This is a genomic window from Leisingera sp. ANG49 (genome assembly GCF_059694505.1).
This window is the reverse complement of the sequence record NZ_JCATZN010000003.1, coordinates 608,327-665,997: the sequence shown is the minus strand read 5'-3', so window position 1 is coordinate 665,997 and position 57,671 is coordinate 608,327. Positions and strand designations below refer to the sequence as shown.

General features: G+C 59.8%; 44 protein-coding genes, 1 tRNA gene and 3 pseudogenes (2 of these 48 running past the window's edge). 23 read left to right on the top strand and 25 right to left on the bottom strand.

The genetic code is table 11. The features are described 5' to 3' along the window. Both AC58NV_RS13555 and AC58NV_RS13550 read left to right on the top strand, forming a co-directional pair. Positions 1 to 1,255, top strand: the 3' portion of a protein-coding gene (locus AC58NV_RS13555) for a gluzincin family metallopeptidase (protein ID WP_497227599.1). The gene continues 44 nt to the left of window position 1, outside the view; only the last 1,255 of its 1,299 coding nucleotides appear in the window; its start codon lies off the left edge, out of view; its stop codon occupies positions 1,253 to 1,255. A 61-nt stretch (positions 1,256 to 1,316) separates the two neighbouring features. After that, positions 1,317 to 1,949: a hypothetical protein gene (locus AC58NV_RS13550; RefSeq protein ID WP_497227598.1), complete on the top strand. Its 633-nt coding sequence runs from the start codon at positions 1,317 to 1,319 to the stop codon at positions 1,947 to 1,949. 66 nt (positions 1,950 to 2,015) lie between these two features. On the opposite strand, the gene AC58NV_RS13545 is transcribed toward AC58NV_RS13550, so the two are convergent. Together AC58NV_RS13545 and AC58NV_RS13540 are read right to left on the bottom strand one after the other, a co-directional pair. Next, on the bottom strand, positions 2,016 to 3,785 hold the full coding sequence (locus AC58NV_RS13545) for an adenylate/guanylate cyclase domain-containing protein (RefSeq protein ID WP_497227597.1): 1,770 nt from the start codon (positions 3,783 to 3,785) through the stop codon (positions 2,016 to 2,018). An 83-nt stretch (positions 3,786 to 3,868) separates the two neighbouring features. Beyond that, positions 3,869 to 4,519: a GNAT family N-acetyltransferase gene (locus AC58NV_RS13540; RefSeq protein WP_497227596.1), complete on the bottom strand. Its 651-nt coding sequence runs from the start codon at positions 4,517 to 4,519 to the stop codon at positions 3,869 to 3,871. Positions 4,520 to 4,809: 290 nt separating this feature from the next. On the opposite strand from AC58NV_RS13540, the gene AC58NV_RS13535 reads away from it, so the two are divergent. Together AC58NV_RS13535 and AC58NV_RS13530 are read left to right on the top strand one after the other, a co-directional pair. Then, positions 4,810 to 4,886: transfer RNA gene (locus tag AC58NV_RS13535), tRNA-Arg, on the top strand. Positions 4,887 to 5,590: 704 nt separating this feature from the next. Next, a complete protein-coding gene (locus AC58NV_RS13530; protein WP_497227595.1) occupies positions 5,591 to 6,088 on the top strand; it encodes a DinB family protein in 498 nt (165 codons plus the stop codon). Positions 6,089 to 6,340: 252 nt separating this feature from the next. Here AC58NV_RS13530 and AC58NV_RS13525 read toward each other — a convergent pair whose 3' ends face one another. From AC58NV_RS13525 to AC58NV_RS13515, 3 genes are all read right to left on the bottom strand, one after another. Beyond that, entirely contained in the window at positions 6,341 to 9,043 is a 2,703-nt protein-coding gene (locus tag AC58NV_RS13525) for an AAA family ATPase (RefSeq protein ID WP_497227594.1), read from the bottom strand. 134 nt (positions 9,044 to 9,177) lie between these two features. Next, positions 9,178 to 9,996, bottom strand: a complete 819-nt coding sequence (locus AC58NV_RS13520; RefSeq protein ID WP_497227593.1) for a competence protein CoiA — start codon at positions 9,994 to 9,996, stop codon at positions 9,178 to 9,180. Positions 9,997 to 10,089: 93 nt separating this feature from the next. Then, positions 10,090 to 10,227, bottom strand: a complete 138-nt coding sequence (locus tag AC58NV_RS13515; RefSeq protein ID WP_497227655.1) for a hypothetical protein — start codon at positions 10,225 to 10,227, stop codon at positions 10,090 to 10,092. Between the two features lie 280 nt (positions 10,228 to 10,507). On the opposite strand from AC58NV_RS13515, the gene AC58NV_RS13510 reads away from it, so the two are divergent. Beyond that, the gene (locus AC58NV_RS13510) at positions 10,508 to 11,038 is read left to right on the top strand and encodes a hypothetical protein (RefSeq protein ID WP_497227592.1); all 531 of its coding nucleotides are present in this window, start codon (positions 10,508 to 10,510) and stop codon (positions 11,036 to 11,038) included. A 9-nt stretch (positions 11,039 to 11,047) separates the two neighbouring features. Continuing rightward, positions 11,048 to 12,604, top strand: coding sequence for a hypothetical protein (locus AC58NV_RS13505; protein ID WP_497227591.1), 1,557 nt, complete (start codon positions 11,048 to 11,050; stop codon positions 12,602 to 12,604). Positions 12,605 to 12,972: 368 nt separating this feature from the next. Here the strand turns inward: AC58NV_RS13505 and AC58NV_RS13500 are convergent, their stop codons facing one another. After that, positions 12,973 to 14,058 carry a restriction endonuclease gene (locus tag AC58NV_RS13500; protein ID WP_497227590.1) on the bottom strand — a complete coding sequence of 362 codons (1,086 nt, stop codon included), beginning with the start codon at positions 14,056 to 14,058 and terminating at the stop codon, positions 12,973 to 12,975. Positions 14,059 to 15,542: 1,484 nt separating this feature from the next. Between AC58NV_RS13500 and AC58NV_RS13495 the strand changes: the two genes are divergently transcribed. The 5 genes from AC58NV_RS13495 to AC58NV_RS13475 are packed head-to-tail and all read left to right on the top strand — an operon-like array spanning position 15,543 to position 21,464. Next, positions 15,543 to 16,274: a TnsA endonuclease N-terminal domain-containing protein gene (locus AC58NV_RS13495; RefSeq protein ID WP_497227589.1), complete on the top strand. Its 732-nt coding sequence runs from the start codon at positions 15,543 to 15,545 to the stop codon at positions 16,272 to 16,274. After that, positions 16,271 to 18,418 (top strand): TnsB C-terminal domain-containing protein, encoded by a 2,148-nt coding sequence (locus AC58NV_RS13490; RefSeq protein ID WP_497227588.1) that lies wholly within the window; start codon positions 16,271 to 16,273, stop codon positions 18,416 to 18,418. Before AC58NV_RS13495 ends, AC58NV_RS13490 begins: the two co-directional genes overlap by 4 nt. Beyond that, positions 18,408 to 19,379, top strand: a complete 972-nt coding sequence (locus tag AC58NV_RS13485; RefSeq protein WP_497227587.1) for a TniB family NTP-binding protein — start codon at positions 18,408 to 18,410, stop codon at positions 19,377 to 19,379. The genes AC58NV_RS13490 and AC58NV_RS13485 overlap by 11 nt, the downstream gene beginning before the upstream one ends. After that, positions 19,376 to 21,259 (top strand): TniQ family protein, encoded by a 1,884-nt coding sequence (locus AC58NV_RS13480; RefSeq protein ID WP_497227586.1) that lies wholly within the window; start codon positions 19,376 to 19,378, stop codon positions 21,257 to 21,259. Before AC58NV_RS13485 ends, AC58NV_RS13480 begins: the two co-directional genes overlap by 4 nt. After that, positions 21,252 to 21,464 (top strand): hypothetical protein, encoded by a 213-nt coding sequence (locus AC58NV_RS13475; RefSeq protein WP_497227585.1) that lies wholly within the window; start codon positions 21,252 to 21,254, stop codon positions 21,462 to 21,464. The genes AC58NV_RS13480 and AC58NV_RS13475 overlap by 8 nt, the downstream gene beginning before the upstream one ends. A gap of 133 nt (positions 21,465 to 21,597) precedes the next feature. Here the strand turns inward: AC58NV_RS13475 and AC58NV_RS13470 are convergent, their stop codons facing one another. The 4 genes from AC58NV_RS13470 to AC58NV_RS13455 form a co-directional block, all read right to left on the bottom strand. Next, positions 21,598 to 21,882: a hypothetical protein gene (locus AC58NV_RS13470; RefSeq protein ID WP_497227584.1), complete on the bottom strand. Its 285-nt coding sequence runs from the start codon at positions 21,880 to 21,882 to the stop codon at positions 21,598 to 21,600. Between the two features lie 452 nt (positions 21,883 to 22,334). Beyond that, a complete protein-coding gene (locus AC58NV_RS13465; RefSeq protein WP_497227583.1) occupies positions 22,335 to 23,234 on the bottom strand; it encodes a plasmid partitioning protein RepB C-terminal domain-containing protein in 900 nt (299 codons plus the stop codon). Continuing rightward, positions 23,231 to 24,133 carry a ParB/RepB/Spo0J family partition protein gene (locus AC58NV_RS13460; protein ID WP_497227582.1) on the bottom strand — a complete coding sequence of 301 codons (903 nt, stop codon included), beginning with the start codon at positions 24,131 to 24,133 and terminating at the stop codon, positions 23,231 to 23,233. The genes AC58NV_RS13465 and AC58NV_RS13460 overlap by 4 nt, the downstream gene beginning before the upstream one ends. Further along, positions 24,130 to 25,689, bottom strand: a complete 1,560-nt coding sequence (locus AC58NV_RS13455) for a recombinase family protein (RefSeq protein ID WP_497227581.1) — start codon at positions 25,687 to 25,689, stop codon at positions 24,130 to 24,132. Before AC58NV_RS13455 ends, AC58NV_RS13460 begins: the two co-directional genes overlap by 4 nt. An 88-nt stretch (positions 25,690 to 25,777) precedes the next feature. Here AC58NV_RS13455 and AC58NV_RS13450 point away from each other — a divergent pair, with 88 nt between their 5' ends. After that, positions 25,778 to 26,146 (top strand): XRE family transcriptional regulator, encoded by a 369-nt coding sequence (locus AC58NV_RS13450; protein ID WP_495447356.1) that lies wholly within the window; start codon positions 25,778 to 25,780, stop codon positions 26,144 to 26,146. A gap of 620 nt (positions 26,147 to 26,766) precedes the next feature. Here the strand turns inward: AC58NV_RS13450 and AC58NV_RS13445 are convergent. Both AC58NV_RS13445 and AC58NV_RS13440 read right to left on the bottom strand, forming a co-directional pair. Then, positions 26,767 to 27,015: pseudogene (locus AC58NV_RS13445) on the bottom strand (transposase); the annotation flags it as partial. Between the two features lie 257 nt (positions 27,016 to 27,272). Further along, positions 27,273 to 27,965 carry a TetR family transcriptional regulator C-terminal domain-containing protein gene (locus AC58NV_RS13440; protein ID WP_497227580.1) on the bottom strand — a complete coding sequence of 231 codons (693 nt, stop codon included), beginning with the start codon at positions 27,963 to 27,965 and terminating at the stop codon, positions 27,273 to 27,275. Positions 27,966 to 28,078: 113 nt separating this feature from the next. On the opposite strand from AC58NV_RS13440, the gene AC58NV_RS13435 reads away from it, so the two are divergent. From AC58NV_RS13435 to AC58NV_RS13420, 4 genes are read left to right on the top strand one after another with little or no spacing between them, the layout of a single operon-like run. Beyond that, the gene (locus AC58NV_RS13435; RefSeq protein WP_497227579.1) at positions 28,079 to 29,716 is read left to right on the top strand and encodes a phytoene desaturase family protein; all 1,638 of its coding nucleotides are present in this window, start codon (positions 28,079 to 28,081) and stop codon (positions 29,714 to 29,716) included. 10 nt (positions 29,717 to 29,726) lie between these two features. Then, positions 29,727 to 31,298, top strand: a complete 1,572-nt coding sequence (locus AC58NV_RS13430; RefSeq protein WP_497227578.1) for a phytoene desaturase family protein — start codon at positions 29,727 to 29,729, stop codon at positions 31,296 to 31,298. Then, the gene (locus AC58NV_RS13425; RefSeq protein WP_497227577.1) at positions 31,298 to 32,476 is read left to right on the top strand and encodes an aminomethyl transferase family protein; all 1,179 of its coding nucleotides are present in this window, start codon (positions 31,298 to 31,300) and stop codon (positions 32,474 to 32,476) included. Before AC58NV_RS13430 ends, AC58NV_RS13425 begins: the two co-directional genes overlap by 1 nt. An 18-nt stretch (positions 32,477 to 32,494) precedes the next feature. Continuing rightward, on the top strand, positions 32,495 to 33,874 hold the full coding sequence (locus tag AC58NV_RS13420) for an aminotransferase (protein ID WP_497227576.1): 1,380 nt from the start codon (positions 32,495 to 32,497) through the stop codon (positions 33,872 to 33,874). A gap of 55 nt (positions 33,875 to 33,929) precedes the next feature. On the opposite strand, the pseudogene AC58NV_RS13415 reads toward AC58NV_RS13420, so the two are convergent. The 6 genes and pseudogenes from AC58NV_RS13415 to AC58NV_RS13390 form a co-directional block, all read right to left on the bottom strand. Continuing rightward, positions 33,930 to 34,650 (bottom strand): annotated as a pseudogene (locus AC58NV_RS13415) (IS110 family RNA-guided transposase); the annotation flags it as partial. A 113-nt stretch (positions 34,651 to 34,763) separates the two neighbouring features. After that, positions 34,764 to 35,525: pseudogene (locus AC58NV_RS13410) on the bottom strand (IS5 family transposase). A 102-nt stretch (positions 35,526 to 35,627) separates the two neighbouring features. After that, positions 35,628 to 36,497, bottom strand: coding sequence for an ABC transporter six-transmembrane domain-containing protein (locus AC58NV_RS13405; RefSeq protein ID WP_497227575.1), 870 nt, complete (start codon positions 36,495 to 36,497; stop codon positions 35,628 to 35,630). Between the two features lie 5 nt (positions 36,498 to 36,502). Next, positions 36,503 to 36,919 (bottom strand): DUF2141 domain-containing protein, encoded by a 417-nt coding sequence (locus tag AC58NV_RS13400; protein ID WP_497227574.1) that lies wholly within the window; start codon positions 36,917 to 36,919, stop codon positions 36,503 to 36,505. Further along, positions 36,916 to 40,044, bottom strand: a complete 3,129-nt coding sequence (locus AC58NV_RS13395) for an efflux RND transporter permease subunit (RefSeq protein WP_497227573.1) — start codon at positions 40,042 to 40,044, stop codon at positions 36,916 to 36,918. The genes AC58NV_RS13400 and AC58NV_RS13395 overlap by 4 nt, the downstream gene beginning before the upstream one ends. A gap of 3 nt (positions 40,045 to 40,047) precedes the next feature. Beyond that, a complete protein-coding gene (locus AC58NV_RS13390; RefSeq protein WP_497227572.1) occupies positions 40,048 to 41,196 on the bottom strand; it encodes an efflux RND transporter periplasmic adaptor subunit in 1,149 nt (382 codons plus the stop codon). 102 nt (positions 41,197 to 41,298) lie between these two features. On the opposite strand from AC58NV_RS13390, the gene AC58NV_RS13385 reads away from it, so the two are divergent. After that, positions 41,299 to 41,913, top strand: coding sequence for a TetR/AcrR family transcriptional regulator (locus tag AC58NV_RS13385; protein WP_497227571.1), 615 nt, complete (start codon positions 41,299 to 41,301; stop codon positions 41,911 to 41,913). Positions 41,914 to 42,324: 411 nt separating this feature from the next. Here AC58NV_RS13385 and AC58NV_RS13380 read toward each other — a convergent pair whose 3' ends face one another. Beyond that, the gene (locus AC58NV_RS13380) at positions 42,325 to 43,908 is read right to left on the bottom strand and encodes an ABC transporter substrate-binding protein (RefSeq protein WP_497227570.1); all 1,584 of its coding nucleotides are present in this window, start codon (positions 43,906 to 43,908) and stop codon (positions 42,325 to 42,327) included. 160 nt (positions 43,909 to 44,068) lie between these two features. Between AC58NV_RS13380 and pdxR (AC58NV_RS13375) the strand changes: the two genes are divergently transcribed. Continuing rightward, positions 44,069 to 45,550 carry a MocR-like pyridoxine biosynthesis transcription factor PdxR gene (gene pdxR / locus AC58NV_RS13375; protein ID WP_497227569.1) on the top strand — a complete coding sequence of 494 codons (1,482 nt, stop codon included), beginning with the start codon at positions 44,069 to 44,071 and terminating at the stop codon, positions 45,548 to 45,550. A 170-nt stretch (positions 45,551 to 45,720) separates the two neighbouring features. On the opposite strand, the gene AC58NV_RS13370 is transcribed toward pdxR (AC58NV_RS13375), so the two are convergent. Next, positions 45,721 to 46,833 carry a S1C family serine protease gene (locus AC58NV_RS13370; protein ID WP_497227568.1) on the bottom strand — a complete coding sequence of 371 codons (1,113 nt, stop codon included), beginning with the start codon at positions 46,831 to 46,833 and terminating at the stop codon, positions 45,721 to 45,723. Between the two features lie 141 nt (positions 46,834 to 46,974). Here AC58NV_RS13370 and AC58NV_RS13365 point away from each other — a divergent pair, with 141 nt between their 5' ends. Next, positions 46,975 to 47,646 carry a winged helix-turn-helix domain-containing protein gene (locus tag AC58NV_RS13365; RefSeq protein WP_497227567.1) on the top strand — a complete coding sequence of 224 codons (672 nt, stop codon included), beginning with the start codon at positions 46,975 to 46,977 and terminating at the stop codon, positions 47,644 to 47,646. Positions 47,647 to 47,686: 40 nt separating this feature from the next. Further along, positions 47,687 to 49,000: a HAMP domain-containing sensor histidine kinase gene (locus tag AC58NV_RS13360; protein ID WP_497227566.1), complete on the top strand. Its 1,314-nt coding sequence runs from the start codon at positions 47,687 to 47,689 to the stop codon at positions 48,998 to 49,000. On the opposite strand, the gene pdxR (AC58NV_RS13355) is transcribed toward AC58NV_RS13360, so the two are convergent. Next, positions 48,997 to 50,487 (bottom strand): MocR-like pyridoxine biosynthesis transcription factor PdxR, encoded by a 1,491-nt coding sequence (gene pdxR / locus AC58NV_RS13355; protein WP_497227565.1) that lies wholly within the window; start codon positions 50,485 to 50,487, stop codon positions 48,997 to 48,999. The two genes, AC58NV_RS13360 and pdxR (AC58NV_RS13355), sit on opposite strands and share 4 nt — an antisense overlap. A gap of 118 nt (positions 50,488 to 50,605) precedes the next feature. Here pdxR (AC58NV_RS13355) and AC58NV_RS13350 point away from each other — a divergent pair, with 118 nt between their 5' ends. From AC58NV_RS13350 to AC58NV_RS13340, 3 genes are all read left to right on the top strand, one after another. Further along, the gene (locus tag AC58NV_RS13350) at positions 50,606 to 51,937 is read left to right on the top strand and encodes a uroporphyrinogen decarboxylase family protein (protein WP_497227564.1); all 1,332 of its coding nucleotides are present in this window, start codon (positions 50,606 to 50,608) and stop codon (positions 51,935 to 51,937) included. A 479-nt stretch (positions 51,938 to 52,416) separates the two neighbouring features. Further along, positions 52,417 to 54,228, top strand: a complete 1,812-nt coding sequence (locus AC58NV_RS13345) for a calcium-binding protein (protein WP_497227563.1) — start codon at positions 52,417 to 52,419, stop codon at positions 54,226 to 54,228. Positions 54,229 to 54,587: 359 nt separating this feature from the next. After that, entirely contained in the window at positions 54,588 to 55,040 is a 453-nt protein-coding gene (locus tag AC58NV_RS13340) for a hypothetical protein (protein WP_497227562.1), read from the top strand. A gap of 21 nt (positions 55,041 to 55,061) precedes the next feature. Here AC58NV_RS13340 and maiA read toward each other — a convergent pair whose 3' ends face one another. The 4 genes in view from maiA to AC58NV_RS13320 are tightly spaced (at most 59 nt apart) and all read right to left on the bottom strand, a layout consistent with a single transcriptional unit that may run on beyond the window. Continuing rightward, positions 55,062 to 55,694, bottom strand: coding sequence for a maleylacetoacetate isomerase (maiA, locus tag AC58NV_RS13335; protein ID WP_497227561.1), 633 nt, complete (start codon positions 55,692 to 55,694; stop codon positions 55,062 to 55,064). 59 nt (positions 55,695 to 55,753) lie between these two features. After that, on the bottom strand, positions 55,754 to 56,296 hold the full coding sequence (locus AC58NV_RS13330; protein ID WP_497227560.1) for a VOC family protein: 543 nt from the start codon (positions 56,294 to 56,296) through the stop codon (positions 55,754 to 55,756). Further along, positions 56,293 to 56,508, bottom strand: coding sequence for a DUF2783 domain-containing protein (locus tag AC58NV_RS13325; protein WP_497227559.1), 216 nt, complete (start codon positions 56,506 to 56,508; stop codon positions 56,293 to 56,295). Before AC58NV_RS13325 ends, AC58NV_RS13330 begins: the two co-directional genes overlap by 4 nt. 5 nt (positions 56,509 to 56,513) lie before the next feature. Continuing rightward, a protein-coding gene (locus AC58NV_RS13320; RefSeq protein WP_497227558.1) for an FAD-dependent oxidoreductase crosses the window boundary here: on the bottom strand, positions 56,514 to 57,671 show its 3' portion. The gene runs 453 nt beyond the window's last position; only the last 1,158 of its 1,611 coding nucleotides appear in the window; its start codon lies off the right edge, out of view; it ends in the stop codon at positions 56,514 to 56,516.

The window sequence follows — 57,671 nt, the reverse complement described above, 5'->3', positions numbered from 1 at the left end:
GTTCCTGCTGTTTCCGCAATCGCCGTTCAGAACTGAAGATCCGGTGCTGGAGCTGGTCGAGATTTCCGCGCCACCAGGCACGATTGGCCCGGGGCCGTCGGGACCGCGGATGTATACTGTCAATGCGCTGGGCAAGGTGATCCCCTATGGTGCGGTTGTGCAGGGGCCTGCCGGGCCGGGCATGTATCTGCCGCCCTGGCAGGGAGAGCTGCATGCGCCGCCGGAGCCGGATGACGATGGGCATTTCCTTCATATCCGGCCTTTTGACCCGGGTTTCGAAGCCGCGCATTTGTTTGCTGCGGCGCATTTTACTCTGGATGTGTGGGAGGCCTATTTCGGCCATGAGATCCCCTGGCATTTCGCCCGCGATTACGACCGGCTGGAACTGTCGCTGCTGCCAAGCCTCGATAACGCCCATATCGGATGGGGGTTTCTTGAAACCGGCGGCACCAGCGAACACGGCGGAGAGTACCGCGCCTACAGCCTGAACTTCGACGTGGTCGCCCATGAGATCGGCCATGCCATTATCTACAGCGTCGCCGGAATGCCTGTTTCCGAGGAAGTCCCTGGCGAGTATTACGGTTTTCACGAATCCGCGGCGGACATGGTTGCGCTGATAGCTTCCCTGCATTTCGGTTCGGTGGTTGAGGAGCTGCTGGAAAACACCAAGGGCAACCTTTACACCTTCAACCAGCTGAACCGCTTTGCAGAACTTGCCGGGAACGCGCAAATCCGAATGGCGGCGAATACCCGTACACTTCAGGATTTTGCACGTGGCTGGAGCAGCGAGCACGCGCTGTCGGAACCCTTGACCGGGGCGATGTTCGACATCCTGGTAGACATTTTCCATGAGCGGTTGCTGGTTCATGACCTGATCACGCCGGAAATGGAGGATCTGTCCGACCAGCTGGAAGAAAGCCCCTATTATGGCGAGGTCATGCAGGCCCTGTTCGATACCCGCTATGATGCTGATCCTGAAGGGTTCCGCGTGGCGCTGCTGGAAGCGAGGGATATCCTGGGTTCTTATCTGGCGGCTGTGTGGAGCATGCTGGATGCAGAAACCCTGACCTATGCGGCGGTGGAGCAGGCGCTGCTGCTGGTCGACCGCAAATCAACCGGCGGTGCGTTTCACTCGATCATCGAGGGCAACTTCAGGATGCGTGGCATCGGCCTGGTTCAGGCCGGGCCGCGTATGGGTGAAGCAGGTGAGGACAGCCATGCCCATTCCGTGCGGACACGGGTGCCGGACGGTTAGACTGCGTATTGGCTGTGAATTTTTCCCATTTTGTGATACTTTCATCCTGAGGGAGAGTTTTGTGGAAGCTGGCAGTTGCAGTCTGCTGCCAGGACCGCTGCAAAAAGATCTTCTGGTGTTTGGTTCCATAGCCACAGGAGTGAGTAAGGTGGCAGAAACGTTACTCAGTTTTTCAGAAGTGTTACTGTTCGGACGACAGGTTGAAGACCTGAAAATCAGGGATGTGAAACGCGGGGATAGGCGGGGCGCCAACGGGCTTCTTGCCAAGCAGCTTCAGGACAAGAGATCTCCCAGGTTCGCCCGCATTTACGGGTTCTCTTACGAAGGTGAGTTTTTTCAACTGCCGGAGCCAATAATACTTCTGGTGCATGGCAAAGGCGAGAAAGCCTTCGCAAAGAGCGGGGCATTTGCAAGAGCTCCGCTGGAGCCGTCGGTATCCGGTGTTGCGGCCGCGGATTTCCAGATGTCCGATGACATTAGAGTCTGGGAATACGACAAGGCCGATTACACGATCCGCATGGATCTGATGACCGGAATGTTCGAGCAAGTTCTGCTGGATGTCTATTTTGGCGGCGGTCCCGGTGTCAGTGGCGCAAAGGTCAGCGGTGCTAAAGTCAGCGGAGCAAAAGTCAGCGGCGCGAAGGTTAGCGGTGCCAAGGTCAGCGGAGCAAAGGCGCGCGGCTCCGGCGACTGAACCGGCTGATACGAGAATGGCAGAAGAGCACTGGCGGGGCTGAATACCCTCCGCCGCCGCTCCGTTTCAGAATCCCGCCTTCTTCAACCCTTCAACAAAATGCTGCGTGTCTTCTACAAGACGGTCGGGTTGCACCTTGGCCCAGCGGTCCAGTGAGAAATTCGGGTGGGCTTCGCGGTGCCGCGCGGCCATGTCCCGCGCCAGTTCCATCTTGCCGAGCTGGGCATAACTGGCGGCCAGCATGCGCTGACCCTCTGTAGGGTTGTTCATCTTCGTCAGCGTGTCGATCACCGCATCGTATTCCTTGAGATTGTAAAAGGCGCCGCCCAGGTGCCACAGATACTGATCCGGGAAGTAGGGGTTGAGCCGCATGGCCTGCTTCAGGTTGCTGATCGCGGTTTCATTGTCGCCGGAGTGTGCCAGCGCATCAGCGTAGTCAGACAGCAGATCGGCGTCATTCGGGTTGAGCGCAAGGGCGCGCTGGTAGGCGCCGATCGCGGCATCGTGCTCCTTGCGGTACAGGTGAACGAAGCCCAATTCGCCAAAGCCGCGGGCGTCCGTCGGGTCCAGTTCCACCGCTCTTTGCGCAAACGCCAGGGCCGTATCCAGCGCGTGGTCCGCATCCTTGGCCCAGGAATACCGCCAATCGATATTCATCGTGCGGGAGATAGCCGCCGATGCCCGGGCATAGTCCTGATCCCGGGCCAAGGCCCTTTCGTACAGCGTTTGCGCTTCGTGATTGTCTTGCCGCGTGTAACGGAAGATGTACTGCTGCCCGCGCAGAACATAGCCATAGGCGGCAAGGTCGGCAGGCGCAGCTTGCGACATCCGCTTACGCTCCTGCGCTTCGATCAGCACGGCGGTAGCTGCGACAATGGCGTCGGTGACTTCATCCTGGATGGCAAAGATGTCATCGATATCCCGGTCATAGCGCTCGCCCCAAATGGTACGGCCGGAATCTGCATCGATCAGCTCAATGGCGATCCGGATCCGGGACGCCGCCCGGCGGACACTTCCCCGCGCTACATAGCGCACTCCCAATTCGCGCGCGGCTTCCTGCGGGGGCATGGAACGCGCCTTGAAAAAGAAGGCGGAATTTCGTGCGATGACAAAGAGATTCTTGAACTTGGACAGGTTCAGAATGATGTCTTCCGTCAGCCCGTCCGCAAACCAGCTGTCGGATTGGTCCCCGCCGAGGCTCGCAAACGGCAAAACGGCAACTGAGGGAATGTCCGGCTGTTGCGGGAGTGCGGGCTGGTTTGCCGGGCGCAGGGTGGCAGCCATCGCCGCCCCCTCGATCTCGCTGCGGACGCAGTAGACCGGAACCGGTTCGGAAATGTTCTTGAGCCGCCGCGGGCCCAGAAATTCGAAGCCAAAGCGCAGCCGGTTGCGGATCTGCTCATAAACGGAGGCACTGACATACACGCGGCCCGGCTCAGCGATTTCCTGCAAACGGGCGGCAATGTTGACGTTGTCGCCGTGAATGCCGCGGTCGTCGATCAGGATTTCGCCCATGTGCACGCCGGCGCGGAACCGCAAATGCTGGTCTTCCGCCCGGGAGTTGTTGTTCTGCTCCGCGATCCGGTGCAACTCGACACCGAATTTCACAGCGTCGGTGGCCGTCTCGAACAAGGCCAGGACACCATCACCGCGGACTGCAACGACTTGTCCGTCATGCGCCTGGCAAGCCGCTTCGAGCTGCTCCAAGAGCGATTTGAGGGCGCTGTAGGTATCAATTTCATCATTGCCCATCAGCCGCGCATAGCCAACCACGTCGGCAAACAGCACCGCTCCAAGCTGCCTCCGGACCGTCGATGTCTTGTCTTGGCCGCTCACAAGCTGTCCTCCTCCTGTGAGAATGGCTGAAACCGGCTGCGGCCCGGATTGGTGCCGTGCGGTGCCGGGCAGGCTGACTATGCTCAGCCTTCTGGCGGATCCTGCGGGCCGGGCGGCCAGGCCCAGCCAGAAACGGCGCCGCCGCGGAAACTGGCGCTGCAGGCCGCATCCAGGTCCCCTGCCAGTGTCTTGCGCCGGGCCTCCCATTCACGGCGTAAAAGCCCGACGCTGACCATGTCGTAGTACCGGCCTTCAGCGAACCATGCTTCCCTCATCCTGCCCTCAGTGGTAAATCCGGCGCGTGACGTCATCTGCTGGCTGCGCGTGTTGTCGGCCCGGTAGTAGGATGTAACGCGATTTAGCCCGATCTGGCGGAAGGCAAAGTCCAGAACCAGCGCCATTGACCGGATTCCGATGCCTTGCCTGCGCCAGTGTTCGTCAATGAACAGCGCGATAACGGCATCACGGTTCACGGCTGAAATGCTCTCCAAACCGGAAACGCCGCATAGCTCGCCAGATTCTGCAGTGATGGCGAACCAGCACTTGGCGGGGTTTATCGCCGCATCCGCGGCCGGCTCCCAAGTGGCTTGCACGCGCGTGGCATCGAACGGCGCCCTGGCGGAACGGTCAAAACGCGCCAGGTCAGCCACATTTTCGAACCAGCCGGCCATTTGGGTGAAGTCACCCGGTTCCAGCGGCCGGAGCCGGAATACTGCTGACTGGCTCTCAGGCATCCGCCGCCTCCCTTGCCTAGACGTGTTGCCGTTCCGGTGTTCATTGCAGCCGGAAGAAGAATGCTTCACTGACAATACCACATTTTCTGGCGGTTTGGGGTGCCCGCAGTCACCGCCTTTGCTAAAGGTTTTGGTGCCGGGTCCCAGACAGGCGGGGAGAGAGCACCGGGTAAAATGCCGCTGGTTCTGACCCAGGCACGCTTTGATGGCGGATGCAGGGCAAGAATCTTTGAACGCAGCATCTTTTGGGGTTGCGGCCTTGTGGCGGTATGATTAAACCCCGCCGCAGTGGACCGATAGCTCAGCTGGATAGAGTACTTGACTACGAATCAAGGGGTCGGGGGTTCGAATCCTCCTCGGTCCGCCACTTCCCAAATGTCGGGCGACGCATAGTTTTGCCATTTGCGACAGAACCCTTCCTTTTTCGTGTCTCCAACATTCCCGCTCGCGCCTCCTGTTCCGCCAGTGGCGAAGCCTTCCCTGATTTTCACTTCGGAAGACCTCGTGTCTTCCGGAGGGCAAAGCAGGGTGGGCGCAGCCCGGACTGCGGCCGGGCGGTGATCTGACACACGGGGCCGGAGCGGTGGAATTGGGAGGGGCCCGCGCCTGGCGCGGGAGGAACCGGATTTCTCCGTGGAGGCTGACGCGCAGCGGCATCAGAACCCGTGTTCAGATTGCCGGCCGGATGGCAGGCGGAGCAATCAAACGGAAAATGCCAGGCGTGCTAGAGCGGAGCGGAGGCGCGGCTGACCTCTGTGCAAGCGATCGCGGTCTCGTCCGCGATCACATTCTAAATTAGGCTGGAAGGGCAGGAGGAAAGCGGTCGGCGAGATCGTCAGCTGCCTTTTGCCACGCGGATCACGAACTCACAACCCCCCAGACAAAGCGGCCATGCCCGATGTGCTTGACGTCACACCTTTAATGACCAACTATCTGGTTGACCGTCCGCACCAGGATCCTGGTCAGGCCGTTCCGTGCCCGGCGCCAAGGAATCTCTAGGCGCTGGAAAAGACGCTTCGGAGCAAGCGTCCGATAATCATCCAACATCGAAAATCAAAGGAGTCTGAGACGATGATCTCAGCCGAATATTGCAGGCTCATGTCCCGCTACAATACCTGGCAGAATACTTCATTGGTAACTACTGCTGACCGGCTCACCGAAGTGGCGCGACACAAGGATCGGGGCGCATTCTTCCAATCAATAGCGGCAACCCTGAACCATCTGTATTGGGCTGACGCCCTGATATTGCAGCGATTGAAGGGAAACGAGCGGCCAGAGCAAACCATCACGCACTCTCTAACCAGCCCGTCGGATTGGAACGACTTCAAAGCTTTGCGTTCCATGCGCGACGAGGAAATTGAAGAGTGGGCGGCCCGACTGCGTGACGCTGACCTCGACGGAATGGTTGTTTGGTATCCAGGCGACGGCTCAACCCGTATCGAGAAACCAAAGTCTCTTTGCGCAGCAGAGCTCTTCAATCACCAGACCCACCACCGGGGTCAGGTCCACGCAATGCTGACAGCTGCAGGTGCAGAGCCGGAGCTAACTGGACTGTCAATGTTGCCATAGATCGCACAAAAAGGCCCAAGGCACGAATTTGCCAAAACTGCTTCCGGCGGTGGAAAGGGCAGGAAGAAAGCAGCCGGCGAGATATTCAGTTGCCCTTCGCCATGCCAGACGCAAACTCACACTACGCGGACCAGGCTGCCATTCGCTGGAGGTGCGGCCCAGACCGGCCCTTGTGTCCGCTTTGCTGCATATAGCTGACATTGCATACCTCAAATGAAAGCCAGTGGACTTGCGGCAGTAGGCTAAAGCTGCTCACAGAAACTCGGGCTCCGGGCCCTTCTCGTAGCTATGCCCCTTCTCCAAAGTCGCTTTTCTTTCAGAGATCTTCTTGTGAAAATCGACTAGGGCCTGAAGGTCCGCTTCAATATCTTTCTGCGGCGGCAGTTCCGGCGGCAGGTCTGGTACCCTGTCATGTCCGGAATAGTGCGAACATCTTTTCATGCCTTCAAATATCTCCGGATAATCGTCAGCCGGATCATAGCAGGCATGCTTAAGGCTCTGCGTCATTATTTCTGGTCGAAAACGCTGGATCGCCCCATTGAACAGAATTTCCTCAACCATCCTTTCCCAAGTTTCGCGCATCAGAGTGTAGATCGCTGTCAAAGCATCACGGAACTCTGGAACAGTTGGGTCATAGCCATCCTTAAACAGCTTGGCCTTGGCTTCACTGAGCTCGCCTATGCGCTGCTTAGTCCTTTTTGTATGAGACGGCCTGCCCGCGTCATCAATAATGCCGAACTTGGTTCCGCCTTGGCTCGACATCCACTCAGTATGACACGGCTGCCCAGCACGGCGGGCTTCATTTTCCACCATATAATGGAAAACAATATTGTGCGTAAAAATAACAACTTGGCGGCCGTCGGCGGCTTCCACCACAAGTCGTTTGGCAACGGCTTCCATGCGAGTGTGATCAAGTGAGGACACAGGATCATCAACAATGATCCCGTGCTCCGCGCCGACCTCAATCAATTCGGCAAGAAAGCAAGAAAGAGCCAGTGCCCTCTGTTCGCCTTCACTAAGAACGTCGCTGTTGTTGGCAACACGTTGTTGGGCGGTCAGACCCACCTCAATAACACTATCACCGCCCGCACTTCTGTCAGACAGATCAATCGGAATGTGCGAAAGCCTGAGCGTCTCGAGTTCTTCTGTAAGCTGTTTTTTGAGGCTCTCGGTCAGTAGAACACGACGGCGTGCAGTCAATTGGCGGCCAATCGGCCCGGAAGCACACTGCTTGCGTGCCTCCTTAATCCGAAGTCTCTCCACGAGCTTCTTTAACCGCTCAACGACAGTCTCAATTTCCTGGTTGAGCCGCTTGTTGTCCTCAAGCTCCGCTTTGTTCTTGTTGAGCTCGCCCAAGCGAGCGGTGTCAGCCTCGCCATCTTCAAGCGCATCAATCTTGCCTTGAAGCGCTTCGACGCCAGCATCAATTTTCTTGATCAGATCGGCCTGAAGCGAAGCCAACTCATCTAGCCGAGAGAAGGCGCCCGCCTCGATCATCGCATTGATGGCTTCAAGCCGCTGCGATAGCACCCCGTACGTCGCGACAATTTCTTCGACGATGACTTGTGGTTCATCGCTCATGCCGCGGTAACCACCAAGCTGCGCTTCAGCTTGCTTTGGTGTCTTGATGCGCAGTGCATTGACTGTGCCGACAAGCTCATTATAGGCCACTGCTGCATTTTGGCTGTCGGTCGCGGCGCGTCCTGAAATATACCGATCAAATTCAGCCATGCGAGCTGAAGCATCGGTATCCAGTGGCTGTTGGCAAAGCACGCATGTTTCACCGGCAACGAGCTTTGGCTCGTCGTGGTCGGGGAAGGCCTCTCCAGCGAATTCCCGGGCGTACAAAAGCATCTGCCGCCAGGCTGCAGAACCGATTTCAGGAATAGGCATACCTTCACCAAGACCGCGCGCGGCGGCTTCAGCTGTCGCTGATTTTGTCGCCATTTCCTCATGGGCATCCGAAAGTTTTTTGACGCCTTCTTCACCCAATACGTCGATGAAATCCGAAAGCTCGGATTTTACATTTTCGAGCTCCTGCTTTGCAGCCTTATGCGCGCGAAGTAGTACTTTAGGATCATCGCGTATCTCGTCAGTAATTCTCTGAAGCATAGCTTCTTTGTCGTCATTCCAATCAGCGATTGCGCGCAACCCTGCTTCGTCTGGCAAACCTACTTGAGCTGTATTGGGGGAAAGCTTTTCCAGAGCCTGAGAAGCCGAAGTGCCTTCGGTATAGCCTCCGGGAAGAGCTGTTCGGATCGCGCTATCGATATCATTCTCACGCAACTCAAACTCGCGATCCAGAGCCTTTGCCGCCAGTGCCAGCTTGTTCAGAATGTCGAGTTCATAAGGAAGGAATTCAACCTTGCGATCTTTATCGACGTAAACGCGCGCCGTATCAGTGTCGAAAACCGATATGCGGGCAAGCTCCGGTGGTGACGGATCACCGCGCCGCCAAGTCACCTCTTGGCGCTCAGGCTCACACCCCTCAATGCCGATCACCAGATCAACCTCCGGCGGATCAGCGCGCATCGGTTCGAAAACATTTCCTGTGAGGTCCTGGGGACTCAAAGATCGGCAAAGCTGTTTTGCGATCCGGCAATATCCGCTCTTTCCCGAAGCGTTCGCGCCGTACACAAGCGTAACGCCAGTTTTGGCAAACTTGATCGGTGGTTGGTCGCTAGCCAGCCTGTCTATGCCCCGAACCGGACCGATCGAGCCAAGAATCGTGCGCGCGGCATCTATCCCTGCGTCAGATAGATGTTCGGCGGCAAGCGGGCTGACATGAAGGTGTTCATCATCAATGAGGCCAACCTCCTGCTCAATGACCTTTCGCAAAATGGAAAGATCATCGTCAGTTAGTTCTCCGGTCGTTGCTAAACGTCGAAGCGCGTCCTTTTGCCAGACGGGCCGTGTACCTTGAGCGGACCAGGTAACAAGCTCTTCAAATGCCATCAGGAAACCTTTGGGAAGTAATACTCGCTTAAAACGTAACATAGCGAATATGTTGCTTCCACCTGAAGCTGCAAAGGCGCGACACTTCACCCGCCTAACACTCAACGGCTGTAGCAGGCGAGATCATGATCGGGCTAAGAATGACCAATAGCTCTCGCATCATCAAGCGCTTCAAAATCGTTCAAGAGCTGGCGCTTGGGCACGAAGCGAACACAGCTCAAACCGGTCTCATCATACTTCTCGAGCTTGCAGAGAAAATCATAACCGAAGTCGATGAACACCGGACATGCAGCATCTAGCCAGGTTCTTCGAGGACGTCGCCATTCGTACTGGTGATGGCCTCGGTATTCGGCCTTTATCTCGGTCGCTACTTGTCGAAAGAAGCCCAACTCGACCAATCCATCGGGCATGTTTGTCTTTGAAAGGGCCGGGTATGATTTCCGATTGGTCGAAATGCGAAAGAACATTGCGTTCGCTGCCTCGCAAGTTCGTCCTTTCGCTTTGTACCATATGAGGTCTTTCCCCAGCTCTGAATCGGGATCAGGCAGGATGTGACCGAGGCGGAAGCTCTTTTGAAACGGCGTCCCATCCACAATCCACACGAGATTTTGATAGAAGTCCTCCCGTGAGATTCTCTCAGCATCTGAGAGGCAGGAGTGCTGAACTTCGATGTATACACCTAACCTAGTTCTAATATCTGCCCTGTGGATTTCTCCATCCTCTGACGCATGGATCACCTCGCGGCATTCTTCAGGAAAACGGTTCTTCCACGACCTATGCCAGGCAGTTTCATTCTCCCACCAAGGATCGCAGGTTTTGCGCCTTGTGTGTGCCCAATGATGAGCGACTCGTGGACCGCATTTCGCAATCACGGCCCCTCCACATACTGGGCAACTGCCTTGCCCTTTCTTGAAGGCTTCTGATCTTGCACCATCAACAACTGCATACTGCATAGAGCGATTTACTCTCCTGTCTGAACGCTCCCAAAGGTGGAGTGATGAACTGCGCCTCAGCTTATAGGGGCGACCTCGCAAATAAGGTAGATGCTAGTTGTTTATGATGTGCCCTGCTGCTCTCTGACCCCGAATTGCCTCTTCAGTTTCTGTGGCTGGGATCAGCACATGCTCGCCGTCATAAGTGCAGACGACAAATACGCCGATGTCATTGGAGGACAGCGGCGCAATCAGCGATTGGACAAGCTATGGGCTCACTGCCGCCTAGCGGCAGCGCAACGCCGATAGACCGGCCCAAGCTTGTCCCAGGCCAACCGTGATCGGCTCAAGCCAGCCCATAGCAGACATGACTGATCTACAGACTGGTCGGAAACCGGAGTTTCGGGAAATGACAGTTAGCAGCCCTGCCGAAGACCTGAGGCGGTTTCAAACTGTACTCCTTTTGATTGAAACGCTTTCGACGTCGCCGTACCCTTACTAGAACGAACACAGAACACATGAGGCCGATGTTATGGTTTATGAAATCGAGCTTACGGACAAAGAGTCAGAAATCCTCAGCGGCATTGAGTTGGATCAATCGGCGCTGGATCATGAGCAATACAAACGGCAAGCACCATTGATCTTGGAGCTATTGCAGTCTCTTACGGAGCGGAACGCCATTCCCAAAGTCCGTTTGCGCTATTGGTCGGACCCGGAATACCAGATCGGGCGCTTGAAGACTTCGCACAAGGGCCTGTTTGAAAGGAACGGGCGGCAGGGCGATGAAATCTACACCCACCCACACTTCCTAAAATATCTTCGCTATTTCCTATTTGGTGCGCAGTTGCCAGCGTCCGCAATCGCCGAATTTGAAAACGTTGTTGGCAACCCGGACTGGGTATCGTCAGGCGACATTACCGACATTACGAAAGGAACACGGGCAATCGTTCGCAAGTACGGGTTGCAGGATGAAGACGAAGAGTTTTATCGGCACGCGTTGGATGTGGGGTTGAGCCAATGGTTCGCCAAGTCCATTCGGGATGCGGTGAAGCAAGTTTGCTGAGACAAGCCAATGCGTGACCACTACCGAAAGAAGCTCAACAAGCTGTTGTCGCAGGCTGGCGATGAAGAGTTTATCCAACTCTTGTGGGCCACTCATATTCTACAAACAAAAAAACCCGATCCAGCGCGCAAGTTCATTCTGCCAGAAACCATTCCTGAAGGCGCAATCAGCGCGAGGATGCCAAGCGAATACTCGATCCATAAGTGGGAAATCGAGACACTGGCAAACGAGTTGATGACCGTTCCAAAGGCTAAACCGAAAAAAAAGGGGCCGATAAGAACATTACGCTGGGACCACTTTGGCGCTGCGACGGAATGTGTGAACTGGCTTCGGAAGCTGGAGAATGTCGAGTATCTTCTTCAGAAGAAGCGCGAAGACATATTCATAGAAATGGGGCGTATCGCAGCGCGTCAGTTTGACTGGCAGCGTGGATTTGTGAACATTCCACAGTTTTATCGCAACGCATTTGTTTACGGTCAGGGACCTTGTGCCGCGCAATTCGAGAAAGCACACGGAATCACGCTGAATCGATTTTCACAAATCGGGTTCATGCTCTTCGTATCGCTAGCCAACTTTCCGGTTGTGCGGAACGACAAGTCTTGGGTGGAAATGGGTGTCGAGTGGGAGGAAGTCGAAAGGGTCTTGGCGCTGATAGCAATGCCGTTTCCAAAGGCTGCGGCGCTGGCAAGAGACAGGCGACGCAAAACGATCCACACGGCAGACAAACCGAGCATTCTTCGGCAGGCCCCTTGTTTACGCTTCGGTGAAGGGGGCGAACGAGTTCGCGCGCCGTTGCCGGAACTCATCCTTGAGCGGGTCACGTCTGGCGTGTTCTATGATGTGGTGGGCGGCGGTGGGCTGATCCGCGACGACTACGGAAGACGGTTCGAAGACTATTGTGCACGGTACTTAGCTGAAGCATTGCCCGGTTTCGAATGGGAAAAAGAATTCAGTTACCGGAAGAAGCCGAATAGCCTCGATACCCCAGACATTCTTTGCAAGCAGAATGGAAGAGTTTCAGTAGCATTCGAGTGCAAAGCAACGCGAATGTCACAGGAAGCAATGTTTGGAATGAACCCCATTAAGGCACGAGGCTATCAAGACATAACGAAGGCTATTTTCCAGCTCTGGCGGTTCTTTTCACACTGCCGACGAGGCTATGTTAAAAGAGCTGTGAGCGACGACGCTGTTGGCGTCGTGCTTACGCTGGACAACTGGCTTGTGATGGCTGACACGCTGAGAACACAGGTTCTTGCCGGCGCGGAAAAGATGGCGCTTGAAAAGGATGCCGACATTTCTGAGTCGGACAGGAAACCTATCGTCTTTGTTGCCGTACCCGAATTAGAGCGCACACTTTCAGTTTCTACAGAAGCAACCTTTTTTCAGGCATTGAAAAAAACCAACACCGAAAAGTACTGGGGTTGGCGTTTGGATGGAGTGCACAACGATTTGGTTGCGGGTACAGGACACCCAAATCGGCGCTACCCGTTTGCCGGTGAACTTGGGAAACTACTCCCGTGGTGGGATGAACTTGGCGAAGAGCGAACCGATCGCTGCGATCACTAGCTATTGAATGCAAAGGAGGGACCAGGTGCGGACGCTAGCGCGCAAGTCAGCGACACGGGAAGAGTCTCCGACTATCAAGCCGTTAACGCACAATGGAACGCAGATTGAGCCATCCACCCCATCGGCTCTGTTAACCTAGCCATGATAGTTGGCTTGTCCAGCGAATGCCCGCTTCCCATCCTATGGGAGTAGGGTCTGTTTAGCTCCCCAAAGCCGCCGTTTGCAGCCCAGGGGCGCTCGCCGTTTCTCAACCCGGCGAAATAGACATTCGCTGAACCTCCTATCCTCGAAATTTTTTGGGCTATGAAGAGAAGTGCCGGTTCAATGTGGCAGGCTTAGATCCCTATTTGTCTAACAGGAGGCGCATGCTAAAGTACCTCGTATTTGAATGCGAAGTGTAGTTGTGTTCGCCCATTCTGCCTTACTCTGAGCTGTTTGCCTGGTAGGTTTGCATGGAAAATCTGGGCACAGCAAAAGTGATATCGATCATTCCAGTCTCCATCCTTAAGATAGTCTAAGCTTAGATCTAAGCGCCTTTCTGAGACGATAAGTTCTGCAGAAATGCCCGAGGTTGTCTCATCGTCATAAATCTCTGCTGACGTTGACACTTCACCTGGCTTCAGCTTTCGAAAGTAGTGTGGTCTCAGTTGAAATTTGTGCCAAAACATCCTTGCCTGAATGTCATAATTGAATACAACATCAATGCCATCAACTTTGCTTTTTGTTGTGAGTGACGTAGTTCGGACAGCATCCTGGCCGATTTTTATCGTCTCGTTGCTTGCGTCCTTGAGGCTTTCAACAGATCCGTAATACGCTTCAAGATCAAAAGGAAAATTTTTACTTAAACGTTTCTTTAAGTCGTCTTTGGAAATTGAATCGGACCTTGGAAAACAGAGAATATTGGCCTGATCTGCACACAGAATGAAAATGTCCGGCATTGCCAAGGCAAATGTGGTCGTTTCAACTTCAAATGAAGATAGCTTGAAGAGGGTCACTCCGAGAGCTTGCGCCTTGGCTATAGCGGGCTTTGTGAACCCGCTTGATGAGACAGCGAACACGTTGTCAAAACCCATGGAGTGCTTTCGGCCGAACAGCTCTTCAACCCACATGACATCTTGAATGCTGGCACGGTCACGACATTCCACGCAGGTCGTACGGCCGTTTGGTTCTTTGAGAAAAACGTCTATCTGACGCAGCCGTTGAGTGTGTGGGTCTCTAATCTTGGCGTTCCATGTCACTTCAACGCCTGTTTTTTCTACAGCTTCGAATACTCTCGCCACACGGCGTTCGAAATATGTCGCTTTACTTGAAACCGGCACTTTAATTTCCCGAAAAATTATTCGCCCTGAGGTAACATCATACAGATCCTTCGCGCATTCGCTTGCTTGCGATGGAAGTGGCTGCCCATTTTTTTTTATATGCGGCCAAGTGGCAGCAGAGCACAAGTCACTCACTTGATAGCCATTCGAATGTCGGTTTTAAAGTCGACGGCACAATTGGGTTGCACCTGCAGAGAAGGTCTGCTTCCCGCTCTGTCGAATGCTGCCTACGCGAAGCTTGTGCCACCTTCTGTCCGCTTCTGGCTGCGAACAGCCAAATGCGCCTGTAGCACCCAAGTCAGGCGACGACGACCGGTATGGGCTCGATTAGGTCATTTGCTGCGCATTGGCCGAGCAAGCAGATTAGTCACTGAACTGGTTGCGACACCATTCCAGTGTGATGAGGGAGCGAAACATCATCCAAGTGTAGGGTGCAGCGTTCAACTAGTTGCCGTAAGTTGACACCCGCATGGAACCCCATAAATTAGTCACAAAGGTTCCCCTCCGATGATAAGAACCCAAGGGGTTCTCCTAGACGGTAGTCGGAGGGGTCGTAACCTCCAAAAAGCGCAGTTAGATTGCCTTTCTGCTGCTTCGCCCCCCTCTGTCTGAAAGCACGTTATGCGGCGGCTTTGCGCAAGCTGCCGGTGCAGTTTTGTGGTGTGGAGAAAGCCGGGGCGGCTTGCGGAGGTAAGGCGTCTAAGAAACGCAGGGATGTTCACACTTCCGCTTCACTCCTGGCACGTTTGGTGGTCTCCCCAAGCGATTGGGAGGGTGAGGTGGTGGTGGAAGACTTTGATCTTTGTGGATAGAAGAGGCTGTTTGCCAATGAACGCCAAGCGCTCTAGCGAAGCTGTTGATAGTGCCCGTATCCACCCAGGCTTCCAATAGTCTTTTGCGTGACATTTTTGGCCGTGAGTGCCGGGGGAAAACTGTTAATCCTCTGGCTTTAAACATTTTTGACAGAGTGGAAGGTTTCATGCCATTGCGGATGGCTAAGGCTCCACAGCATCGCTGCGCCAAGTATTCATTGTAGAGATCTAGCACGAAATCGATACCTGCAATAGCCAAGAGCTTTCGGGTCAATACAGGCGTTATCCCGAAGCGCAGCGCCAGCTCTCTTAGGTTGGAACACTCAAAATAAGCGTTACGGACTTCACGGTAAGTGACGGGTGTCCACTTGAAAGGTGTCATGCTGACGAAGGCAAAAGCACTTCCGTGATACTTCGCTCCAAAAACGCGGCTCAATGTCTGTCACTCCACATCCACACGGTTTGGGACCGGTATATCGCTTAATGAATGCATAGTTCAAAGATTCGAGGCATGCGATGTAAATATCTGAAAATAAATAATAATTTGAAACTACGTGAGTGCCTTGCTATCGCTTCCGGTACTGGATTCGACCGGAGGATGGCGCATATGACTTAGAACCTGACACTCCCAGAAACGGGAAAGGCCCCTCAGGGCGGCAACCCTGCGAGGCCTTTGAAATCCGTGTCGATTGATGCCGACACGCTTTCTTCACCCGACATCGCCGCAGAGTCAACCTTCCTGTCGCCAAATTGAGGCGACGGGCCGGGAAAACTTTGCCTCAGACCAAAGTCAAAGAAGGGAGCGCCATGCTCAGCTTCTCCGCAGTCATGGCCACATCAAACATGAAAGATGATATCGATCTAATGGAGGGCCTGAACTCTCCGTTTCCCAGCCGCGCATCACGCCGCATTGCGAAACGCTCGAAGGCAAGCTCGCGCGGCGGCGTTGTCGTGCATCTGCCTGGCCAGAACCGGCCAAGGATCATCCAATTTGAAAGTAAGCTGGAGCAGCGGGTTTTGTTTCTTCTGTTAGCAAACGCTGCTGTCAGAGACATTCGTGAACAGCCTGAACCTTTCAAATACGCCGGATCAGACGGGCGGCGAAGATACCATTTCTTCGACTTTCTGGTGGTTCTTGCAAGCGGCCGCACCATTGCTGTCGCGGTAAAGCCCATGGCCCGCGTCAGGAAAACACGGTTCCTGGCGGAGCTCGAAGACATTCGGGCGGCGATGACAAGCAAGTTTGCAGACGATGTGGTTCTGATCACCGACCAGGATTTCACGAAGGCGGAGGCTTTGAACGCAGAGCGCTTCAATGCCTTTGCCCGGACCCGTAACACCGCTTTGCAGCGTCAGCTTGCTGAGCTTGCCGCCTCAATCAGGTTTCCCATGACAGTGGCGGAACTCCAGAGACGGCTTGGGGCAGGAGCTGAGGGCTTCAAAGCAATTTTTCTAGCGATCTTTGATGGCGATTTGAGCGCCGACAAAACGCAGGAAATCGATCTTTCAACCATTGTGAACCTGGGAGAATGCTCATGAGCAATCGGATGCGTGTCACCTCATACGACAGGTTGGGCAACGGCGGGCTGTTCCTTCGACTCCGGAACGAAACGGACACAGGCTACGTCTTCAAAAATGTGGATGGGGCAGAAGGGGAGACCTATTTCAGTTTCGAGGAATTCGAAGGCCTTCTTTCGAAACCAGATGTGACCTTTGAGCCGGGATACTTTCTCATTGGGCAAATCGACGCCCGAATGAATGCGGGTTTGGAGGCTTCTGGTCCTTTGCGGCAGGATGTCCAGGATCATGTTGTTTGGCGGTTTATCTGGGTCTCAGTTGCCATGCATTTTCTGGTCAAAGAAGGCATGACTAAGACAGACAAGTCGATTGCCAAGTTCATGCCGCAAATGGAGGCGCACGTGAACGCTCTTGCGCGGGCGGCCCAACGGAAATGGAAAGCTCCTCGCGCCGGGCGAAAAAGCATGTTTCGCGATCCGCCTTCTACAAGGACCCTGCGCACCTGGTTCAAAAGGTACGAGAAGGGCGACTATTCATACTTGGCACTTGTGCCCCGTACTCACCGATCAGGCAACAGAGACAACCGGTTTTGCCTGGCTGCAACACGGCTGCTTGGCGATTGTATTTCAGCCTATCTGACCCGGCAGCGGTTATCCAAGAAGCAAGTTGCGGACCTATGCAAAACACGCTTCCAGAAGGCCAATACTGCTCGTGAGGCTGAGGGCAAGTCTGCTTTGCGAGTGCCATCCCGCCGGGCGGTCGAACGTGCAATAAAAAAGCTCGATCCGTACTTCACATTTGTTCAGCGGCATGGAGTTGATGCGGCCAATCGGAAGTTTGCGGTCTACGAGACGGGTATTTCCGCAAGCTATCCCATGGAACGGGTCGAGATTGACGAGTGGAAAGTCGATCTAATATCAATTCTGGCTGAACGTGGCGCTCTGGACCATCTCTCTGATGAAGAATTGGCGCAGCTGGATCGGGGACGCAGATGGCTATATCTCGCTATTGATTGTGCGACACGCTGTGTCGTGGGGATGCGGCTGGCAACAACGCCAAATAGCGAAGATGCCTATGCCCTTTTGCGCGACATCACCCGGGACAAAACCGAGATCGCTACTGCCGCTGGATGCAAATCGACCTGGCATCATTTTGGAGGCCTGGGAACAGTTTGCACCGACAACGGCGCGGCTTTCATGGATGATCTTTTTCAGTTCGCCATTTTGGAGGCCCATGGGAACCCGGACGCTCCCCCGACTGGTTTGCCCCACCTGCGCGGGCGGGTGGAACGGATTTTTGGAACGTTCGGAACATCTCTGATGCCGCATTTGGCGGGACGCACATACTCGAACAGTATGGAGCGCGGTGACTACCCGTCTGAACATCTCGCCTCGCTGAACGATGAGGCCCTTATGCAAATCCTCACGCTCTATGTCGTGGATGTCTATCACAACACGCCGCATCGCGGGTTGAACGGGGAAACGCCGAACAATTGCTGGGACCGGCTGAGCAAGCAAATTGGGGTAGTCCCGAAACTTGCGGAGACCACACGCCGCCGGGCCTTCGGGCAGCGGGATCGCCGCACTGTCACTGGCCGGGGAGTAGAGAAGTTTGGCATCGATTACGCCTGTCCCGCTCTCCAGCATGTCTTTCTTCATAGCCATGAGCGTGATGTGGACATCCGGTTCAGTCTCGAAGACTTGGGGTGGATTTTGGTCTGCGTTGACGGCAAGTGGCATCCAGCCCGCGCACTTCAGAAATGCTTTGAAGGCGTGTCCTTCGAGGAGTGGCAGCGGACTGCTCGTGAGTTGCGTTTGCGGCATAGGGCCGAGGCGCAGTTGAACGAGACGGTTGTTGCGCAAGCCCTCTCCAAGATCATCGAAATCAATGCATGCGAACAGGCGCGGTTTGGCAATGTCTTGAAGGCGCAGACCCCTGCCGGGCTGAAGCGGGCACGCGATGACCTGTTCGTAGGCTTGTCGATAATTCCAGAAAAGAGTGAGGAAGACCTCGATCTGCCACCCGATCCAGACCTGTTTGGACATGTCGTGCCCTACAGCGGCGCGAGTGAACAGCATAGTGCCTCCGGGAGCCCGGCTGACGAAAGCGACGCTTCCATTCAGAGCAAACGGCCCACCCGCTGGAGGTTCGACGATGACACATGATCACAAGCTGCCGCGCGGCGAAGAACTGCATCTTCTTCTCGCTCGGCTACGGGCCGAATTTGTGTGCCACAGCGGGTTTGAACAGCTTTCGGAGACGTTTCACCGGCAACTGATGCACCGCCGCGCATCTATCAAGCTTGGCACCAAAGAGGAGGCAGAATGCATAGCGGTTGTCGGAGCACCGGGCAGCGGGAAGACCACTGCAGTTGATCGTCTTTTCGAAAAGTGCTCGGGTCTTGTGCTGCCCCAATCAGGATCAGAAATCGCTGAAGTGATCTGTATGCGGATCCCATCCCCTGCAACACTGAAGCATGTCGGAACAGCTCTTCTGCATGCATTGGGATATCCGCTTACACGGGATCGCCCTACTGCATTCATCTGGGAGCAAGTCCGCCATCTCCTGCGGCAAAGGCAAACGCTCTTTCTTCACCTCGATGAAGCGCAGGATCTGCATGCGACCAAGGGCGCTACTGTACGCATCGATGTGGTGAACACACTCAAGTCACTGATGAACGACAAGGACTGGCCCGTTGGGCTGGTTCTATCCGGCACGCCGGAACTCGTCGAGATGATCAACTCTGACCACCAGTTTGCGCGGCGGGCGCATGTTGTCAGCCTGAGTGCAATTTCCTGGGAAGCAGACCACGAAGACCTGCGCCCGATTCTTGGGCAGTACACTGAGAAAGCGGAGCTGTCCTTTCCTCCGGATCTTGATCTCTCAGATTTCGAACGGCGTCTCATTCACGCAGGTGCCAACGAGTTTGGGCTGACTTTGAAGATGTTCCTAATGGGCATTGAAGAGGCTTTGCTTGACGGAAGCTTCGAACTCAGGCGGGCGCATTTCGCGGATGTCTATCATCGGAAAGCAGGGTGTATTCCAGCGTTTAATCCCTTTGTGGCTGAGGATTACTGGACAATTGATTCACGTAAACTTTGGGGTGCAGGAGGCTTAGAGAAATGAGGAGGCTGGAAAGAAAGCGAGCGCCAGATCTGTTTTTTCCGATCCTGAACGATGAAACGGCCACCTCCTATGCTTCCAGGCTCAGCGGCTATTGCGGCTTGGATTCGCCTACAGATCTGTCTCTGGACCTGGGCTTTCGCTGGCAGGATTTCATCCGGGGCGATGAAACCTGCATGATGCGGCTGGCGCAGGTGACTGGAATGGACAAGGACGTTCTTCTGGCTCAGGCGGTCCGGACAATTGCGCGGGGGCGCTTTCTGGTCTCCGGCCAGGTATGTGCGCGGGGTGTCTTTGTCAGGTCACGCCTTCGGGTGTGCCCTCGTTGCATTGTCGCTGATCAGGAGCAGAACGGCCGTCTGGGGCGCTACAGGCGTCCCATTTGGCAGTTCACTTCTGTCAGGTCCTGTCCGGTCCACCACGTGGCACTGATCTCCCTGCCCGCTGAAAAATACACAATTGGCAACTATGATTTCCTGGGCCAGACAGAGAAGCATATCGGCAGGATACATCAAGCTGCCTATAGCGATGACAGACTCGCGTTCACGGGGCTGGAAGCCTATCTGGAGCAGCGTCTGAATGGGAAAAGGACAGATCCCTTTCTCGACGCCATGCCTATCCACCTTGCGATGCGGCTCTGCGAAATGCTTGGTTTCGTCCTGGCCTTTGGCCCGGACAGGAAGGTATCGGAAGCCAGTGAGGCCGATATGTCTGTTGCGGGCGAACATGGGTTTCAGGCCCTGCAATATGGCGAAGAGGGCCTTTTTCGGGCACTGGATACGCTTGTGTCTCCGATCTCGCGCCGCACGGTACGCCATCAGAAGGATTTTGGTGCCTTTTTTGAGTGGATGCGGAACGCGTCCCTGGGGCCTGAGTTTGAAGGGCTGAAGGACAAGGTGCGTGCCTATATCTTCCGGAACTATCCGTTTCGGGAGGGCGATACAGTTCTGGGACAGCCGTCGCCGTCACCTTTTGTCTATTCGATCAACGGGGCTTGCCGGCAGCTCAAAATGGAAAGACAGCGCATGAACCGGTTTCTGCTCGAAACCGGCGAAGCCGTTGTTGACCGCGCGGCTCAGGAGGTTTGGCTTAAAGACAAGATTTCAGCAGCTGAGCTGAAGCGCCTTAAATGTGAGATGTCGGGGCGGTTGTCTGCTGATGCTGCCGCGCAAACACTCAGGATTGGCATCGACCTGCTCTCAGATCTCCGCGGGGCTGGGTATTTGGCACCAGTCACGGATGCATTGAACCGGAGGCCGAAATTCCGCAAGGCGGAACTCGAAGCCTTTGCCGCTGGCTTGCTTTCAGGCGCGGCGGATACGGCACCGGTTGCAACGGATACCGTGTCTCTCGTCAGTGCCGCCATGCGCGTGCGGTGCCGCAGCGTGGATATCGTGGAGCTGGTGCAGGCGGGCCGCCTGAAGACCTATGATTTGGGAGGCGGCAAGTTCGGGTTCGATAGAGTGGGCGTCTCACTCACAGAATTGAAAACTGTTCTGCCCCCTTTGGAGATGGCTGCGTTCCCAAAGGGGGAGGCTGCCCGAAGGCTGCATGTGACTTATCAGACGATCAATTATCTTGAGCAGCACGGGATGCTGACGCTGCAGCGCCTGAGAAACCCCAGGTCACGTCAGTTCCTGGAAGCCGTGACCGAGACAAGCCTTGAGCAATTCGAAAGCACCTATGTGACTTTGGGTCAGCTTGCGAGGCTGAACCGCCGTACACCCGGGCCGCTCAAATCGCAGCTGGAAACCAAAGGCATTTGCCCGGCCGACGTGCCAGCGGGGATCAGCTGCTACTACGACAGATACAGCACAGGGTTTCGGCTCAAACAATTCGGTCTCACAGTGCCATGCGAGCGAGGAGGAAAAAGACATGACTGAAGATCTGACCGACGAAGAACTGGCTGATGATAGGGAAGCGCAGCTAAGATTGATCACCGATGCCTATCAGCGCGGCGGCGGCGATTTTGAAGTAGACCAGGTGCTCGCGCAGGTGTGCTGGGTGCGGCGTATGAAACGGCAGGGGATGTTTGAAGTTTTTCCGGATGTTCCCGAAGGGGAGGACGACGCTGACGGGGCAGGCTGACTCAACCGGAGATCGGTTCACATAACACCCGTTCAGCGGCGTTCGCCTTTCGTTGCACCGGCTCCAAACATCCGGAAGTTGCAGGAAACCGGGCGCCGTCTCCATCGGCAGGCGCCCGGAAAGCGTTGCGGCCCTAGACCTCTTCGCCGCCGCCGTGTTCTGCAAGCGAGCTGCTCAGCGCTTCAAGCAGAAGCTGCTCCAAACGGTAAGGCATCTCATCGACACTCCAGGCGCGCCGCGAATCCGGCCAGAGCCGGTCAAAGAGTTCCTCGGCCAAAACCACATATGAGACCCGCCCGCCATGGCGAAGGAAGGTGGGGCCCTTGTCGGCTTGCTTCGTCAGGCTGACGGCATTGTACTGGAGCGTTTCGATGTCGAAACGTTTGCCTTGAATGGGTGGAAGACCGGCAGGTTTCATGTGTTTTCCTTTCATGCGCGCAAGTCACTTGCCACGGAGCTTTCCGTGTTGAGCGCGGCAGGATGGAAAACAGTCAGATCATAGGTTCTGGTAGCACAGCTGTTTTGCTCTGTCATCTCCGAGGCAGGAATTCAGTATCCGGCCATTTGGTGTGCCGGCCCCTCTGTCCGCAATGCGGGACAATACCGGACTTATTTATTGCCCGCGCTCCTGCCGCAGATGCGCTGTCAGGACTGATCCGCACTGAAGTGCCTGCGCGCGTCATGTTCAGAACTTGAGGCGCGCAGGCATCTCTCGAAATTTGCCAGGCATCTGGCCCGGCGTGGCGGGCTCAAACGGGTTCGCCGCCATTTCCGCCGCCGCGCTTGATCCGCCCCGCCGTGCGGCGTCTCCTGCGGTCCCCGCGCTTGATGGGTCCGGGTCCCCGGAATGCAGCCGGCCGGCCGCACAGGTTAAGACGCAAGTGCACCCGTTTCCGTTATCTTCTCAAACTCCGGCAGGAACTCTTCATGATGCTGCGACAGGTATCTTGCGATCCGCGCATTGCTCAGCAGTTTTGAAATGTACCCGCGGGCCAAAACAAGATCGAGATGATCCGCGCCGTAGCTTTCCTCGACCAAGCGGACCTCGCGCTCCAGATTGGCGGACTCGCGTTCCATGAGGTCGAGCTGCTCCCGGGAGATGCCCTTAATTTTCTTCGGTGCGGCCTCCGCCACAAGCTGCCTGTCAGGTGTTGCCGCCAAAAGGGAGCGTACGTAATTGATCGTGTACTTGTTCATCGCCACCATCAGCCTGGCAGCCTCGATCTGGCGCAGCGGCTTCATTTTCTTGAGCACCCGGAAACTGGTAAGGGCAACCTGCTTGTCTTTCAGAAGTTCGGCGGCCTCTTCGCAGATCCCGTCCAGAAGACGTCTCTTTTCCTGAAGGGTTTTAAGATTGATATTGAGGGCCCGCGCCAGACGGTCTTCGGGGACGCCTAGTGTCAATGCGCGCAGGATCATTTTATGCTCCTGGATTGTTGCCAGGCGGCTGATCCGATTGTTGTAGGTGAAGGCCTCGTCATCTGTGGAAACGAGGCATTTTGCTGCCGTCTGACCGTGGTCTTTCAGCACTTCGAGCCTCAGGTGCCCATCCAGTAACGTAAAGGCACGCGGATCCTGCCGGTCGCGCGCAACAACAATGGGCTCGACCAGCCCGGTTTCCAGAATGGTGGTCGCGATCTGTTTGTATTTGACGGTGGCTTTCTTCTGAGGCGTAACAAGATAGAGCGGTGCGATTTGGGCAAACGGTATATGCAGCAGCTTGCGTTCAAAAGCTGCGGCGACGGTCTGTTCTTCGTCTTTCGGTGTCATGCAGTAGTTCCTTCTGCCCGTGTCAGCCGGTCTGCGATTGTCTTCGGAATGTTTGCCAAACCCTCGGCGCGCAGCAGAGTGACGAAATTCTCATCGGATAGAAGAGTCTTTAGCGACTGCATGAGGAACAGCATTTCGCTTCGGGTTGCGCTCGCTTTGCGCAGCAGCATCTTCTTCTTTTCAACGTCGTTCTGGTAGGTTTTGAGCAGGCTTTCGACGGACAGGCTCTTTCGCGATTTTCTTTCAGCCGTTGCCCGCCCTTTGCCATGCAGCTGCCGGGCTTCGACGAGACGTTTTGCGGCCATAAGGCGGCTGCCGCGCAGGAGGTTCTTTTCATAGGCCTGCCTGAGAACGGTCTGCACGCCGACTTCATCAGCTTCGGCAATGTCAACGGCAACACTGACCGGGATTTTCCCGCTCTCCACTGCACGAAGCAAACGATGCTCCTGGCTCTCAAGCAGCCGGAGGACGCCATGCACGTATTTTCTTGAGAGCTGCGTTTTTCCCGCAATTTCACGTTCGGTGTAGCCGCTGTCCTTGAGGCGCCTGATATCTCTCAGCAGGTCCAGAGAGTGATGCTTCCTGCGTGCCAGGTTTTCAACCAGGCTCATGACAAGGCAATCTTCGCTGCTGGCAGTGATAACGACAGCAGGAATTTTCTTTTGCCCTAAAGCCTTGAAAGCCTCCAGTCGGCCCTGGCCGCATACCAGCTCATAAGCAGGCGGCTCATCAGGCCCGGTCTCGCGTGCAGCAACTGTTATTGGCCGTTTCAGGCCTAGTTCGGCGATATTGGCGACGATCTCATCGAATACCTTTTGATTGCGCACCCGCGGATTGATCACCGTAACCGCGTCGACCGGGATCAGTTCCGTGTGCTCTTCCTGCGGGCTGATCATCATGCGGCCTCCTGAACCGGAGAGCGCGAGGCCATGCGGAAGAAATGCTCGAGATCGCCGAACCGGTAGGCGTCAAGGGACAGGCCATTGCTTTCCGAAAAGCGCAGCTTTGGAAGGGTAATGTCAAACATCGGCAGCAGGTAGAAATCGAGCGGTGCGTCATTTGCCTGATCCATGCGCGCAACAATGGTTAGGTCCGGAACCAAACCGGTATCCAGCCGGATAATCCAGCGAAATGCGCCAGCGCTGGTCTGTCTGCACCTGGCAATAACAAGTGATGCGGAAAACTCTCCGTTTACCGTCAGCAGGCCGGTTTTTCCGTCATGTTCAACATGCCCGCCAGCGGCCTCAACCCCGCCGGCAACGTCACGCAGGATGTTCGAATGGACTTTTCGGAGCCGCTTGTTGATCTCTATGTACCTGTAGTCCCTATCCGGCGTGAAGCCGACCAGCTTGTAGGCGCGCAAGAGGCTGCCGAACCTGCTTTGGTACGCGCCGCTGGACGGCAAGCCCGGGGCTTCGTTTATAACAATTCCGGACAGAAACCCGTGAGTCTGAAGAGCATCCCGCAGCCCGTTCAGCATTTCCTCATCTGAATACCGCTGCACTCTTGAAGCAATAATTGCACCGGCAGCGGCAAACAGGCCGGCGTCAACGATGGCTTCAAATACACCGGCAGCCCGCACCCAGTCACCCGGGTCATTGCGCACATGGCGCTTCTTCAGCTTGAAGGAATTGCGGTTCCAGAGATTGTTGCCAATGTATTTCTCATTGGTGAGCAGCTGGCGGATGACCGGCGGCGTCCACTCGCGGCCCAGATCTGTTCTGATGCCGCGCGCGTTCAGATCTGCTGCGATTTCTCTTTCGGACCGGCCGTGATCCACGAAGTTCCGGAATATCTGATTTACGATGGCGACTTCTTCTTCAGGCCCCGGCACCAGAGTCACACGGTCTGTCTGAATACTCTTGTGCTCGCCGCGCCGCAAAATCCCCTTTTGGCGGCCGCTTTCATCAATCAGCATGCGCCGCAGGCCGAAGCCAGGCGTGCCGCCCTGGCGGAAGCCGAGTTCAATCAGGCGGCTCTGGCCGGCAAAGACCTTCTGCGAAAGCTCTCTGCTGTATTCGCCGGCCATCGCCCGTTTGACGCCTTTGACGATGGTTGAAACAGGACTGCCATCGTTTTCAAACTGCTCAGCGCAGTACTCCACCGATATGCCAGCCCGCTTGCAGATGTATTCGTAGTAAGCACTCTCGTCAGCGTCCTGGAAACGGCCCCAGCGGCTGACGTCATACACAAGCACTGTCCTGAATTGTGCCTGGCCAGCCTCGATGTCTTCGATGAGCCGGGTCAGGCCGCTCCGGCCTTCGATGCGTAAACCGCTTTTGCCCGCATCCGAGTAGGTTTTCACGATCTGATAGCCCCGCTCATCGGCGTAACGTGCGATGGCATCCGACTGGTTTTCGGTCGAGTAGCGCTGATGCTCAGGCGACATGCGAACATATTGTGCAGCAGTTTTGAGCCGTCTGTCCCTGTTGCGGTCGTCGTTTGGCCAACTCAATGCTCTGGCCCTCCGTTTCTCAAGTTCGCAAATCTGCGCAAATGATCCGCGATTCCTTCCCCAGTTGTAGCGGCAGAGGACCGGAAACATGTTTCATAAAACGGGCAACACGTTTCATCGGACGGGCCAAGGGGCAGTTTCTTCGGCAGAATACCGGGAGGCAATCAGCACTGCATTGTCTCAAGAATTGGGTGGTGCGGGCCGGGCTGCTAAAACCATGATCAGATGGACGGATGTGAGCGAACGTACTGCAAAGAACTGGATATCGGGCTCATACGGGCCGGCAGGCGAACACCTGATCGAACTGATGAGGCATTCAGATACTGTCCTCGCCGTGGTTCTGGAACTTGCAGGACGGAAAGAGGCTCTTTCCTCGGAGCGCATCAAGCTTGTCAGGCAAGAACTGGCAGACGTTCTGAGCAGCTTGGATGAGATTTGCGGGCCCAGCGAAACTTAAACCGCAACTCTGGAAGCCAATGGAAACCGAACCAGCGCCTTGCTCGATGGAAAAGCTATGAGTCGCAAAAGGTAACTCTGCTGCGTCGCCTGAAAATATTTCCCTTTAAAATCAATCGGCCAAGTTCTCCAAAAAGGAAAAACTATGTGTCGCCCGACACAAATGTCAGGCGACACATAGTTTTGCCTTTTACAACAGAACCTTTCCATTCTTGAGGCTCGAGCATTTCCGTGCATGTCTCCTGTTGTGATCGATCTGACTGTCCTTCCGAATAATCAGGGCTGATTTGCAGGCCAGACGCCGAAGGCGCCTGTTCCTGCTGATCTGCCACGTGGCGAACGCGGGAGGGGGCGAGGCAATGCTATTCGACAGGGTTGGTGCGGCCCGCAGGCGCAGCCGAGGACACGGCCCTGTCTAAAAGGATTGCCCGAGGGGGGCGTGAACGGCTGACCTCCGAGACAGCGGCCCTTCACCTGTTCGGGCTTGAACTAGCAGTGATCGGCCATCAGTTTGTCGGCTCCAGCTTTCCGTCTCATCTTAACTCCTTGACGGGTCAGATGAGCCAGAAACCTTCCGTTATGCAAATCCCTCGATCAGACCCACAGGTGCTGATGTCAGACATCAGTAGCCAGCCCAGCCATCATCCGCGCGAAGACGCCTTCCTCGCTCCACTGCTTCCACCGGCTGTACAGCGTCTCGTGCGAGCCGTAGGCTTCCGGAGCATTTCTCCAGCGCAACCCATTGCGATTGATGAAAATAGTCCTACTCAGCACCCGTCTGTTATCGACCCGTGGTTTACAGTGCGACTTCTGGAGGAAAGGGGCAAGCTTGGCCGTCTGCTCGTCGGTCAGCCAGTAAAGGTCGCTCATGTCACCGTTCCGGTTTCCGAGCCGTGAATCACGCAGCGCGCTGAAAACCAATGCCTCCTGACCCTAAAACCGCAATTCTGACAGCCCATGGAAACCGACCCGGCGCCCTGTCCATTGGAAAACTAGGAGATGCAAACGGTAACTCGGCTGCAATATCCGTGCCGGAGACGAACGCAGGATCCGTCAATCAGCCGCAAACGCTCATTCTTCGATCGCCCTGTTTGCAATTTTAGGGGCTTGCAGGGCTTTTAACTGGCTCAACCGCCAGCCTTTACCTGAAACGCCTTCGCATGGCCTGGAAACAGTGTTTGCAGGAAATGCAACGTTTGCTCCAGCGCCCCTTCGCGGCTGTAAATGTGCGGAAACAGATGCAGCTTTTGCCAGTAGCCGTCAGTCAGCGAGTCAATCCAGCCTCCTGCCATTTCCGCCTTGCCAGGATTGTCCGGTGCAAGCTGGTGGCAGATTCCGCTGAGCATCTTGGACCGTATCTCCTCATACTCGCTGGTAATCTCGGCATACTGCGGGACGAAATTCTGCTCTCCGAAGAATGCAAACCAGATGGCGAGCGCGCTTGGGTTGCAAATCTTGGGGCTGAAATCCGCCTCGATGATCGTGCGCAGCCGGGCCGCGGGATCCTCAGGCGCCTTGTCCAGCGCAGCCTGCCAGTGCGCCTCATACGTCTGGTACTGGTCGCGCAGCGCCTCAGTCAGGATGCCGGTCTTGGACTTGAAGTAGAAGACGGCGACGCCCTGGGAAAGTCCGGCCTCAGTGGCCACCGTGGCCAGCGTCGTCTTTGCCAAGCCGTTGGCAACAATGGATTTCAGCGTTGCATCCAGAATTTGCCGCCGCCGCATGTCGGCGTTTTCTTTGCGTTCCTTGCGCGGCTTCCTGCCGCTGCCCTGCGATGCCACCATGAGAAATCCAAGCTTCAATTTTCCTCCTTGTTCCACAATTCACTGCGCCTGTCAGCTTGATTATTTTTGTTTGAGCGCTCAAAAAAACTTTACCGGAAAAATCTTCTCCACTAGTCTCCTAACAACAACAGCCGGACCGGGAGAGATTCATGGGGCAGCACGACAGATATGACGCCATCGTGGCGGGGGCCGGGCACAACGGGCTGACTGCGGCTTGCTACCTGGCCAAAGCCGGGCTGAAGGTTCTGGTGGTGGAAAAGAACGACTGGATCGGCGGTGCAGCGGTGAGCCGGTCGCTGCACGAGGGCTGGACTTACTCCAACTGCTCCTATGTCTGTTCGCTGCTGCGCCGCGAGATCGTGCGCGACCTGGAGTTGCCGAAGTACGGGCTGCAGGTGATCCCCTACGAAGGCGGCGCGAGCTTCAGCCGCGATGGCGATTACTTTGCCTATATGTCCGACCATGACGCGCTGCGCCGGGAAATCTCCCGCCACAGCGCCCATGATGCGGATGCCTATGACCGCTTCAGCCAGACGGTGATCCGCCAGTGCCGCTTCATCCGGCCTTTCCTGCTGCGCAATGCACCGGACCCGACCTCACTGAAACCGCGCGACATCGGCGAACTCTTGTTCCTGATCAAACAGGCGCACGGGCTGGGCAAGAAGGAGCTGGGCGAGACGCTGCGCTTCTGGTCGATGTCGATCGGCGATTTTCTGGACGAGCATTTCGAGAATGACCTGATCAAGGCCCATATCGCCGGGGCAGGGATCATCGGCACCGGCTTGGGCGTCCACTCGCCGGGCACGGCTTATGTGCTGCTGCATCACTACATGGGGGATGTGGACGGCGCGATCGGCGCCTGGGGCTTTGCCCGCGGCGGCATGGGGGCGATCTCCAACGCGCTGGGCGCCTGTTTCAAGGAGGCAGGCGGCACCATTGTCACCGGCTCCGGCGTCGACCGTTTCCTGGTGGACAATGGCAGGGTCACCGGCGTGGCGCTGGACAATGGCGATGAATACCGCGCGCCCATCGTCGCCTCCAACATGGATGTGAAACGCACCTTCCTGGAACACACCGGCCAGCAGCACCTGCCCGGCGACTTCGTGAAGGCGGTCAAGCGGTTCAAGATCCGCGGCTCCTCGGGCAAGCTGAATGTCGCGCTGGATGCGCTGCCTGAGTTCCCTGCGGCGCCCAAGGGCGCGCCTTTCCTGCGGGGCGACCTGCATTGCGCCGAGAGTCTCACGGAATTGGAACGCGCATACGACGACTGGAAAGAGGGGCGCTGGTCGCAGAACCCCTATTTCGACATGCTGGTCCCCAGCCAGATCGACCCGACCATGGCGCCGCCGGGCAAGCACATGATGACCGTCTTTGTGCAGTACGCGCCCTATGACCTGGAAGTGGGAGGCGTACGCGCAGGCACCAACTGGAACGGCCAAACCCGAGGTGCCTTTGCCGATAGCGTCTTTGACAAGCTGGAACAGGCCTGCCCCGACATTCGCAGCAAGGCCGTGCACGCCGAGGTCCGCACCCCCTGGGACATCGAGCAGGAGGTGGGCCTGACCGAGGGCAACATCTTCCAGGGCGAGCTGACCTTTGACCAGCTGCTCTTCAACCGCCCGGTGCCGGGCTATGCGCAATACGACACCCCCATCAACGGTATGTATATCGTCGGCTCCTCGGCGCATCCGGGCGGCGGGGTGATGGCAGCGCCGGGGGCCAATGCGGCCCGCGAAATCCTGCGCAGCATCGGCCGCGGCGGCAACATGACCGGCTATGCGGCCTGAGGAGCGGAAGATGACCACACCCACCTACGACGCAATTGTCATCGGCGCCGGCCACAACGGGCTGGCCGCGGCAGCAACCTTGGCGCGCAAGGGAAAATCGGTCTGCGTGATCGAAAGGAACGCAACCGCCGGCGGCATGGCCCGCAACACCACGCTGGCCGGCGGCATCAAGGCGCCGGAAATCGCGCATCTGCTCTACAACCTTCACCCTAAGGTGAAAAAGGAATTGGGCCTCGGCACCGCCCGCGCGCCGCTGGAACTGCGCGAACTGCCCGCCGTTTCACTGTCGGAGGACGGCAATCATGCGGTGATCCGCAGCGGCAGGGCGGAGCTGGCAGACGGCCGGCCGCACCCGGAGGCCGCAGCCTTTGACGAAATGATGCGCCGCCTGACGCTGTTTGCCGGGCTGCTGGGGCAGCTTTCAACCAAATCCCCGCCCTCGCTTGAGGGCGGTCTGGCTAGCTTAGGCACACTGACGGAGCTTGCCGGGCTGGCCAAGCTGGGGCTGGATCTGAAGCGGATGGGCAAAAAGGACATGCGCGAGTTTCTCCGCGTGCTGCTGTCCAACGCCTATGACCTGATCCTCGACGACCTCGAGGACGGCCCGCTGGCCGGTGCGCAGGCGGCGGATGCGGTGCGCGGCGCCTTTGCCGGGCCGCGCTCGCCCGGGACCGTTTTCACGCTTATGTACCGGCTGGGGCAGGGCGACGGCGCGCAGCTGCCGATGGGCGGCATGGGCGCGGTTGCGGCAGCGTTTGAGGCAGCGGCCCGCGCCGCCGGGGCCGAAATCCGCACCGGTACCGGCGTGGCCCGGGTATTGACCGAAAACGATCGCGCTGCAGGCGTGGTGCTGGAGGACGGCACCGTGCTTTCCGCCCGGGCAGTACTGAGCAACACCGGACCGATGCCCGCGATGATGCTGGCGGGGGCGGAGCATTACGACGTGGAACCAGTGCGCCGGATGCGCAACCAGCGCTGCAAGGGCACCGCGGCCAAGGTGAACCTGGCTCTGAGTGCCGCGCCCGTATTTACCGGGCTCAGCCCGGAACTGGCGGCAGGCCGGCTGCTGATCGCGCCCAGCGCCACCTATGTGGAGCGCGCCTTCAACCCGGCAAAATACGGCGAAATGCCCGCAAACCCGGTGATCGAGGCCGTCATTCCGAGCCTGACAGATCCAGAAGTGGCGGGCGGAGGGCAGCATGTGCTGTCGGCCGTGGTCAGCTCCGTTCCCTACGGGCTGGAGGGCGGCTGGGATGAGGCCGCCCGTGAACGGCTGGCAGCCGTCACACTCGCAACGCTGGAAAAATATGCGCCGGGCATCAGTGCGCTGGTCAAGGAACGCCAAGTGCTCAGTCCTGCCTGCATCGAGGCGCGGACCGGTGCGCCGGGTGGCCACTGGCACCATGCGGAAATGGGCGTCGACCAGATCCTGACCGTGCGGCCCGCCAACGGTATGGCGCATTACCGGTTTGGCCCCGAGGGCTACTACCTCTGCGGCGCAGGGACCCATCCGGGCGGTGACGTGACCGGGCTGGCCGGACGCAACAGCGCCATGCAATTGCTGAAAGACGGGGTTCTCTGATGACCAAACATGTACCCATCGGCCTGATTGAAACCCCGTTCCAGCCGCGTCTGGACAGGCACAGCACGGCCAAAGCCTGGACCAACTGGGCTGGTTATGCTTCGGCTGCGATGCTGGACACGGTGGAGTTCGAGTATTTTGCGATCCGCAATCAGACAACCCTGTTCGACATCTCTCCGATGCACAAATATCGCATCACCGGGCCGGATGCGCTGCGGGTGGTGAACCGGCTGGTGACCCGCGACGCCGCCAAGCTGCGCGACGGGCGGGTCGGCTATGTCCTGTGGTGCGACGAAGAAGGCATGGTGATCGATGACGGCACGCTGTTCCGCTTCTCGGAAACGGATTACCGCCTGTGCTGCCAGGAGCCGATGTACACGTGGCTGCTGGACACCGCCTGGGGCTTTTACGCGGAGATCACAGACGAGAGCCATGAGATTGCGGCGCTGTCGCTGCAAGGCCCCACGTCGTTCTCGTTGCTGCAGGACGCGGGGCTGCAGGGTGTGGCGGAGATGAAGCGCTTTGACTGGCGCGAGATAGAGCCGGATCTGTGGGTCTCGCGCACCGGATTCACCGGCGATCTGGGCTATGAGCTTTGGGTGCCCAACGCCAAGGCACTGGAGCTGTGGGACCGGCTGTGGGCCAAGGGCGGCCACTGGGGGCTGAAGGCGATTGGCTTCGACGCGCTCAACATCTGCCGGGTCGAGGCCGGGTTCGTCGCCGCGGGCTTCGACTTCCAGCCGGTGCATACCGCCATGCGGCTGGGCCGCGGCCGCAGCCCGCTGGAGCTGGGTTTTGGCAAGATGGTCGATTTCACCAAGGGCCACTTCAATGGCCGCCGGGCGCTGCTGGACCAGCAAAAGAGCGGCCTGCGCTACCACCTGCGCAAGATCGAGATCGGCGGCTTCAAGTCGGCGGATGGCGCGCTGATCTACCACAAGAAGAAGAAAGAGGTGGGGCACGTGACTTCGGGTGTCTGGTCCCCCACGACCAAGCGCAACATCGCGCTGGCCGATTTCAAGGCGCCGTTCGGCGAAGCCATCACCGATGACCTCTGGGCCGAAGTTTACGTCAACGAGGAAGGCCAATGGGACAGACACCTGGTGCCGGTCACCATTGAAGCAAAACCCTTCTTTATCAACAGCCGCGCGCGGGCAACCCCGCCGCGCCCGCTCTAATCCGTAACAGGTACCGCTATGACCAAGATGACTCCGAACAGCTTCGCAAATGAACCGAGCCCGGACACCCTGCATGAGTGGGACCGGACCCATCAGCTGCATCCCTGGATGGCCATGGACGACTGGCGCGGCTATGACAACATGCTAATGGACAGCGCCGACGGCATCCACCTGTGGGACGCTTCCGGCAAGCGCTACATCGACGGGCCGGGCGGCATGTGGTGCACCCAGATCGGCTATGGCCGCCGGGAAATGGCGGACGCCATTGCCAAACAGGTGATGAAGCTGCCCTATACCTCGCCTTTCACCAACACCACCGAGCCTTCGGCGGTGCTGGCTAAAAAGATCGCGGATATGGCGCCGGGCGATCTGAACAACGTCTTCTTCACCACCGGCGGCTCCACCGCGGTGGATACGGCGCTGCGCACCATGCAGTACATGAACAACCGCCGCGGCAAGCCGGAGAAGAAAAAGATCCTTACCCGCGAAAAGGGCTACCACGGCTCCACCTACCTGGCCCATTCGGTGACCGGCAAAGAACGTGACCAGAGCCATTTCGATTTCGAGAGCCGGCTGACGCATTTCCTGCCAGACGTGAACCCCTACCGCCGCCCCTCAGGCATGAGTGTCGAGGCCTGGTGCGATGCCAAGGTTGCGGACCTGGAAGCCGCCATTGCGGAGATCGGTGCGGACAACATCGGCGCCTTCATCGCCGAGCCGATCCTGTCTTCCGGTGGCGTCATCGTGCCGGCGCCCGGCTATCACAAGCGGACCTGGGAGCTGTGCCGGGCCAATGACATCCTCTATATCTCCGACGAGGTGGTGACCGGCTTTGGCCGCCTTGGCCATTGGTTCGCCTCCGAGGAGGTCTTTGGCATCCAGCCCGACATGATCACCTGTGCCAAGGGGCTGACTTCGGGCTACCTGCCGCTGGGCGCCTGCATTATCTCGGACCGCGTCATGGAGCAGATGAGCCATCTGGGCAGCCCGTCCTCCTACACCAACGGCTACACCTATTCCGGCCACCCGGTGTCCTGCGTTGCGGCGCTCAAGAACATCGAGATCATCGAGCGTGAAGGCATCCTCGAGCATGTCCGCGCCGTCACTCCGCATTTCCAGTCCCGCCTGCGCGATCTGATGAAATTCAACATTGTCGGCGACGCCCGCGGCGAGGGGCTGCTGGGCTGCATCGAATGCCAGGCAGAGGATCTGGAGGCCGAGCGCAAGCTGGGCTCGATGATCGATGCGGCTTGCGAGGAGATGGGCCTGATCGTGCGCCCGCTGATCAACATGGCGGTGTTCTCGCCGCCGCTGATCATAACTCTCGCGCAGATCGACGAGATGTTCGACATTCTGGAACGCGCCATCCAGCAGGTGGAGGCACAGCTGGCAGCGTGAGACCGGAGGGGCTGGCACAGGCTCCCGTCACCCTTCCCGAACTTGCGGGCGCAATCGGAGAAGCGCGCCGGATCGTCCACTGCGGAGCAGAAGGTGAGCGCCACGACAGCCCCAACCCCAGGCATCGTCATCAGGCGGTGGCAAACAGGATCGTCCTGGGCGAGCTGGCGAACTTGCCTTGCGAGGGTGGCGAGCTCCTGGCGCAGGGAAGCTCTGGCGCGCAGCATCGGCTCAGTCGTGGTTTCCAGCATGGGGTTGCCGTCTGCCAGTTCCCGTATGCGGCCGTCGAACCTGCCGCGAGAAATTGCGCCGACCTTGAGACCAAAGTTCCTCAGCAGCCCGCGCAACGACATTTCCAATGCGATCATGCCTTGTTGAATGGCTTTCCGGGCGCCGAGAACGGCGCGGCCCTCCTGTGCCGAAACTGATTTGCAGTGGACCGGGCGGAACCAGCCGAGGTGAAGCAGGCGCGCAATCCCCTCGGCATCCCGGCGGTCCGTCTTGACCGGCATGGCCTTCAGCGCGCCTTTCACCTGGCGCGTTTCCATGAGCACAGCGTCGAGGCCAGCTTCGGTCAGCCCTCGGTGCAGCCATTGCGACAGTGGCCCAGCCTGCAGGCCAATCGTGGCAATGCTGCCGTCCAGATCGCCCAGCCAGCGCGTCAGAACCCCGGGTTCGCTCTCAACCTCTGCCTCTTTGATGATCTTGCCATGCTCGCTGATCACGCAGATCGCGGTCTTGGCCAATGATACATCCAGTCCGACAAACAATCTCATCCCGTAGTCCTCCATGTGGATCCTATGCGGGAGCGTCGGCAGCTGACCTGTCAGCATGCGAGCGGTAACGGGCAGTGTGCAACGCAAGCCCCGTTACAGCATCTCATTGAGTTTCAGAGCCAGAAGATGACGGCGGCAGCGAGTGCGATGGCTGAGAGGAAGACCTTCGGGCGCCTGTCGTAACGTGCAGCGGCACGCCGCCAGTCCTTTAGCCTGCCGAACATGATCTCGATGCGGTTGCGTCGCTGGTACCTGCGCTGGTCGTATCGGACGGGTTTGTCACGCGAGTTCCTGCCTGGGATGCAAGGGCGCATCCCTCTGTCGTTCAAGGCTCCTCGGAACCAGTCGGCGTCGTAACCTCTATCGCCAAGGAGCCAATCCGCCTTGGGCAAGCTGCTCAGCAATGCCCGTGCTCCAATGTATTCGCTGACTTGCCCGGTGGTGACGAACAGGTTGAGCGGTCGGCCCTGGCTGTCGCAGATGGCATGCAACTTGGAGTTCATGCCGCCCTTGGTGCGACCAATCAGGCGCCCAGGCCCCCCCTTTTTCGCGGCTATGCTGGTCGCTGTGCGGTGGGCCTTGAGATAGGCCGCGCCAATCATGACTGCCTTGTAAACCGCGTGCCCGGCAGCCAGCCCTGCCATGATCCGGGCAAACGCGCCCTTGTCGCTCCACCGCTTCCAACGGTTGTAGAGCGTCTTCGGCGGGCCATGCTCCCTGGACGCATCGCACCAGCGCAAGCCATTACGATTGATGAAGATTATCCCGCTCAAGACGCGCCGATCATCCGCACGCGGCTAACCGTGGCTCTTCAGAAAGTACGGCCTCAACCGCGCCAATTGTTCGTCGGTCAGCCAAAACGAGTTGCTCTTCACGCCTCCTGAGGTCCGGGAGATTGAAACAGCCCGGCGCGGCGACCGCAACCAAATCAATGGGTCCAGAGCCTAAGCTCGTGTGCTGAAGTAGAATTGGCGTGTTTAAGGAGAACTCCCGGGAACAGTCGCCCGGTTCAGCCGGTTCGTGATCTCAGAAAGCCGCGACCAGGTTTGCAGGGTGACTGGCAGGCTTAGCGAGGCCTCGGCAAAGTCCCAGGAATATGCGACAATCGAAAACACTGCACCGGCGGTGACCGTCATCATTGCGGCGGCGAACCAGAGATTAAACAGGACCAGCGCCAGCAGCAGCGCAAAGACCGCGCCATAGAGGACGGCTTCGGTGTTGGAGAGCTGCACCTCGAAGCGGCGCAGGCGCTGCAAATGGGCCAGCGTTGCCTGCGGTGCCCGCCTCTCCAGCACGCCGACCTGGCGTTCAGTCTGCTGGTTGAGATGGCCGTTGAGGCGGAAGAAACGGCGGTGGAACAGGGTATAGACGGCGGCCATGCCAAAGGCGGCGGCCAGGGCGGCCAGGGCCAGCTGATGCGCAAAGGCAAACAGCACCGTGATGGAGACCGCGAATTGCACGCCTGCGGCCATCGCGGAGGGCAGGGTGTCTTCCAGGAAGTCCACCAGCTCGCGCCCCATGTCCAGCCGGGCGTTCAGGGCTGAGACCGGCAGGGTGGCGGAGCGCGCCGCCTGCGCCTTGCCCAGTTCGACGCGGATGGTGCCATAGGCGCGGGTGTCATAGAGCCTGCGGGTGACACCAAGCGCAATCAGCGCGGCCAAGAGGCCCGCCAGATGCCACAGAGCGCGGGGGTTTTCGTCCAAGAGCCCGTCGATGGCAAAGCCGATGAACAGCGGAACTAGCGCGGTCAGGGCAGCCTCGCCCAGCGTCAGCGCCCAGGTGAGGGCGATGCGTCCCTTGAAGACTGTCAGCAGTGATAGAAGGGTCAGACCCCGGTCAGCCAGCATCGCAGTCACCCGCCGTAAAACACATGGATTGTGGTATTGCCCGGGCCAACCGAGGCTTCGGCGAAACCGGGTTCGTCCTGCGGGCTGCCGGCGCCTGAAACGCCGATGCCTTCCAGCGGCTGGTCGCCTTTGAAGTTCAAGTCCTCGTCGCCGTTTTCGTCGTGAAAAAGAACCACCGCATAGGGGCCTGCGGTCAAGTCCGGGAAGGCATGCGCAGTGCTTCCGGGGCGGGCGGGGACCGCGGCAAAGGCTTCGGCCTGCCAGAAGTCCAGCTTTTCGTAGGCCTTGGCCTCGCTGACGACGGCGATCAGGATATTGCCTTGGCTGTTGCGGATGCCGTCGATGGTGAGGCGCAAACCCTCGGCCGAAGCGGGGGAGGAGAGAGCTGTCATAGCGGCGGCGAGTGTGAGGAAGCGGGTCATGCGGGTGTCCTGTGTTCAGGTTGCGGGGAAGAGGGGAGGCGGAAGAAGGCGATGATGTCCTCTGCGATGGCGATCAGTACCGGCACCAGAATGAGCATCAGGGCGGTTCCGAACAGCTCGCCAAAAGCCAGGGAGACCGCGGCGGGGATCAGGTATTGCGCCTGCTCGGAGGTTTCCGACAGAAGCGGCAGCAGGCCGGTCACCGTGGTTGCAGTGGTCAGGAAAATCGCCTGGAAGCGGCCGATACCGGCCTGATGCAGAGCGCCGGCAACTGTCCCGCCCCCTTCGCGGGCCTGATTGTAGCGGGTGATCATCACCAGGCTGTCGTTCACGATCACGCCGGTGAGCGCGAGCATTCCGAAGAAAGACAAGAGCGACAGCGGCACATCCATGATCAGATGGCCGACGGCGGCGGCGACAAAGCCGAAGGGCACGATGGCGAGGATCACGAAGGGCTGCCAGTAGCTTTGGAGCGGCACCGCCATCAGCACATAGATCAGGACGGCCGCGAGGATCAGTGCGCGGAGCAGCCCGCCCTGAATTTCCTCTGTCTCCTCCAGCTCGCCCGCCGCGGCGATTTGGACGCTGGGGTATTTGGCGGCCAGCTGCGGCACCAGCTGTTCGAATACGGCCTGGCCGACTTCGCCGGGCGCGGCCACTGCACGGTCGATTGCTGCCGCCACGGTATTGACGCGCCGCCCGTCGCGGCGGTGGATCACGCCAGAGACATAGCTGCCCTCGATATCGGCGACGATCCCCAGCGGCACCCAGGCGCCAGTGTTGCTGCGCAGGCGCAGCTGCATCAGGTCGCTGATGGTGTCGCGGGCCGCGCGGTCGTTCTGCACCAGCACCCGGATTTCTGACCCGTCCCGGCGGATACGGGCAACTTCGGCACCGCCGAAGCCGTTGCCGATCTGGCTGGCCAGGGTTTCCGCGGTGAAGCCGAGATTGCGGGCGTCAGGGCGCAGGCGCAGTTTCAGCTCGGGCTGGCCGCCGGCCATCCCGTCGCGGATGCTGGACACACCTTCGATGCCGCCAAGAAAGCTGCGCATCTCGTCGCTGGCCTGGCGCAGCAGGTCTTCGTCCTTGGACATCAGGCGGATGCGGAAGCCGCCTGCCAGCTCCTCGGAGCCGGTGAAATCCAGCTCGGTTGCGCCCTCGACCGCGCCGGTGCGTTCGCGCCACAGGCGGACCACGTCCAGGATCGGGACATCGGGGCGGTCTGCCACCGGCAGCATCTCGGCATAGATCTGGGCGCTGCCTGCGCTGCTGATGATGGTGAAGAAGGTTTTGACCGGCGGGGTTTCCATCCCGGTCTGTTCCGCCAGCTCCCGGTTCAGCGCATGGCCCGCCGCCTCGATCCGGTCCACATTTGCGCGGGTCAGGGCAAAGGGCGCGCGGGCGTCCATTTCCAGGTTCACGGTGATCACCTGGCCCGGGACCTCAGGGAAGAAAACGGTGCGGACTTTGCCCTTCACCATCAGCCCCAGCCCCAGAAAGGCCGCGGCGATGAACAGCACGAGCACGGCGTAGCGGTAGGCGACGGAGACCACTAGAAGCGGCTGGTAAATCCGGTCGCGGACCCAGCAGAGCCCGCCCCGGGCGCCGTCCTGCACGCGGCCCCACAGGCGGCTGAGCAGGTAGCGGCGGCGTGGCTGCAGCGGCACATGGGCCAGGTGTGCGGGCAGGATGAACTTGCTTTCGATCAGGGAGAAGATCAGGGCCAGGATCACGATGCCGGAGAAACCGGCCAGCGCCTTGCCCAGCGGGTTGTCGATCAGCAGCATCGGAAAGAAGGCGGCGATCGTGGTCAGCACGCCAAAGACGGTTGCCACGGCGACCTTGTGCACGCCTTTTTCGGTGCCTGCTACCGGGTCTTTCACCTTGCGGCGTTCCTCGAACACGCTTTCGCCTACCACCACCGCGTCGTCGACCAGGATCCCCAATGCGAGGATCAAGCCGAAGGTGGTCACGTCGTTCAGCGAGTAGTCCACCCATTTCGACCCGGCCACCGCGATGGCGCCCATGACCGAGATCGGGATGCCCATTGCCACCCAGAACGCCAGCCGCACGTTCAGGAAGACTGACAGCATCAACGCCACCAGGATCAGCCCCTGCACGCCGTTGGATTTGAGCAGGGCCAGCCGGTCGGCGATGTAGCCAGCGCTGTCGCCCCAGACCTCAATCCGGACCGAGGGCGGCAGCTGGCGTTCGAAGTCCGCCGCCACGCTGCGGACAACGCGGCTGATTTCCAGCAGGTTTTCCTTTTGCCCGACCAGCACCTCCATGCCGACAGTGGGGCTGCCGTTGAGGCGAAACAGGAAGTCGCCCTCCAGGTGGCCGTCCTCGATTGTGGCGATGTCGCGCAGCGGCACATGCGAGCCGTCTTCACGTTCAATCACTGGCAGGGCACCGTACTCGGGGGCGTAGCGGGCACGGTTGTCGGCGCGCAGGTGGATGGTGCCATCCCCGGTGCGCAGCTGGCCCGCCTGGAAGGTCAGCGAGTTGGACTGGATCGCCGCAGCCACATCGCCGGCCGTCAGCCCGTACTGGCGCAGCCGTTCCGGGTCAGCCTCGATCCGCAGCTCGCGCGGGATCAGGCCCCAGATCTTGAGCCGCGACAGTTCCGGCTGGGCCAGCAGCTCCTCCTTCAGCCGTTGGGCCAGGGTTTGCAGGGTGGCCGGGTCGGCTTGGCCGTGCAGGTTCACGTACAGCGCCGGGAAGTCGAAGCCGGACGCCTCGATCACCGGGCGGCGGGCCTTGTCCGGCAGATCGGCCAGCCCGTCGATGCGGATGCGGACCCGGTCCAGCACCGCCTGCAGTTTCTCGCCGCCCGCGCGGCGGACCGAGATGGTGCTGAGGCCGTTGGCCGACAGCGAGGTGATGCTGCGCACACCCTCCAGGCCTTCGAGCGCCTGTTCGGCTTTTTGCGTCACCAGATCATCCACCTGGGCCGCGGTGGCGCCTGGGTATTCGATGGAAATTTCGACGCTTTCCGGCGGGATGCGAGGGAAGCCTTCGATCCGGATCGACATCAGGGTCTGCACCCCAAGGAACAGGATCAGTGCCATCATCAGGTTGGCGGCGACGGGGTTGCGGATGAACCAGGCTGTCAGGGCGTGCATGGCTCAGCTCTCCGCCGGTTTCGGGCTGACGCGCTGGCCGGGCAGGAAGGAGGCCAGCGGTGTCCGGGCCACCTGCCAGGGGCCGGTTCCGTCAGGCGCGGCGATAGTGATGTTCCCGCCGTGCCGGAACAGCACCCTGGGGGTGATGCGCTGCAGGAGGCCGGCGCCGTCGACCAGCCAGATATGCCCGGCCCGGGTCAATGTGCCTTCGGGAAGGGTGAGGGTATTGGAAAGCTCCCGCCCGCGGAAGGCAACGCGCAGGAAGTCGCCCGCGAGCACCGCCTGTTGCGGGTCCGTGACCTCCAGAAAGATGCGCATCTGGCGGGTTTTCTGATCGAGGAATCCGCCGCCCTGGCGGATCCGGGCCTGGCCGAGGGGCTGGCCGTTGCGGTGGTAAAGGTCTGCCATCTGGCCGGTGACGGGCTGTTGCAGCAGCTTCCAGTCCTCCTGGCTCAGCCCGGCGGTGATTTCGAACTGGCGGTCATCGGCCAGTTGCAGCAGGGGATCGCCCGCGTTTACGGTCTGGCCGAGGCTGGCCAGGCGGCGGGTGACAAACCCGGAGAAGGGGGCCGTGACCTCGCAATCCGCCAGATCGCGCTGCGCGGTCTGCAGCTGCGCCTTGGCGGCGGCCACATTGCGTTCGGCGATCCGCAGCTGCGGCAGGTGAAGCGCCAGGTCATTGGGCGGGCTGGCGCCGTCGCGGGCAAACTGCCGCTGGGCAACGGTCACCTTGTTCCGGGCCTGAAGCAACGAAAGCCGGGCCTGTTCCAGAGACAGTTCAGCCGCGGCGGCGGCGGTTTCATAGCGGGTTTTCTCGATGGAAAACAACGACGTGCCTTCGGCAGCCCGGGAGCCGGCCAGTGCACCGTCATGTACCGCTAGGATCCGGCCGGAGACCGCAGAGCGCAGTTCAGCATCCCAGCGCGGGCGCAGCTCGGCGTAGGTGGAGACAACAGCCCGGGCCGGGCCGGGCGAAACCGCGATGACCGAAACCGCGGGGGCAGGCGGCGGCGCTGCCGTGCGGGTCACATCGGCGGTGTCTTCGGTCTCAAACAGCAGCAGGACAACCGCGGCCAGGACCGCCACCGAAACGGCCAGCCACAGCCATTGCCTGCCGCGCCGCGCCGGAGCCTTGGGTGTTGTGTTTGCCATCTGCTGCCTTTCCCGCCGAAACCAGAATCACTGCCCCTTGCGGGGCGGTGTTATCTGGCATATACAGTGAACGATCGTTCGTTCAAGGAGTGTTCCGAAAAAATGCCTGCCGGAGAAGACAAGGCCGAATCGAAACGGGAAAAGGCAATTGCACAGCGCCGGGCGCAGATCCTGGAGGCGGCGCTGGAGTGCTTTCTGGAGAACGGCTATCACCAGACCGGGGTGCGGGATATTGCAAAGAAGGCCGGGGTGAGCCTGGGCAATCTTTATAATCACTTCCCGGGCAAGCATGACCTGCTGGCAGAGATCGCGGCGCTGGAGCGGCTGGAGCTGGCGCCGTTTCTGAAGATGCTGGCCGGCCCGGCCCCGGCGCCGAAAGTTCTGAAAAAGTTTGTGGCGGCCTATGCCAAATACCTGGCGGATCCGGATACCGTGATCCTGACGCTGGAGATTTCCGGCGAGGCCATTCGCAAGCCCGACATTGCCGCGATGTTCATGGACAATCGGGAGCAGTTGGCCGCCGCGCTGACGGCGGTTCTGGAGCGCGGTATTGCCGAAGGCGACCTGCGCCGCCTGCCCGATCCGCGGGAGACGGCACAGCTGATCATTGAACTGGCCGAAGGCAGCGCCTACCGCTGCGTGCTGAGCAATGCCTCCATGCGCAAGGCCCTGAAGGGGCTGTGGGATTTTGTTTCAGCGGCGGTTCTCGCCCACTGAGTTCCAGTATGCCGATGAGTGCCTAGCGCACTTTCGATGAGCGCTTTTTGTTGCCGAAGAGCGAAAGGTTGCTGCACCTCGGAATACCTCGAGTCTTCCTGAGAGCAGAGCATAGTGGGCGCAGGCTGGGCGGTGATCTGACAGCCATGAAAACGGGTGCGCTGGAGCGGTGGAAATGGGAGCGGGACTTCGCGTGCCAGGAGAGAGATGCGGCCGCTATTTCCCCTCGGGCGCGTAGAGGCCTGGCCAGGGTCGTGCTGGGACCAGCCAGACGCCAACTTCACAAGCCGCAGCAATGCAATGCGGATGTTGCACGTGACCGGCTGCACCTCTCTACCGTTAAAATGGCTCTACCGTTAAAATGGCGGGCAGCCCGGAGAGGCTGCCCGCCGAAGCCGTGGGGAGCTCAAGTTACAGCAGCCAGGTTTTCACCAGCGCGCCGTCGTACATCATGCCGCCGCCCGGATCGTTCTCCCAGCCGCCGATCTGTTCGCTGACGCCGTCGATGAAGTCGTTGAACATCGGGATGATGGCGCCGCCCTCGTCGCGCACCATGAGGCCCATTTCGCGGTAGAGCGCGGTGCGCTTGGCGGTGTCGAGCTCTCCCTTGGCCTGCAGCAGCAGCGCATCGAATTCCTCCCTCTTGAACCGGGTGTCGTTCCAGTCGGCATCGGATTTGTAGGCGGTCGAAAACATCTGGTCCTGCACCGGGCGCCCGCCCCAGTAGGAGGCGCAGAAGGGGTCCTTGTTCCAGACCTCGGACCAGTAGCCGTCGCTGGGGACGCGCTCGATCTGCAGCGGGATGCCTGCCTTGGCCGCGCTCTGCTGGAACAGTGCCGCGGCATCCACCGCGCCGGGAAAGGCGTTGTCGGACACTTTCAGAACAACCGGGCCATCGTGGCCGGACTTCTGGTAGTAGTGGCGCGCCTGATCCGGGTCATAGCTGCGCTGCTCGATATCGCCGGAGAACAGCGGGTAGGCGGCGTTGATCGGCATGTCGTTGCCCACGCTGCCATAGCCGCGCAGCACTTTGTCGACCATCTCCTGCCGGTCCACCGCCAGCTTCAGCGCCATCCGCAGGTCGTTGCTGGCAAAAGGCGCGGTGTCGCAATGCATGAGGAAGCAGTAATGGCCGCGGCCCGAAATGCTCTCGATCCGGAGGCCCGGCGCGCGGCCCAGCAGGCCGGCGATCTTGGGCGATACCCGGTTGATGAAATGCACCTGGCCGCTTTGCAGCGCGGCGGTGCGGGCGGTGTCGTCGTTCAGCACCAGGATCTCGATCTCCTCGGCGTGGCCGCGGTCCGTATCCCAGTAGTTCCCGAATTTTTTGAAGGCATGGCGGGCGCCGGGTTTATTGACGTCAACCGTGTAGGGGCCTGTGCCTATGCCCGCAGCGGGCGCGTCCATGCCGCCCTCCGGCTGCACCACCAGGTGATAATCCGCCATCAGATAGGGCAGGTCGGCATTCGGCGTTTCCAGGGTGACGCTGAAGTAATCGCCGTCCGCCTTCATCGACTCGATGCCGCGCATGATGCCCAGGGCGCCGGACTGGCTGTCCTCGTTGGAGTGGCGCTGCATGGTCTTCAGCACGTCTTCCGGTGTCAGCGTCTTGCCGTTGTGGAACTCCACCCCTTGGCGGATCTTGAAGGTCCAGGTCTTGGCGGCGGCGCTGGCTTCAACCGTTTCCGCCAGGCGCGGCACGATTTCGCCCTGCGGGCTGACTTCGACCAGCAGATCGCCATAGGCGGTCAGCACGTTGTTGGCGACCGAACTGGCTGCCAGCGCCGGGTCCAGGCTGTCGGTGCTGGCGCCGCCCTGCAGGCCGGACCGGATCAGCCCGCCCTTTTTTGCACCTTCCGCCCTGGCGGCGGAGGCCAGCAGGCTGTTGGCGCTGGCGGTGGCAACCCCCAGTGCGCCAAGGCGGCCGATGAATTCGCGACGGGTCATGAAGCCTTTGGCCGCCCGTTCCACGTAGTGGCTGATGATGTCGGACATGTTGTTTCCCTGCTGGCTGCACCACGCCCCGGACAGGGCAATACAGCCTGTTGCTGTTCAAACGCCCCGTCTGGGGCAGGCCAGGATGTGGTGGCAGAAAATGGTTTTGCCCGCTACGTCCATTTTGGTTAAATGATACAAACCATTTTGGGGGCCGCCAGTGCCGGAGCAGACCAAGCATTTTGCCCCGCTGCCGTTTTTGCAGCTGGACCGCACATCGGCCACGCCGCTTTATCTGCAACTGGTCCAGCAGCTGCGCCGGATGATCCAGGACGGCGGCATCAAACCCGGACAGAAACTGCCGTCGACCCGCTGGCTGAAAGAGCATCACGGAATTGCCCGCAGCACCCTGGTCGCCGCTTTCGAGCAGCTGGCCAGCGAAGGCTACCTGCAAAGCCGCACCGGGTCCGGCACCTTCGTGAATCCGGAGTTTCCCGGCCTGCACCCCGGCACCGGCATTGCCGCGGAAGCGCCGCAGCCGCCCAGGCTGTCGCAGCGCGGCGCCGCGGCAGCCGGGGGGCTGGATCCCTCCTATTTCGACCCGGTCCGGGTACGCCCGTTTCTGGCCAATGTGCCTGCCATCGACCTGTTTCCGCACAAGATATGGGGTCGCATCGAAAACCGCATCCGCAACCGGCTGGACAGCACCATGATGGCCTATGGCCAGCCCGGCGGCTACGCGCCGCTGCGCGCGGCAATCTGCGATCATGTGCTGAACCGGCGCGGCCTGAAATGCAGCCCCGGGCAGGTGATTGTCACCAACGGCTCGCAGCAGTCGCTGAACCTGATTGCCGCGCTGCTGCTCGACCCCGGCGGCAGGGTGCTGATGGAGGATCCCTCCAGCCCGGTAGTGCGGCTGAGCTTTCTGGCCCAGGGCGGAACCGTCGTGCCGGTCCGGGTAACGGAAACCGGCGCCGCAGTTCCGCAGGACGGCCCGCAGACCGATGGCGCGCGGCTGGCCTATCTGACCCCCTCCTGCCAGTACCCGCTGGGTGCGGTGATGCCGATTGCGCAGCGGCTGGAGTGGATGGATTGGGCCCGCCGCAAAGATGCCTGGCTGATCGAGGACGATCTGGACAATGAGTTCATGTTCGGCGGCCGGCCCGATCCGGCGATCTATTGCGACGATCATCAGGGCCGCACGATCTATGTTTCCAGCTTCAACAACGCGCTGTTCCCGTCGCTGCGGCTGGGGTTCATCATCGCGCCCCCGGCGCTGGCCCGGCCGCTAATGGCGCTGAGCGCGATCACCGACCGCGGCCCCAACACCTGGCTGCAGGCGGTGCTGGCGGAATTCATCGGCCAGGGCCACCTGAGCACCCACATGCGCCGCATGCACAGCGCTTATGTGCGCCGCCGCAGGGCGATGATCAGCAGCTTTGACCGCATCGCCAGCCCGCATGTGTCGCTGCGCCAGAACACCAGCGGCCTGCGCGTGATTGCCGACCTGCCGCCGGGCACCCGGGACATGGATGTGCTGGACAGGCTGGACGCAGCCGGGCTGTCTGCCTATGCGCTGTCCTATTACTGCGTGCAGCGGCCGGACCTGAACGGGCTGCTGCTTGGCTTCGGCTGCACCCATGAGGATGACATTCCTGCCGCAGTTGAAGACCTGTGCACATGCTTGGCATCATTAACTTAGGCGATTGCCGCAAGCACAGGCTCTGAAGGGGCGAGGCTGCGGCAATTGCGACTTTCAGCAGTTCCAGGGGACTGGCTGACCCCGCGCGGGCATACCCCGCCGGCCGGACTGCAGCTCTGATCATCCCAATCCCTGCCTGTTTCCAGGCAGGGAAGGCCGGTTTGCGGGTTTCAGGCGTTCTGGCCGGCACGGTCGCCCAAGGTCACGTTCAGGATCACTTCCTTGCCCTTGCGCAGTACCTCGATTTTGGCTTCCTCGCCTGGAGTGTTCACCGCTACAGCGGCAGTCAGGTCGCGGAACTCATTGATTTCAGTCTCGCCGAACCGCAGCACCACGTCGCCGGGTTTGAGACCGGCCTCAGCCGCCGGGCTTTCGGCCACTACGCTTTCAATCACCACGCCCTTGCCGGTCTCGCGGCCAAGCACGTTGGCAGCATCTTCAGACAGCGGCTTGATCTGCACGCCCAGCCAGCCGCGGGCGATTTCGCCATCGTCTTCAAGGTCGGCAACGATCTTCTGCACCATGTCCGAGGGCACCGCAAAGCCGATCCCGACAGAACCGCCGCCCGGCGAGTAGATCATGGTGTTGACGCCAACGACTTCGCCCTCGGCATTGAACAGCGGCCCGCCGGAATTGCCCTTGTTGATCGCTGCATCGGTTTGGATGAAGTCGTCGAAGGGGCCGGAGTTGATGTTGCGCGAGGTGGCCGAGACGATGCCTGAGGTCACGGTGCCGGCGAGGCCGAAGGGGCTGCCCATGGCGATCACCTCGTCGCCAACGCGCAATTCGTCAGAGGAGCCGAACTCCACTGCCGTCAGCGGCGCATCCGCCTCGACTTTCAAAAGCGCGATATCGGTCAGCCGGTCGGCACCGATCACGGTGGCGTCATGCTTGCTGCCGTCGGCGAGGGTGACCGAAACGGTTTGCGCATTGTCGATCACATGGTGGTTGGTGACGATCAGCCCCTCCTCGGAGATTACGAAGCCCGAGCCTGCGCCCTTGACCGGGCGGTCGTTTCCGAATTCCGGAATCCGACCGCCAAAACGGCGCATGAACTCCTCCATGAACTTGTCGTTGGGCATCGCCTGCCGGTCAGCCGCGGGCTGTGACTTGCCAGTGACTTCGACAAAAACAACGGCGGGAGAAATGGTTTCGACCAAATCCGCGTAACCGTCGGCGGGCACGGCCAGAGCTGGCGCTGGCGCCAAGGCAAACATGGCAGCGGCCGAGGCAGCGGCGGTCAGGGCAAAGGCGAACCGTTTGGGGGTGGGATTTTTGGACATCTGCGTTTCCTTGCGTTCGAAGTGACGCAAGGCAGATGGCAGGCCAGGATTTCAATCACCTGACGCATTCTATACAGATCTGTAATGTGTGCTGGGATCCGGCCCGGTGTATAGCGGGCAGACGCTGAAACGGGGAATGCCTTGAAGATCCTGGTGATAGAAGACGACGCAACGACGGGCCCCTACGTGGCTTCGGGACTGCGCGAGGAAGGGCATACCGCAGACCTGGTCACGGATGGCCGCGAGGGGCTGCTGCAGGCGACGGCGACCGACTACGACGTTCTGATCATCGACCGGATGCTGCCCAGCCTCGAAGGGCTGAGCCTGATCAAGACCCTGCGCGGGGCCGGGGTGCGGACACCTGCCATCATGCTGACCGCCCTTAGCGGGGTGAATGACCGGATTGAGGGCCTCGAGGCCGGGGCCGATGATTATCTCGTGAAACCCTTCGCCTTCGGCGAATTGGCTGCCCGCGTGGCGGCGCTGGCCCGCCGTCCTGGCCTGCAGGAACAGGAAACCGTGCTGCGCGCGGGCAACCTGGAGATGGATCTGATCCGCCGCAAGGTGACGCGCGCAGGCCAGGAGATCGAGCTGCTGCCCCGTGAATACCGCCTGCTGGAGCATCTGTTGCGCCGCAAGGGCCGGGTGCAGACCCGCACCATGCTGCTGGAGGCGGTCTGGGACATCAGCTTTGACCCGCAGACCAATGTGGTGGAGACCCATATCTCGCGGCTGCGAGCCAAGGTCGACAAGCCCTTCAGTAGCGAATTGATCGAAACCGTGCGCGGCGCGGGGTACCGGATTGCCGAATGATCTGAAAGACCGTGCGCGCACTTTGCTGCGCTCTTCGCCCATGCGCCAGTCACTGTGGCTGTCGCTGCTGTTCGTGGCAGCCAGCGCTCTCAGTCTCGGCATCACATATTATGTCGCCCATGGCGCCCAGCGGCAGGCGATCGAGGACAGCCTGACACAGGATATGGCGGGGTTCCGCGCCACGCCTTCCGCCGCGGCGCTGGCGGCGCTGGTCAACGCTGAAACCGCTGAGACTGATCCGCAGCGCCGCCTGCTCAGCTACCGCCGGCCCGGGGGGCGAGTGGTGGCCGGGAATGCCGCGATCATGCAGCAGCAGGCAGGGTTCCGGGTGGTGGCGCTGGGGCAGGAGCCGGTGGAGATCACCGGCCGCTTCATATCGCTCAGCGCATACATTCATGGCGGTCTGCTGACGGTTGCGCAAAGTGCCAAACCGCTGGACGATCTGCGCCAGACATACCTCCGCGTAGTTCTGTTCAGCCTGCTTCCTGCGATTGCCGTTGCTGTATTTGGCTGTGTGCTTCTGGCGCGGCGCTCGGCCCGGTCGCTTGCAGGAATTGAATCCACGCTGTCGGCGCTGACCTCTGGCGATCTGAGCGCCCGGGTGCCGCAGACCGTGGGGAGGGAACAGGATCTCGCCCGCATCGGCCGCAGCGTGAACCGCATGGCCGAGGCGCAGCAGCAGTCGACCGACGCCCTGCGGCAGGTTTCGGCGGATATTGCCCATGATCTGAAAACACCGATCCAGAGGGTGGCGGTGCAGCTGGCGCGTCTGCAGGAAACCCCGGGCTTACCGGAACAGGCCCAGGCCCTGGCGGATCAGGCGCTGAAGGAAACCCGGGGCATCACAAGCACCTTCCAGGCGCTGTTGCAGATCGCCCAGCTGGAGGATGGCGCGCCGCGGTCCCGGTTCGAGCCAGTGGACCTGTGCGGGGTCGCCGCCACCTTTGCCGAGATTTATGAACCCGCGGCCGAGGAGCAGGGCCGCAAGCTGGCGCTCGATCTGCCTGGGGTTCCGGTGGCGGTCGCTGGTGACAAGGCGCTCATCGGCCAGATGCTTGCCAACCTGATCGAAAATGCCCTGCGTCATACGCCGGAGGGAACGGATATTGCTGTTTCTGTGCGGTGGCAGGCAGCAAAGGCAATTCTGACGGTCCGCGACCACGGTCCCGGCATCCCTGAGGGTGAGCACCAGAATGTGCTGCGCCGCCTTTACCGGCTGGAGCAGAGCCGTACCACTCCGGGCAGCGGCCTTGGTCTCAGTTTGGTGGCGGCCATCGCCGATTTGCACGGGGCGGATTTGTCCCTGTCCGAAGCAAGCCCTGGCTTGCGGGTGAGCGTGGGGTTCGGCGGTTAACCGGCTTCTGCCAAGTTCCTCAGCACCTCTGCCAAACGCTTGACCAGCCGCGGAATGATCCGCTCATCCGTACCGGAAAACCCCAGCACCAGCGCGGGCCGCCCAAGCGGTTCGATGCAATAGACCGAGATCGGTAGCGAGTCGATGCCCGCCTCCAGCAGCGCTTCGTGCGCGGCCTGATCATCAATGCCGTGTTTCAGCCAGGCCACCATATGCATCCCGGCATCGGTGCGCTGCGGCTCCAGCCACTCCGCGCAGTTTTGGCTGAGCGCCTCGAACAGCACATCCCGGCGGGTCCGGTACAATCGGCGCATCTTGCGAATATGTTCATTGAAACGCCCGTCCTCCATGAAGCGTGCCATCGCTTCTTCCACCACGGCAGAGGAGTTCTGCCCGAGCAGATTCCGCGCGGTGGCAAAGGTGCTGGCGAATTCCGGCGGAACTACCACATAACCCAGCCGCATCGCGGCAAACATCGACTTGGAAAAGGTGCCCGCATAGAACACCCGCCGTGAACTGTCCAAGGCGCTGAGCGCAGGCAGCGGCCGGCCGCGGTAGCGGAATTCGCTGTCGTAGTCGTCCTCGATGATCCAGGCGCTGTTCTCTTGCGCATAAGCCAGCAGCGCCAGCCGCCGCCCCAGGCTCATGGTGGTGCTCATGGGTTGCTGGTGCGACGGCGTGGTGAAAATCAGCGCAGGGCTAGGGTGGCGGGCGATGGCATGGTCCAGATCCAGCCCCTCGGCATCGACGGGCACCGGCGCCACATTGGCGCCCATGATCTGCATCACGTCGCGCCCGGCGATATGGCCGGGGTTCTCATACCAGACCGTATCGCCCTGATTGAGCAGCACAAAGGCAATCAGAACAAAGGCCTGCTGCGCGCCGGAGGTGATGATGATCCGCTCTGCCTCCACCTTCATGCCGCGCGCATCCGCCAGATGGCGGGCAATCGCCGCGCGCAGATCCGCGTTGCCGTTCACCTGCCCGTAACTGAGGCTGCGGCGCGCGTCCCGGGCCATCGCCTCAGCCATGTATTTCTGCCAGTGCTTGGCCGGGAACTGGTCCAGCGCCGGAACACCGGGCCGGAACGGCGCCGTCTCGCCATAGCGCGCGACGGATTTCGAGGCCGCGATGGCCCGTGCCCGGTCCGAAATCCCGACGCCCGCAGGCTTCCCCCGGCGGCGCGGGGTGCGGACCTTGGGGAAGGCCTCGGTATCCAGCCCGTCCGCAACAAAGGTGCCCGCCCCGGTCTTCGCCTGGGCATAGCCTTCGGCGATGATCTGTTCATAGACGGTCTTGACCGTGATCCGCGATATCCCCAGCTCCTGCGCAAGTTCCCGGGTCGAGGGCAGCTTTTGCCCCGGCGCCAGTGACCCGTCCAGGATCAGCCGCCGCAAGGAGGCATCCAGCTGCCGGTAGATCGGCACCTTGGACTCGCGTTCGATTGTGAAGCCCTGCAGCAGCGCGCCGCCTGGTGATTTCGGCATCTCAAAATGGGCCTATAAATGGATCAATATCGGGTATATATGATGTGCCCATTTCTGGATAGCCTCAATCCCATCCGGCGCGGTCGCGCCACGGGGTCACAGTGCATGAGGCGGATCCATGACCAGACTAGAAGACTACGCATTTCCCAAGGGGCTGGAGCTTCTGCGGGCCTGGCAAGCGGGCGGCGCCGAGGCCAAGGCAGAGATGACCCGGGTGTTCGACGCTGCCATCGCCGGAGAGTTTGACGCGAACTTCGCCCAAAAGGCCGACCCGGGCCGCGTCAACTGCGTCGCCTCGGTGCATATGCTGGCGCTGGCGGTGCTGAATGACCTCTACGGTATCGAGACCCGCGAATACTACCACGAGGACCCCTGCCGTTATGTCCGCGCCAACCTCGCGGTCAGCCGTCTGCTGGGAGTGAACAAGTTCTACATCACCTGGGCGCTTTATGCCTGGACCTGCGAACCGCTGGGCCAGACCATGATGTACCCGGACAAATACCCGCCGGGCGCCGACCCGGACGATATGCTGATCAACAAGAACAACTGGCGCGACCTGAAAACCCCGGATTTCACCACCGGCGTGCCGCTGGCGATCACCAATATCCTACGGGTGCATGAAGAGCTGACCGGGCTGCCGCCGCTGCTGCAGATCACCGCGCCTTACAGCCTGGCCGCCGACATCTACGGGCAGGAGCCGCTGTTGTCGGACGTGGTGAACGACCCGGATGAGGTGAACGCGCTGCTGGATCACCTCAGCGATACGGTGCTCGGCCCGTGGATGGACCACCATATCACCACCTTCCCGAACGGCTGGATCGAACTGTCCGACGCCTCCGGCTCGCCCTTCTTTATCGGGCCGGAGAATTGCAAGAACATGTCGATCCGCGCGATCCGGCACATGCTGCGGGACAAACCCTATGCGGACCGGGTGTTCGACAACAACTACCGCGGTGACCACGTGGCGCTGGCCAGGAAGAAGGACCGCCGCTCCCGCCGCCGCGGTGCAGAGGCCGGTGCCGCCGTCGCGCCAGACTGCACGCCCTCGGAGAACCCGGCATTGCTGGAGCTGACCGAAGCCAAGGTCAGCGTGAACCCGGTCTTCATCATGCGGCTGGCCGCGGACAAGGTGGATATTTCGTTCTACGAACAGCAGGCGATTGCCCGGAACATGCCGCTGACGTCGGGGATCGGCTCGCCGGAGATCGATCGCAACAGCCTCGAGGACCTGGAGGCCGTCAAGGACGAAACCCGGCAGATGGCGCGCACCCATGTTGCGGCAATCCGCAATGTCTGCGCGCATGTTGATCTGCCGGAGGACAATCACGTCGGCCAGGCCTGGCCAAGCCATATGTATTTCGAGGACGTGAACCTGCATTCGGAATTCGACCTGGTCGAAATTATTCTGGAGGAGGTCTATGGCGCGGACCCTATCCGGCGCAAGGCTTGAGAGGTTTCTGTTTCTGCCGTGCTCTTTGCCAATCGCGTGAACCTGTTGATCTGGCAGCGCGAAAGGGCACCGTTATGCCACGTCACTTGCGCCAATTTCTGCAGCTGGACCCAAGCCCGCGGGGTGGCATCGCCCGTGTCAGCTCCTAGGGCAATGTGTCGGCACCGGACGGCGCAGCCTGAAAAACGTCTGTGGCTCCCGCCGTCAAACGGTGTTGCCGCTCCAGTCCGCGCGGAAACAGAAACCGATGTTCGGGCCTGGTGGCCCTGCGCCGCTGCTGCGTGCCATTTTTGTATCTGTTGCACGAACGGTGAAATCAACGGGTTTGACGGTCTGGAGAGCGCGGGAAAATTGGGGTAACTTTTCCCGGAGCGGTTAGAAACCTGCTGGCGGATCCTTGTTTTGGGCAAAACGCCGGTAAACAGCGGGTTTGACCCGGACGTAAATTAGACACCAGCTATGTTTTTGATGAGGCCGCGATGGCGACGATTACATTTTATGAACCCTTTGCTATCGGCACTGAAATTGAAGCTGAGTTCTTTGTCTCCGCCGAGAGGATACTGTTTGTAGGGGCAGACGGTTTTCGCGCGGAATACAGGTCGGCACAGGGAGCGGAGTTCCAATTTATTGTCGGCGAGAACAATAGTTTCACTGTTTTTGGCACAATCGAATCCTACTACCAGTACCAGCCTTACAGCCTCACCGAACCGGTGTTTACAGTGACCGGTCTGGCGCTGGACGCAAACAGCGTTGTTGCAGACCCGGACATCACATCCGAGGAATTTCTTCAGCTGTTTTACGGCGGTTCTGACATTTTTAATGGTTCGGGGCAGAACGACAGCATCAGCGGGCTCTCCGGCGCGGACCTGATCAGGGGTAATGGTGGGCTGGACCAGCTTTATGGCGACCTCGGCGCGGATACTTTGAATGGCGGTGCCGGCAATGATGAATTGGATGGCGGCGGCGGAGCAGACTCGTTGAACGGTGAAGCAGGTGGAGACACTCTGACCGGTGGGGCAGGTGCAGACTTCTTGTCTGGCGGAACCGGCAGCGACCAGCTGTTTGGCGGTGATGCGCCCGACACTCTGGCCGGCGGTGACGGGGCGGACGCCTTGTGGGGCGGTGAGGACGCCGATTTGGCTGGTGGCGGCGCTGGCAATGACACCCTGAAGGGCGGTTGGGCCGACGACTGGCTATCCGGCAATGACGGTGCTGACGTGCTCTTTGGCGAAAGCGGTGCGGACCTGCTTTACGGAGGATATGGCAGCGACACCCTGGCCGGCGGGAGCGGCCGCGACACCTTGTTTGGGGGGCGGGACAGCGACGTTCTTTTTGGTGGTGGCAGTTCCGATACGCTGAACGGTGACGACGGCGATGACAGCATCAGCGGCGGCGGCGGAAGTGACGTGCTCAGAGGCGGCGAAGGCGCGGACACCTTGGATGGAGATGCAGAGTTTGACGAACTGGCCGGCGGTGGGGAGGGGGACCTGCTGAGGGGCGGGCTGGGCGATGACACGCTGCGTGGCAACTTGGGCGATGACACGCTGAAAGGCGGTTTTGGCGAGGACGTGCTGCGGGGCGGGTTCGGCAATGACATGCTGCGCGGCGACGGCGGCGATGACACGCTGCACGGCAAGGCCGGAAACGATACCCTGTTTGGCAGCGGTGACGATGACCAGCTGTTCGGCGATGACGGGGACGATGATCTGTTCGGCGGAACTGGAGCAGACAGCCTGAGCGGCGGTGCAGGCCAGGACAGCCTAACCGGCGAGTCCGGTCAGGACAACCTCGCGGGCGGCGATGACAGCGATGAGCTGGATGGCGGCGGCGGGGCTGATCTGCTTGATGGCGGCGCAGGGGATGACACGCTGGCGGGGGGAGACGGTGCAGATACTCTGACTGGCGGGCTGGGAACCGATACGCTCAGCGGCGGTGCGGGTTCGGATGTCTTTGTCTTCAACAGTTTCGATGAAAGCAGTGCAGGGGACGGCGTCCTGGATGTGATCGCGGATTTCGACGATACGCAGGATCAGATCGACTTCAGCTTTCTCACTTCGGGGGATGCCTATATCGGCATCTCCCTCGACGACGGCGACTTTGAACTGACCCCGTCCAATGGGGCCATGTTCTTTGACATCACTCTCTTCATTGACGAGCACGATGATGGCCTGTTCATCGGAGCAATTGACAGCAGTGAAACTGAGTTGGACTTCGAGATTCTTCTGCTCGACGCCACGGGGTTGACGTCTGATCAGATTATCGGAATTTCCGGCGGTCCCTTGGGAATGTAGTCAAGGCGGGTTCGAGCTTGGAAGGCTGGCCAAGTACTGGCATGCCGGCGCTAAATCCTGCACATGCAGGGGCAAGAAAAGAGGGTTCAATGAACAGCAACAAGAGTAAAGCCGTCCGCAGATTGCCCTTGGCGGCCGCACTATTGCTTTCGCCGGCACTGGCTGAGGCCGCCGCGGTGACTGGCAGGACAGCTTTGCAGGAGGCCGCTGCAGTTTACGTGCACAAGGCGCAGGTGCGGGGTTCACCTTCGCCCTCGCAATTTGGCGGCGGATCACGGGAGACAGGCGGCGATGCGGCAGAAGCTGATGGCGTAAGAAGCTCAAGCACCAGCACGTCGGCCCCGGTTGGGCCAGCGTCGGTGACAAATTCCGTCACCAGCACGGTTGTCGCGCAGATCAGCACCTCGTCGGCGGCCTGCGAGGCGGTTGGCGCGGCTTACCGGACTGACTGTCTGGCCAAAGAGCTGAAAGCGCTGGTCAAGAAACTGCCTGCTCATGGCGAATATGCTGCCGCCCGTGAGGCGCTGGCCACGGCCTCGGATGAGCTGACCAGCCTTTCCCGGCAGAACCGTGACTACAGCCAGCCGCGGCTGCGGATCACCGTTCAGGCGGACAGCGAAACTGTGCGCCGCCCGGTTTCAGCGGTTAAGCAGGAAAGGGTGGCCGAAACCAACGCCAAGGCGCTGGCCGTTCTGGAAGAGACGACGACGGTGCTGCTGCGTTCGGCTGAAGGCAACAATGATGTGGCGCTGCATTACCAGCGGATCGCCCAGGCGCTGAATTCCAGCAAGGTGCTGCTGCGCTCCTTGTGACGCCGCAGCCCCAGGGTCCAGTCAGCCGGGCTGATCCGGGTAGGCGGCGGCAAAGGCAGGGTGGGCGGCGCAAGCCGCCTCTACAGCGCATATCCGCGGCAAGCCGGAGAAATCGGTCTCCCAGCGGCGGGCATTGTAAAGCTGGGGCATCAGACAGATGTCCGCCAGCCCAGGCGTTTCACCGATGCAGAAGGGAGCTTGGGCGAATTCACCCAGCAATACCTCAAATGCCTGCAGGCCCGGCCGGATGAAATGCTGCATCCAGGCTTTGGGCATGTTCTCTGCCCCGCCGCTCAGGCTTGTGGCGTGTTTGGCAACCTGCAGATTGCAGACCGGATGCACGTCCACTGCCACCGAATGCGCCAGAGCCCTCGCTTTGGCGCGCTGGCCTGGATCCGCGGGCAGCAGGCCGAGGTTCCGGGTTTCGTCCAGATAATCGAGGATCGCCAGAGATTGGGTGAGGCGCAGCCCGTCGATCTCCAGCACAGGCACAAAGCCCTGCGGGTTGCGGGCCAGATGCTCCGGGCTCCTGTGCTCGCCCTTGACCAGGTCAACCGGGACTGAGGTGTATTCGATCCCGGCCAGGTTCAGCGCGATGCGCAGCCGGTAGCTGGCCGATGAGCGCCAGTAGTCATAAAGGATGGTGCTGCCCATCGGCATGCTCCCCGTGCTGAGAAGGCAGCCCGCCGGGCTGCCTTGGCGGCTTGTGCAATTCAGGCCTTGTTCAATTCCTTGGCGTGCAGCCACTCGGCATGTTTGGGGGCCTTCTTGGTCTTTGACCATTCTTCCAGCATCTCCCATTTCACCGAGTCCAGCTTTTTAAGCAGCGCCTCTTCCTCCGGATCGGGGCAGGCCAGTTCCACCCGGTGCCCGTTCGGGTCGAAGAAGTAGATCGAGTGGAAGATCGAGTGGTCGGTGACGCCCAGCACTTCGACACCGTTGGCTTCCAGATGCTCCTTGAATTGGATCAGGGTCTCGCGGTCCTTCACCTTGAAGGCGATGTGCTGCACCCACACCGGCGTGTTGCGGTCGCGGTCCATCTCCGGCTTTGTCGGGAGCTCAAAGAAAGCCAGGACGTTGCCGTTCCCTGCATCCATGAAGATATGCATGTAGGGATCCGGCTCATGGGTAGATGGGACGTGATCCTCGGCAATCGCCAGGACGAAGTCCATGTTCAGCATCTTGTTGTACCACTCGACCGTCTCTTTGGCGTCCTTGCAGCGGTAGGCGACGTGGTGGATCTGTTCGATTTTCAAGCGGAGTCCTCCCCGGGGTTCAGCGCGGCAGCCGCCAGCGCCTGTTTCAGGATCGCGCGTTTTCCAATGTGATTTGCCAGCACCAGCACCAGGCGCGCATTCAGCGCATCGCTTTCGGCCTTGCTCAGATCCTCATGCGCACTCAGCAGATCGGCATAAAAATCGTCGGCGCGCTCGAGGTTGGCGGTCAGGATCAGGTCTTCTTCGGTCATCTTGATTACTCCTTCCCGATAGCCCGGCGGATCGCGTGCCGGATCAGGTTTTCGTCAAAGCTGGGGCGGCGGGCGGCGACATGCTGGTCCGGGCGGATCAGGTAAACACCGCTTTCAAGCTTGCCCAGGTAGCGCTCCTGCAGCGCCAGTGTCTTGTCATCCTTGATCGACAGCGCCAGGCGGGTGACCTCGATGCCTTCCTCCTCGATCACATCGGGGGCATCGGCGTCTATGGTCAGCAGCACGAATTTATCGCCTAGCTTGTCCAGCAGGAACTCGTCGCCAAGCGGCACATCGGGGCAGGGGGAGCCGGGACGGGTGCGCTCAGGCCCGTTCAGCGCGTCTGCCGAATTCAGCGGCGAGCCATCATAGGTGCACGGCACCGACAGGCGGCCGGAGTTCACCAAGGGACGCGCGAATTCATACTGTTCGGACAAATCCAGAACCGCGTCGCGCAGCACCCGGCTCATCTCCGATTTCGGGGTGATGAAGTCGGTGGAGCGCGATGAGTTCAGGATGTTCTCGTCGGCGCCGTGGATGCGTTCGATATCGTAGCTGTCGAGCAGGCTTTCCGGTGCCTTGCCGTCCATCACCATCTGCAGCTTCCAGCACAGGTTGTCGGTGTCCTGCAGGCCGGAGTTGGCGCCGCGGGCGCCAAACGGCGACACCTGATGCGCGGAATCGCCGGCAAAGATCACCCGGCCGTGGCGAAATTTTTCCATGCGGCGGCACTGGAAAGTGTAAATCGAGACCCATTCAAGCTCGAACTTCACATCTTGGCCCAGCATTGCCTGAAGCCGCGGGATCACGTTTTCGGGGCGCTTCTCGCGCTCCTTGTCGATGTCCCAGCCGAGCTGCAGGTCAATCCGCCAGACGCCATCCGGCTGCTTGTGCAGCAAGGCCGACTGACCCTTGTTGAAGGGCGGATCGAACCAGAACCAGCGCTCCGTCGGGAAGTCCGCCTCCATGATCACATCGGCGATCAGGAAGTTGTCCTCGAACACCCGGCCGACAAAATCCAGCCCCAGCATCTGCCGTGTGGGGGAGCCGGCGCCGTCGCAGGCGATCAGCCAGTCGGCTTCCAGATTGTAGGGGCCTTCTGGTGTATCGACTTCCAGCGTCACATGGCTGGGATGGGTTCCGATGGCCGAAACCTTGTTGCG

Bases quoted from the DNA above. Each gene is read 5' to 3' on its own strand.
- AC58NV_RS13380 (WP_497227570.1), bottom strand. From the start codon at position 43,908: ATGTCCGACATCATCAGCCACTACGTGGAACGGGCGGCCAAAGGCTTC.
- AC58NV_RS13345 (WP_497227563.1), top strand. From the start codon at position 52,417: ATGGCGACGATTACATTTTATGAACCCTTTGCTATCGGCACTGAAATT.
- AC58NV_RS13495 (WP_497227589.1), top strand. From the start codon at position 15,543: ATGCTCAGCTTCTCCGCAGTCATGGCCACATCAAACATGAAAGATGAT.
- AC58NV_RS13530 (WP_497227595.1), top strand. From the start codon at position 5,591: ATGATCTCAGCCGAATATTGCAGGCTCATGTCCCGCTACAATACCTGG.
- AC58NV_RS13465 (WP_497227583.1), bottom strand. From the start codon at position 23,234: ATGACACCGAAAGACGAAGAACAGACCGTCGCCGCAGCTTTTGAACGC.
- AC58NV_RS13325 (WP_497227559.1), bottom strand. From the start codon at position 56,508: ATGACCGAAGAAGACCTGATCCTGACCGCCAACCTCGAGCGCGCCGAC.
- AC58NV_RS13485 (WP_497227587.1), top strand. From the start codon at position 18,408: ATGACACATGATCACAAGCTGCCGCGCGGCGAAGAACTGCATCTTCTT.
- maiA (WP_497227561.1), bottom strand. From the start codon at position 55,694: ATGGGCAGCACCATCCTTTATGACTACTGGCGCTCATCGGCCAGCTAC.
- AC58NV_RS13370 (WP_497227568.1), bottom strand. From the start codon at position 46,833: ATGTCCAAAAATCCCACCCCCAAACGGTTCGCCTTTGCCCTGACCGCC.
- AC58NV_RS13420 (WP_497227576.1), top strand. From the start codon at position 32,495: ATGACCAAGATGACTCCGAACAGCTTCGCAAATGAACCGAGCCCGGAC.
- pdxR (WP_497227565.1), bottom strand. From the start codon at position 50,487: ATGCCGAAATCACCAGGCGGCGCGCTGCTGCAGGGCTTCACAATCGAA.
- AC58NV_RS13480 (WP_497227586.1), top strand. From the start codon at position 19,376: ATGAGGAGGCTGGAAAGAAAGCGAGCGCCAGATCTGTTTTTTCCGATC.
- AC58NV_RS13520 (WP_497227593.1), bottom strand. From the start codon at position 9,996: ATGCAGTATGCAGTTGTTGATGGTGCAAGATCAGAAGCCTTCAAGAAA.
- AC58NV_RS13350 (WP_497227564.1), top strand. From the start codon at position 50,606: ATGACCAGACTAGAAGACTACGCATTTCCCAAGGGGCTGGAGCTTCTG.
- AC58NV_RS13435 (WP_497227579.1), top strand. From the start codon at position 28,079: ATGGGGCAGCACGACAGATATGACGCCATCGTGGCGGGGGCCGGGCAC.
- AC58NV_RS13540 (WP_497227596.1), bottom strand. From the start codon at position 4,519: ATGCCTGAGAGCCAGTCAGCAGTATTCCGGCTCCGGCCGCTGGAACCG.
- AC58NV_RS13525 (WP_497227594.1), bottom strand. From the start codon at position 9,043: ATGGCATTTGAAGAGCTTGTTACCTGGTCCGCTCAAGGTACACGGCCC.
- AC58NV_RS13450 (WP_495447356.1), top strand. From the start codon at position 25,778: ATGTTTCATAAAACGGGCAACACGTTTCATCGGACGGGCCAAGGGGCA.
- AC58NV_RS13475 (WP_497227585.1), top strand. From the start codon at position 21,252: ATGACTGAAGATCTGACCGACGAAGAACTGGCTGATGATAGGGAAGCG.
- AC58NV_RS13405 (WP_497227575.1), bottom strand. From the start codon at position 36,497: ATGCTGGCTGACCGGGGTCTGACCCTTCTATCACTGCTGACAGTCTTC.
- AC58NV_RS13400 (WP_497227574.1), bottom strand. From the start codon at position 36,919: ATGACCCGCTTCCTCACACTCGCCGCCGCTATGACAGCTCTCTCCTCC.
- AC58NV_RS13360 (WP_497227566.1), top strand. From the start codon at position 47,687: ATGCGCCAGTCACTGTGGCTGTCGCTGCTGTTCGTGGCAGCCAGCGCT.
- AC58NV_RS13490 (WP_497227588.1), top strand. From the start codon at position 16,271: ATGAGCAATCGGATGCGTGTCACCTCATACGACAGGTTGGGCAACGGC.
- AC58NV_RS13385 (WP_497227571.1), top strand. From the start codon at position 41,299: ATGCCTGCCGGAGAAGACAAGGCCGAATCGAAACGGGAAAAGGCAATT.
- AC58NV_RS13430 (WP_497227578.1), top strand. From the start codon at position 29,727: ATGACCACACCCACCTACGACGCAATTGTCATCGGCGCCGGCCACAAC.
- AC58NV_RS13510 (WP_497227592.1), top strand. From the start codon at position 10,508: ATGGTTTATGAAATCGAGCTTACGGACAAAGAGTCAGAAATCCTCAGC.
- AC58NV_RS13460 (WP_497227582.1), bottom strand. From the start codon at position 24,133: ATGATGATCAGCCCGCAGGAAGAGCACACGGAACTGATCCCGGTCGAC.
- AC58NV_RS13470 (WP_497227584.1), bottom strand. From the start codon at position 21,882: ATGAAACCTGCCGGTCTTCCACCCATTCAAGGCAAACGTTTCGACATC.
- AC58NV_RS13425 (WP_497227577.1), top strand. From the start codon at position 31,298: ATGACCAAACATGTACCCATCGGCCTGATTGAAACCCCGTTCCAGCCG.
- AC58NV_RS13390 (WP_497227572.1), bottom strand. From the start codon at position 41,196: ATGGCAAACACAACACCCAAGGCTCCGGCGCGGCGCGGCAGGCAATGG.
- AC58NV_RS13395 (WP_497227573.1), bottom strand. From the start codon at position 40,044: ATGCACGCCCTGACAGCCTGGTTCATCCGCAACCCCGTCGCCGCCAAC.
- AC58NV_RS13505 (WP_497227591.1), top strand. From the start codon at position 11,048: ATGCGTGACCACTACCGAAAGAAGCTCAACAAGCTGTTGTCGCAGGCT.